Below are 51052 nucleotides of genomic sequence, written 5' to 3'. Positions count from 1 at the left end.
GCACCGCCGATACCGCCCTCTCCCGCTTCCTTCGCGTTCATCGAATCGCGAAGGAACAGAATTCTAGTGAGCGGAATCGAGGAGCGCAAGCGCTTTCTCACATGAAGGTCACCGATGCTTGAAAACCGGCTTACGCTTTTCAACAAACGCCGCCATGCCTTCCTTCTGATCCTCCGTCGCGAACAGAGAATGGAACAGACGCCTCTCGAAATGAACACCTTCTGCGAGCGTTGTCTCGTAAGCGCGATTAACAGCCTCCTTGGCCATCATCACGGCGGGCAGCGAGAAGCCGGCGATGATCGTCGCCGCTTCGACGGCCTCGTCCAGAAGGCGATCCGCCCCGACGATGCGCGACACCAGCCCCGCCCGTTCGGCCTCGCTCGCATCCATCATGCGCGCAGTCAGGCACATATCCATCGCCTTGGCTTTCGATACAGCGCGCGGCAAGCGCTGCGTGCCGCCCGCTCCCGGAATCACGCCGAGCTTGATCTCGGGCTGACCGAACTTGGCCGTGTCGGCGGCGATGACGATGTCGCACATCATCGCGAGTTCGCAACCTCCGCCGAGCGCAAAACCCGCGACCGCGGCAATGATCGGCTTGCGAATCGTGCGGATCGTTTCCCAGTTACGCGTGATGTAGTCGCCCTTGTAGACATCCATATAGGAGTAGCCGGCCATCATGCCGATGTCCGCACCCGCCGCGAACGCCTTTTCGCTGCCGGTCAGCACGATTGCGCCGATGTCTCCATCGGCGTCGAATGCCTTGAGCGCGACGCCAAGTTCGTCCATCAGCGCGTCATTCAGCGCGTTCAGCGCTTTCGGACGATTCAGCGTAATCAGTCCGACCCGACCACGCGTCTCGACCAGCAGATTCTCGTAAGCCATTCGCTCCTCCTTGCGATCCTCAGGTAAGCCCTAATGAAAAGTCATTCGTCACTGCATCTCGATAATGCTACCATCACCAACCAACCGGTCGGTTAATTATTCGGCCTGGCACCTTTCCCTCGTTCTTCTCTTCTCGCGACCATGACACATCCGCTATTCACGAAGCACGAAGCGACGCTCGACAAAGCGCTCGCAGCCATCGAAACGCGCGGCTACTGGAGCCCGTTCGCCGAAATGCCGAGCCCCAAAGTGTACGGGGAAACGGCCAGCGCCGATGGAGAGGCAGCATTCAAAGCTCATCTCGGCAAGACTTTCGAACTCGATCAGCCTTCGACGGGCGAAACGGTCGGGAAGGAGCGTTCGCCGTTCGGCATCGCGCTGGACGTCCGCTATCCGAAGGCCGATCCCGACGCGCTGACTCAAGCCGCGGCCAAGGCGCAGTCCGCCTGGCGCGCCGCCGGCCCGCAGGCTTGGGTGGGCGTGAGCCTCGAAATCCTGTCGCGCCTGAACCGCGCCAGCTTCGAGATCGCGTACGGCGTGATGCACACGACCGGCCAGGCATTCATGATGGCATTCCAGGCCGGTGGCCCGCACGCGCAAGACCGGGCGCTGGAAGCCGTCGTCTATGCGTGGGACCAGCTACGTCGCATCCCCGCCGAAGCGCACTGGGAAAAGCCGCAAGGCAAAAATCCGCCGCTCGCGATGCAAAAGCGCTTCTCCATCGTCCCGCGCGGCACGGGGCTTGTGCTCGGCTGCTGCACGTTTCCGACCTGGAACGGCTATCCCGGCATGTTCGCCGATCTCGCAACCGGCAACGCCGTCATCGTCAAGCCGCACCCCGGCGCGATCCTGCCGCTCGCGATCACCGTGCGAATCGCGCGTGAAGTGCTTCGTGAGGCCGGCTTCGATCCGAACGTCGTCACGCTGTTGGCCACCGAACCCAACGACGGCGCGTTGGTCCAGGAACTCGCCTTGCGTCCCGAAATCAAGCTCATCGATTTCACGGGAAGCACGCAAAACGGCACCTGGCTCGAGCGCAACGCGCATCAGGCGCAGGTCTACACCGAGAAGGCGGGCGTGAATCAGATCGTCATCGATTCCGTGGACGACATGAAGTCCGCCGCGCGCAACATCGCCTTCTCACTCGCCCTCTATTCCGGTCAGATGTGCACCGCGCCGCAGAACATCTACGTGCCGCGCAATGGCATCCGCACCGCCGAAGGCCAACTGAGCTTCGATGACGTCGCGAAAGCGCTCGCGGGCGCCGTCGAAAAACTCGCATCCGATCCGGCCCGCGCCGTCGAGCTCACGGGAGCGATTCAGAACGATGGCGTCGTGGAACGCGTCACCGAAGCGCGCAAGCTCGGCGACATGCTGCTCGACAGCCAATCTCTCACGCACCCTGCGTTTCCTGAAGCCCGCGTTCACACACCCCTCATGCTCAAGCTCGACGCGCGCACCGACGAAGCGAAATTCACCAAGGAATGGTTCGGCCCGATTTCGTTCGTCGTCGCGACCGACTCGACCGCGCAATCGCTCGAACTCGCCGGGTCGATCGCGCGCACGCACGGCGCCTTGACGTTCTCGGTCTACAGCACCGACGACAAGGTGATCGAAGCCGCGCACGAAGCAGCCATTGAAGGCGGTGTCGCGCTCTCGATCAACCTCACCGGCGGCGTCTTCGTCAATCAGACCGCGGCGTTCTCCGACTTCCACGGCACGGGCGCGAACCCCGCGGCCAACGCAGCGCTTTCGGATGCAGCTTTCGTCGCAAATCGCTTCCGAGTAGTGCAAAGCCGCGTCCATGTTGCACCAAAGGCCGCGTCGGCGGAAGCTGGCCAGACGGCATAAGCCAATCGACACAAACGATCCAAAGGCCGGATCGCCGTGCAAACGGCTTATGCCATTCGGCCTAATGGAAAGCTCGCGGTCGCGCGGCTAGTATCGGATGCAAGGAATGGCGGCGAGCACGCGCCGCCGCAGCCGGATTCGTCGAGAGAGGAAATGTAATGACAGAGAAGTCCGTGTTCTTTCACGTCGATGTCAAGACGCGCGTCGCGACGTTGACGCTCAATCGCCCCGACAAACTGAACAGCTTCACGCGCGAGATGCATCGCGAGTTGAACCAGGCGCTCACTGAAATAGAAGCGGGCAATGCGCGCGCGCTCGTCATCACCGGCGCGGGTCGCGGCTTCTGCGCGGGACAGGATCTCGCGGATCTGGATTTCACGCCTGGCTCGATGTCGGATCTGGGCGATCTCATCGACGAGCACTTCAATCCGCTCGTGCGCAGGCTTCAGGCTTTGCCGATGCCGGTCATCGCGGCAGTGAACGGCACGGCCGCTGGAGCCGGCGCGAATCTCGCGATGGCGTGCGACTTCGTCGTCGCGGCGCGCTCGGCCAGCTTCATTCAGGCATTCGTGAAGATCGGCCTCGTGCCCGATTCGGGCGGCACATGGCTGCTGTCGCGCCGCGTCGGTGAGGCGCGTGCGCTCGGGCTCGCGCTGACGGGCGAAAAACTCAGCGCCGAGAAGGCGGAGGCGTGGGGCATCGTGTGGCGCGTCGTCGACGATGCCGAGCTGCAGCAAGCGGCCGCGCAACTGGCCGCCCAACTCGCGCAGCAGCCGGCGCGCGCGGTCGTCGCGATCAAGAAAGCGATCCGCGCGAGCGCGAACAGGACTTTCGACCAGCAGCTCGATCTCGAACGGGATCTTCAGCGCGAGCTCGGTGCGTCGCCGGATTACATCGAAGGCGTCGCCGCGTTCAAGGAGAAGCGCGCACCGCGCTTCGAAGGTCTGTGAGAACCGAATCGAACTGGAGATATCTGTGACGCCACAACAACTCGCGGAAGCCACGGCGAAAGCCATGTACGAAGCGGACGCATGCTCGCGCGCGCTCGGCATCGAGCTGATCGAAGTCCGGCCCGGCTATGCGCGTCTGCAAATGGACGTGCGCCCCGACTTTCTGAACGGCCATGCGATTTGCCACGGCGGCCTGATGTTCACGCTGGCGGACTCCGCGTTCGCGTTCGCCTGCAACTCGTACAACATCAGCACGGTCGCGGCGGGCTGCTCGATCGAGTTTTTGCGGCCCGTGCAGGGCGGCGATCGCCTGACTGCCGAAGCGATCGAGCAAACGCTGAGCGGGCGCACGGGTATCTACGATATCCGCGTGACGAATCGCGAAGGCGAGCCGGTCGCGATGTTCCGCGGCAAGTCGGCTCAGATAAGAGGCAACGTAATTCCCGTGTGACGGACTCGTTCATATAACGGACGCGGCATCTAAAAGCCGCGCCGCGTAGTCAGCATCAAGGAGACAGCAATGACCACATCGCTGCCGCTCGACCCGATCGAGAAGGCGAGCCGCGACGAACTCGCGGCGCTGCAGCTCGAGCGTCTCAAATGGACGCTCAAGCATGCTTACGAGAACTCGCCGGTTTATCGGCGCAAGTTTGACGAAGCAGGCGTTCATCCGGATGACGTCACGTCGCTCTCGGATCTTGGCCGTTTTCCGTTTACGACCAAGAAGGATCTGCGCGACAACTATCCGTTTGGCATGTTCGCGGTTCCGCAGGAGCGGGTCTCGCGCATCCACGCGTCATCGGGGACGACGGGCAAGCCGACTGTCGTCGGCTACACGGCGCAGGATCTGGACAACTGGGCGAACCTCGTCGCACGCTCCATTCGGGCGGCCGGCGCACGTCGTGGCGACAAGGTGCACGTGAGTTACGGCTACGGCCTCTTCACCGGCGGACTCGGCGCGCACTACGGCGCCGAGCGCGCGGGACTCACCGTCATTCCGTTCGGCGGCGGCCAGACGGAGAAGCAGGTGCAACTGATCCAGGATTTTCGGCCGGACATCATCATGGTCACGCCGAGCTACATGCTGTCGATCGCCGATGAACTGGAGCGCCAGGGCATCGATCCGGCAAGTTGCTCGCTGCGCATCGGCATTTTCGGCGCGGAGCCGTGGACGAACGACATGCGCCGCGCGATCGAAACGCGCATGGGCATCGACGCCGTCGACATCTACGGACTCTCGGAAGTAATGGGGCCGGGCGTGGCATCGGAATGCGCGGAAACCAAGGACGGCCCGACGATCTGGGAAGATCACTTCTATCCCGAGATCATCGATCCGGAAACCGGCGAGGTGCTGCCCGACGGCGAATTCGGGGAACTCGTGTTCACGTCGCTCACGAAGGAAGCGCTGCCGATCATCCGCTATCGCACGCGCGATCTGACGCGCCTTCTGCCCGGCACCGCTCGCACGATGCGACGCATGGAGAAGATCACCGGCCGCTCCGACGACATGATGATCGTGCGCGGCGTCAATGTTTTCCCGACGCAGATCGAGGAGTTGCTGCTCAAGCGCCCGGTACTCGCGCCGCACTATCAGATCGTGCTCACCAAGGAAGGCCCGCTCGACGTACTCACGCTGAATGTCGAGCCTTGCCCCGAATCCGCGCCGGATGTGACCGCGCTCGAAAACGCGAAGTCCGCGCTCGCCTACGACATCAAGGCGCTGATCGGTGTGAGCGCCGTGGTGAACGTGCTCGCGGTGAACGGCATCGAACGATCCGTCGGCAAGGCGCGGCGCGTGATCGACCGGCGCAACGTCGCGTCGTGAAGCAAAAAGCTCGCGAGCCATGATGGCCGCGAGCTTTTTGTGAAGCTGCCGGGAAACCGGCGATATCAGGAATTGGGCAGCAACAGCCACATCCTGCCGCCCTGCTTCATGCGCCCGGCGAGATCGCCGGCATCGTCCCCCAGTCCCCAGAAATAGTCCGCGCGCACACCGCCTTTGATCGCCGAACCGGTGTCCTGCGCGAAAACGAGGCGATTCATCGGCTGATTGCTGAGCGGACGCGTGGTCTGCAGGAAAACGGGCGTGCCGAGCGGAATCGCCGACGGATCGACGGCAATCGAACGCTCCGGCGTCAACGGCACGCCGAGCGCGCCGACGGGACCGTCGCCGAGACTTGCGGACATCGTTTCGTTAGCGGGCATCTCGCGGAAAAAGACGAAGCGCGGGTTCACGTCGAGCAGTGCGTCGACGCGCGCCGGATTCGCCTTCGCCCATGCTTTGATGCCTTGCATCGTCGCCTGTGCGGGCGTGAGTTCTCCGCGATCGAGCAATTCCTTGCCGATCGAGCGATACGGCTGGTTGTTGGTGCCGCCGAAGCCGACGCGCATCACGCTGCCGTCTTCCATGACGACGCGCCCCGAACCCTGCACCTGCAGAAAGAACGCTTCGATCGGATCGTCGACCCACACGAGTTCGTTGCCGTTCAACGCGCCCGAACGTTCGAGCTGCGCGCGCGCGGGAAGCGCCGAACCGGGCTTGTATCGATACGGCCACCGGTACAACGCATACTGATAAATCCCGTGACGCGTGCGCGACCCGCGCAGAAGCGGCTCGTAGTAGCCGGTCACGAGACCGTCGAGCGTGCCGTCGGTGTTGGCGAGCTGAAATGGCGTGAAATAGGCTTCGAAGAAGCTGCGCGCCGCCGACATGTCGAGGTCGTCCAGCCGCTCGGCCGCCGCGCACGCCTTCTGCCAGTTGGCCTGTCGCGAGAGCCGGTTGCAGTTCTGGCGCAGCGCGGCGGTCGCGCCGATCAGCGAATCGTCCTGCCAGCCCGGCACCTGCTGCCAGCTCACCGCAGTCAGGCGCGAAGCGGCGCGCTGTCCGGTGATGATCGGCGTGCCGGTCGCCGTCGCAGGCCCCGGCTTCACGTAATTGCCGCCGCCGCACGAGGCGAGCAGGACAGCGGTTGCAATCGATGCGGCCCAGGCCGCTGCTCGTGCGGCCGGCCGCACGAAGCGCATACAATGCTCGTTCTTGATGGGAACCGCCATGTCTGATCTGTTCGACGAATATCCAATGCTTATTTTTGCGCTCGAGTCGCTCGTGGCGCTCGCCTTGCTGATCTTCATCGTGGTATGGACGGCATCGGGCAAGAAGAAGAACCAGAACCGCTCGAACGATCCCGCGAAACGGCGCTGATTCGCGCCGCCTGCCGCTGTTTCGCTCAGTGGAGCGTGCGCGGCATATGCAACGCAAATTCCGCTACGGGCGCTTCGAAGCGCTCGCCGTCTTCCGCCACGCAGAAATACTCGCCGCGCATTGTGCCGACCGGCGTCGCGATCACCGCCCAGCTCGTGTATTCGAACTGCTCGCCCGGCGGCAACAGCGGCTGATGCCCGACGACGCCCAGCCCCTTCACTTCCTGAACGTGCTCGTTGCTGTCGGTGATGATCCAGTGCCGCGAGATCAACTGCGCCGCCACCTGGCCGGTATTGCGGATCGTCAGCGTGTAGGCAAATGCGTACTGCCGGCTATCCGGGTCTGATTGGTCCGGCAAATACCGCGTCTGCACGGAAACGCTGAATTCGTACTGGCTCATCGTTGTTCCAATTCCAATTCGATCGGCCGCTTGGCCGCCAGACACGGGCGCGCCGGCGCGCGGCCATTGGTCTGGCATTCTGCTTGATGCGAGCGGCGCCCGCAACACGATTGGCGTCCCGCCGCCACATCCGCGCGCCATCCGTTGGCCATTCGGACGAGGGACTCCGCGGAAAACGCGGGTTAAAATCACGGCTTTAGGTCGCTACCCGCATACGTCCATGGCGCAATTCCACATCGCTCCCAGCATCCTGTCCGCCGACTTTTCCCGCCTCGGCGAGGAAGTCCGCAACGTCGTCGCCGCCGGCGCCGACTGGATCCACTTCGACGTCATGGACAACCACTACGTGCCGAACCTGACGATCGGTCCGATGGTGTGCGAGGCTATCCGCCCGCACGTGGACGTGCCCATCGACGTGCATCTGATGGTGCGCCCGGTCGACCGCATCGTGCCCGATTTCGCGAAGGCCGGCGCCAATGTGATCAGTTTTCATCCGGAAGGTTCGGATCACATCGACCGCACGCTGTCGCTGATCCGCGATCACGGCTGCAAGGCGGGCCTCGTTTTCAATCCCGCCACGCCGCTGATCTACCTCGATCACGTAATGGACAAGGTCGATCTCGTGCTCATCATGTCGGTGAATCCGGGTTTCGGCGGGCAGTCGTTCATTCCCGAGGCGCTCAACAAGGTGCGCGAGGCACGCGCGCGCATCGATGCGTATCGGGATCGCACGGGGCGCGAAATCCATCTGGAAGTCGATGGCGGCGTCAAGGTCGACAACATCGCGGAAATCGCGGCGGCCGGCGCGGATTCGTTCGTCGCGGGATCGGCCATTTTCGGCAAGCCCGACTACAAGGCGGTCATCGACGCAATGCGCGCCGAACTGGCGAAGGTGGAATCTGGAGCGAAAGCATGAGTGAGATCGCAGCGGCGCAATCGCCCTTTGTGAATCGTCCGATCCGCGCGGCGATCATCGACCTCGACGGCACCATGGTCGACACCGCCGACGACTTCGTCGCGGCACTGAATGCAATGCTTGCGCGCATCGCCATCGAACAGCCGGTCACGCGCGATGAAGTCACGGGCTATGTCGGCAAGGGTTCGGAGAATCTGATCCGCAGCGTGCTCGCCGTGCGGCTGTCGCCGTCGCAGGCGGTCGCGCAGTTCGACGACGCGCTCGCGATCTATCAAAGCGAATACGCGAAGGTCAACGGCAAGCACTCGACGCTATTCCCCGAAGTGAGGGAAGGCCTCGAAGCGATGCGTGAAAGCGGCGTCGCGCTCGCATGCGTGACCAACAAGCCGCATCGCTTCGCCGTGGAGTTGCTTGCGCACTTCGGCATTGCGGATTTCTTCAAGGTGATTCTCGGCGGCGACTCGCTGCCCGCGAAGAAACCCGATCCGCTCCCGATGCTCACCGCATGCGAACGACTGGACGTCTTGCCGCGCGAGACCGTGGCGGTCGGCGATTCGGAAAACGACGCGCTCGCGGGCCGCGCGGCCGGCCTCGCGACCTTGACCGTTCCGTACGGTTACAACCATGGGAAGCCTGTACAGTCGGTGAAATCCGATGGTATAGTTTCCTCGCTGCGCACCGCAGCATCGGCGATTGCCGCCACCTTGGCGCCGCCGGACACCACACTGACTGAATAAGTCCATCCATTCATGTTTCTCAACAGAAAACGGAGTCTGAGCAGCATCGACCGGGGAGCCTGGCCCTGGCGTCGCTGGTCGCGCTAACCTCGCCCGAGGTGCGCTGAAGCCGTCATGCGTGATCGCGCTTCAGCATCCGTTTTTTGTTTCGCTGCGCATACCCGCGCCGTTTCCGTTGAATCGTCGTATATCGAACCTCGCTCACGCACGCGTCGTGTAGTGCCGCGAGTCGTCCTGTCCGCTTCCGCAAATCGAAGCGGCGGGGCCGTCGTATGCGATCATCACGAGATTCGACCGACCGCAGCGCCCTGCACTCCCCGATACCGCGCCACCCAGAAAGCGCGCATCGCTCAAGGATCGCAACATGACCGAACTCGAATTCCAATCGCTGGCGAACGAAGGCTTCAATCGCATTCCGCTCATCGCCGAAGCCCTCGCCGACCTCGAAACGCCGCTCTCGCTCTATCTCAAGCTCGCGCAGACGGAGCGCAACGGCGCGAACTCGTTCCTGCTGGAGTCCGTCGTGGGCGGCGAGCGTTTCGGGCGCTACTCGTTCATCGGTCTGCCGGCCCGCACGACCGTGAGCGTGCGAAACGGCAAGACGCAAGTCGTGACCGATGGCAACGTCGTCGAAACGGATGAAGGCGATCCGCTCACGTTCATCGAGCAATATCAAAAGCGCTTCAAGGTCGCGACGCGGCCCGGCTTGCCGCGCTTTTGCGGCGGTCTCGCGGGCTACTTCGGTTACGACGCGGTGCGCTACATCGAGAAGAAGCTCGCGCACAGTGCGCCGCCCGACGATCTCGATCTTCCCGACATCCAGTTGCTGCTGACCGAAGAAGTCGCGGTCATCGACAACCTCGCGGGCAAGCTTTATCTCATCGTCTACGCCGATCCGACCAAGCCGGAAGCGTATGCCAAGGCGAAGCATCGGCTGCGCGAACTGAAGGCGCGTTTGCGCGTGACGGTTCAACCGCCGGTGACATCCGCGAGCGTGCGTACGGAAACGTTCCGCGAATTCAAGAAGGACGATTATCTGAACGCCGTGCGCCGCGCGAAGGAATACATCGCGGCCGGCGAACTGATGCAAGTGCAAGTCGGCCAGCGGCTCATCAAGCCGTTCCGCGACAATCCGCTTTCGCTGTATCGCGCGCTGCGTTCGCTGAATCCGTCGCCGTATATGTACTACTACAACTTCGGCGGCGAAGTGCACGTGGTCGGTGCATCGCCGGAAATTCTCGTGCGTCAGGAAAAGCGCGCCGACGATCGCATTGTGACGATTCGTCCGCTCGCAGGCACGCGCCCGCGCGGCAACACGCCCGAACGCGACGCCGAACTCGCCACCGAACTGCTTAACGATCCGAAGGAAGTCGCCGAGCACGTCATGCTGATCGACCTCGCGCGCAACGACGTCGGCCGCATCGCGCAGACCGGGTCGGTCACCGTGACGGACAAACTGGTCATCGAAAAATACTCGCACGTCCAGCACATCGTGAGCTCGGTCGAAGGCAAGCTCAAGGAAGGCATGAGCAATTTCGACGTGCTACGCGCCACCTTCCCTGCCGGCACGCTGTCCGGCGCGCCGAAGGTTCGCGCAATGGAACTCATCGACGAACTCGAGCCGATCAAGCGCGGCTTGTACGGCGGCGCTGTCGGGTATCTGTCCTTCAGCGGCGAAATGGATCTGGCCATCGCGATCCGCACCGGTCTCATCCACAAGGGCAATCTCTATGTTCAGGCGGCAGCGGGCGTCGTCGCCGATTCGGTGCCCGAATCCGAATGGCAGGAAACGGAGAACAAGGCGCGCGCCGTGCTGCGCGCCGCCGAGCAAGTGCAAGACGGCCTCGACAGCGACTTCTGAGGAGACAAGACCATGCTGCTGATGATCGACAACTACGATTCCTTCACCTACAACCTGGTCCAGTACTTCGGCGAACTCGGCGAGGACGTGCTCACGTATCGCAACGACGAAATCACGCTCGACGAAATCGCGAAGCTCAACCCCGAGCGCATCTGTCTTTCGCCGGGACCGAGCAATCCGCAACACGCGGGCATCACGCTCGACGTGTTGCGTGAGTTTTCCGGCAAGCTGCCGATTCTCGGCGTGTGCCTCGGCCATCAGGCAATCGGCGAGGCGTTCGGCGGACGCGTCGTGCGCGCACAGACGATCATGCACGGCAAGGTGAGCCAGATCGAAACCGACTGTAAAGGCGTGTTCGCCGATCTTCCCAAACACTTCAACGTGACGCGCTATCACTCGCTCGCTATTGAGCGCGAGTCTTTGCCCGACTGTCTGGAAGTGTCCGCGTGGACGCCCGACGGTGAAATCATGGGTGTTCGTCACCGTGAGCTGGAAGTGGAAGGCGTGCAGTTCCATCCGGAATCGATTCTTTCCGAGCACGGCCACGCGCTGCTCGAAAACTTCGTGAAAAACTCTTCGACCGGAAAGCGAGCCTGACGACATGACCATCACCGCACAGGAAGCGCTGCAGCGCACGATCGAACATCGGGAAATCTTTCACGACGAAATGCTGCATCTGATGCGCCAGATCATGCGCGGCGAGATGTCGCCCGTCATGGCCGCCGCGATCATCACCGGCTTGCGCGTGAAGAAGGAAACCATCGGCGAAATCGCCGCTGCCGCGACCGTCATGCGCGAATTTGCGAATCACGTCGAAGTGGCGGACAACTCGAATTTCGTCGATATCGTCGGCACGGGCGGCGACGGCTCGCACACGTTCAATATCTCCACGGCATCGATGTTCGTCGCGGCCGCGTCGGGCGCGAAGGTCGCGAAGCACGGCAACCGCGGCGTGTCGAGCAAATCCGGCAGCGCGGACGTGCTCGAAGCCCTCGGCGTGAACATCGATCTGACACCGGAACAAGTGGCCGCTTCCATTGCTGAAACCGGCATGGGCTTCATGTTCGCGCCGAATCATCATCCGGCGATGAAGAACATCGCGCCCGTGCGCCGCGAACTCGGCGTGCGGACCATCTTCAATATTCTCGGGCCGCTGACGAATCCGGCCGGCGCGCCGAATCAGCTTCAGGGCGTGTTTCACGAAGACCTCGTCGGTATTCAGGTGCGCGTGATGCAGCGTCTCGGCGCGAAACACGTTCTCGTCGTGTACGGCAAGGACGGCATGGACGAGGTGTCGCTCGGCGCCGCGACGAAAGTCGGCGAGCTGAAAAACGGCGAAGTCACCGAGTACGAGATTCATCCGGAGGATTTCGGCCTGCAGATGGTGTCGAATCGTTCGCTGAAGGTGCAGGACGCGCAGGAATCGAAGGCAATGCTGCTAGGCGCGCTGAACAACAAGGCGGGCGTCGCGCGCGAGATCGTCACATTGAATGCGGGAACCGCGCTTTATGCCGCGGATGTCGTCGATTCGATCGAAGCCGGCATGGCCGCCGCGCGCGAAGCGATCGAGAGCGGCGCGGCGCGCGAGAAGGTCGAGACGCTCGTGAAGTTCACGCAGCAATTCGCAAAGAAATAACGGAACCCGAACGGAAGCCGACATGAGTGACATTCTGGATCGCATCATCGCGGTCAAGCGCGAGGAAGTCCGCGCTGCCGAACAAAGCGCGCCGCTCGAAGAGCTGAAGCTCGAAGCCAGTTCGCGCGACCTGCGCGATTTCGTCGGCGCATTGCGCGCGAAGCATGCGGCGAATCAGGCGGCGGTGATCGCGGAAGTGAAGAAGGCGAGCCCGTCGAAGGGCGTGCTGCGAGAGGATTTCGTACCCGCCGACATCGCGCGTTCGTACGAAAAAGGCGGCGCCGCATGCCTTTCCGTGCTCACCGACGTGCAGTTCTTCAAGGGTAGCGTCGCGTATCTGGAGGAAGCGCGCGCGGCGTGCAGTCTGCCGGTGCTGCGCAAGGACTTCATCATCGATCCGTATCAGATCATCGAAGCGCGCGCGATGGGCGCGGACTGCATTCTGCTGATCGCCGCCGCGCTCGAACTCTCGCAGATGCAGGATCTCGAAGCCTACGCGCACTCGCTCGGGCTCGCGGTGCTGGTCGAAGTCCACGACGCCGACGAACTGCGCGACGCGCTCACGCTGAAGACGCCGCTCATCGGCATCAACAATCGCAATCTGCGCACGTTCGAAACGACGATCGAAACGACCATCGGCTTGCTGGAGCAGATTCCCGATGACCGCATCGTGGTAACGGAATCCGGCGTTCTGTCGCGCGTCGATGTCGACCGGCTGCGCGCGATGCGCGTGCATACGTTCCTCGTCGGCGAAGCGTTCATGCGCGCCGACGATCCGGGCGCCGAACTCGCGCGCATGTTCTTCTAAATCTCATCGACGGGAACCGCATGGGCATCGAACGGGAATTGAAACTCGCGCTCGCGCCGTCGCAACACGACGACGTAGCGCGCTTCTTCGACGAACGCACCGGCGCGGGCAAGCCGATCGAGCTTGCCAACGTCTACTTCGACACGCCGGACTGCGCGCTCGCGAAGGCGAAATCCGCGCTGCGCCTGCGCCGCACGCCGGAGCAATGGCTGCAGACGTTCAAGACGCTCGGCAAATCGGTGGCTGGCCTGAGCAACCGGCACGAGTGGGAGTTGCCGGTGCAAGGCGAAGCGCTCGAAATCGATGCGCTCATCGCCGCCTGCGACAACGACGCCGCGCGCGAAGCGCTGGAACGCGCCGCGCCGGACCTGATCGCGCTGTTCAAGACCAATTTCAGGCGCATCGTCTGGGACATCGAGCGCGAGGGTTCGCATATCGAAGTCGCGCTGGATCGCGGCGAAATCACGGCGGACGTCGACGGCACGACGCGTCGCGCGGATATCAGCGAGCTGGAGCTGGAACTGAAATCCGGCGAGGAAAGCGCGCTTTCGATGCTCGCGGCGGAATTGCGCGGCGCGTTTCCCGAGATCGTTCCCGAAGACCTCAGCAAGGCGCAGCGCGGCTATCTGCTGCGCGAGCCGCCCGAAGGCAAGAACCGCAACGCATGAATCAGCAGCCTTCCCTTTTCGCGGATAACGAAGCCGCGAACGCGTCGTCGAACTCCACGACGCTCGAAAGTCAGTTCGACGCGCTGCCCGCCGACTGGCGCCGCCATCTGAAGCCGTTCATCGACAGCAAGCATTACGCGGCGTTGTGCGCGTTCGTCGATGCCGAGCGCGCCGCTGGCAAGACCGTCTATCCCGCCGATGTCTTCCGCGCGCTGCGCCTCACGAGTCCTGCCGACGTGAAGGTCGTCATCCTCGGACAAGACCCGTATCACGGCGAGGACAAAGGCGCGCCGCAAGCGCACGGCCTCGCGTTTTCGGTGCCCGCACCCGTGCGCCCGCCGCCGTCCTTGCGCAACATCTTCAAGGAGATTCACGCGAGTCTCGGATTTCCCGCGCCCGCGCACGGTTGCCTCGATTCGTGGGCCAAACAAGGCGTGCTGCTGCTGAACACGTCGCTGACGGTCGAGCGCGATAAAGCCGGAAGCCACGCGAAACGCGGCTGGGAACAATGCACCGACACGCTGATCCACGAAATGGCGCAGCGTCACGATGGCCTCGTGTTCATGCTGTGGGGCGCACACGCGCAGGCGAAGCGCAAGCTGATCGACGACACGCAGAAGGCGCATTGCGTGCTGGAGGCGGCGCATCCGTCGCCGTTGTCGGCGTATCGCGGATTCTTCGGCTGCGGGCACTTCGCGCTCGCGAACGAATATCTGACGAAGCACGGACGCGCGCCGATCGACTGGCGTCTGCCCGCCGAGCCCGAATTGCTCGCCTGAAACGCAAAAAACCCCGCCACGCGGACCGCCACGCGGGGTTTTTCTTCGATACGAAAGCGCTTAAACCGCTGCGATCGCCTCACGCGCCGACGCGAGTGCCGCGCCAGCCGCTTCCGGTCCCATGTTCAGGCCTTCGGCGTAGATGAAGTTCACGTCCGTCATGCCGAGGAAGCCGAGGAACGTCTTGAGGAACGGCGTCTGCGAATCGTTCGGCGTGCCTGCGTACTTGCCGCCGCGCGCCGACACCACGTACACCTTCTTGCCCTTCACGAGACCTTCCGGACCATTCGCGGTGTAGCTGAACGTGATGCCCGCACGCGCGATCCAGTCGAAATACGTCTTCAGTTGCGACGAGATGCCGAAGTTGTACAGCGGCGCTGCGATTACGACGATATCCGCGGCTTGCAGCTCGGCGATCAGCGCTTCGCTCTTCGCGTTGATCGCGGCTTGCTCCGCAGTGCGCTGATCGGCGGGCGTGAAGAACGCGCCGAGCGTGGCGTCGTCGAGATGCGGCAGCGCGTCGCCCAGCAGATTGCGCACGACCACCTTCGCGCCCGGATTGCTTTGTTGCAGTTTCGCGGTCAGTTCGTCGGCGAGCAGCGTCGATTGAGCGCCTTGCGAACGGGCGGCGGAGTTGATCTGGAGAATCGTCGTCATGATGGCTTCCTGTCTCTGAGAGGTTCGGGCGCACTCGGCGTCCCGTTAGGAAGCATTCTTCTCATTTCGACCTTCGGGAAAAAGCCGTCAGATCGTGACGGATCGTTGCACCGATAGAACAATCCGCCACATATTCCGGCAATCAGCCTTTCAGCCAGCGCTCGCGCCATTGTTTCGACGGACCCCGACCGTCGATGGCCGTCAGCACGTAACGCGCGACTTCCGGTCCGTCCAGCTTGACCTCGGTGCGGCGCAACTCGTCGCGACGGAACGCGTGCACCTCCACTTTCGCGCCCGGCAGATAACGCGACAGCAGCGCATCGAGATTCGAGCCGTTGACGCGCAGTCCGTCGATCGCGACGAGCACATCGCCCGCCGACAATCCCGCCTTCTGCGCCGCGCTGCCTTCGTGGACGACGGCCAGCGTGCAATCCGCGCCGCCACGCACGCGCGCGCCGAGCGACGGCTTGACCGCCGCGCCGTTGCCCGGGAGATCGGGGGCGAGCGCGATGCCGAACGGCTCGAAAAGCGCATCGAGCGGCAAATCGCGCGTGCCGCGCACGCCGTCGCGGAACAGCGAGCGCAGGTCAGCGCCGGTCGCTTCGGCGAAAAGCGCCTCGACGTCTTCCTCCGCAATGCCGCGCCCCTTGCCGTTGTAAAACTCGCGACCGTAGCGCTGCCAAAGCAGACGCATCACGTCGTCGAGCGACTTGCGGTTGTCGGTCTGCGCGCGAATCGACAGATCGAACGCCAGCGCGACGAGCGAGCCTTTCTGGTAATAGCTGACGATCGCGTTCGACGCGTTTTCGTCGGCGCGGTAGTACTTCACCCAGGCGTCGAACGAGCTTTGCGCGACCGATTGCTTGAACCGCCCGGAGCCGCGCAGCACGCCGCCGATCGTCTTGCCGAGCAGACTGAAATAATCGCCGGCGGAAATCAGGCCGCTGCGCACGAGCATCAGATCGTCGTAGTACGACGTGAAGCCTTCGAAGAGCCACAAGAGCGTCGTGTAATTTTCCTGCGACAGATCGTACGGCGCGAACGTCGCCGGCTTGATCCGCTTCACGTTCCACGTATGGAAATACTCGTGGCTGCACAGGCCGAGATACGTGCGATAACCCTCGGTCGTTTCCGGGCGGCCCTGCACCGGCAGATCCGTGCGATTGCAGATGAGCGCCGTCGATGCGCGATGCTCCAGCCCGCCGTAACCATCGCTGACGGCGACGGTCATGAACACGTAGCGATCCATCGGCGCTTTCTTCGTGCGCGGCTCAAAGAGCGCGATCTGCGCTTCGCAGACGCGCTTCAGGTCGGCGGCGAGCCGGTTCATATCGAGATTGACGACGCGCCCCGAAATCACGATGTCGTGCTTCACGCCGTGCGCGCTGAAACTGCCGAGCGCAAATTCGCCGAGCGTGACCGGATGGTCGACGAGTTCGTCGTAATTCGCCGCTTCATAGCCGCCGAAACCGTAGCGCTTCGTGCCGCGCGCATCTGAAAGCGCCGTCGCGACGCGCCAGTTGCGATACGCGCCGCCCTGCGGCGGTTCGATATCGACGACGCACGGCGCGCCCGACTGCCCTTCCACCGCGAGGAACGTGCTCGTGCCGTTGAAGAAGCCGACGGTGTCGTCGAGATGCGCGGCGCGCACCGACATGTCCCACGCGTAGACCTCGTAGCGCAGCGTGATCGGGCCGTCGGTCGGCGCGGCTTGCCACGCGTGCTTGTCGATCTTTTCGATGGCGATCTTGCGGCCCGCCGCGTTGAACGCCTGCAGCGTCACGATGTTGCGTGCGAATTCGCGGATCATGTAGCTGCCCGGAATCCAGACCGGCAGCATGAAGCGCTGGCCGGCCGGATCGGGAACGGCTACGGTCAGCGTCACTTCGAAGAGATGCGCGGCGGGATTTTTCGGAACGATGCGGTAGCGGACGGGCTGCACCGTTTGCAAAAGCGTAGTCATCTCGATGTCCTTTGTTCTTGTTCTGGGCGCGTCGATCTTGAACGAACCGCGCCCGGCGCCTTGCTTGTTTACGCTGCGCTTTCGGAAAAGCAAGGCCGTAAAAACACAGGAGGCGCATGACGCGCCTCCCTTCTTCGTTTCGGACCGCGCTCAGCGCACGGCGGACAGTTCCTTTTCGAGCCGGTCGGCGGGCACGGCGCCTGGCAGACGCCGGCCATCGGCGAGGAATACGGTCGGCGTGCCGGTGACGTTCATCGCGCGGCCGAGCTTTAGATTCTTGTCGATGGCGGTCGTATCGCACGATGCCGACGCGGTCGGCGCCTTGTGATCGAGCATCCAGCTTTCCCACGACACACCGCGATCCTGCGCGCACCAGATCGACTTCGACTTGGCCGTCGAATCGGGCGAGAGCACCGGATACAGGAAGGTGTAGACCGTCACGTTGTCGATCGACTTCAGCGTCGATTCGAGTTGCTTGCAGTACGGGCAGTTCGGATCGGAAAAGACCGCGATCTTGCGGCTGCCGTTGCCCTTCACGACCTTCACCGCGTTCTCGAACGGCAGCTTCGCGAAGTCGATCTTGTTGGTTTCGGCAAGCCGCGCCTCGGTCAGGTTCTTGCTGTTCCGTGTATCGACGAGATCGCCGATCAGCACGTAATTGCCGCTCGCGTCGCTATACACGATCTGCGAGCCGAGATTCACCTCGTAGAGACCGGGAATCGGCGTCTTTTCGATGCTCTTGATGGTCGCGTCGCCCATGCGCGATTCGAGCGCCGACTTGAGCTTGTCGGTGGTCTGATCGGCCTGCGCCGAACAGCCGACGCCGAGCGTCACGGCGAGCGCCGCGGCCGTCGCCAGGGCCAGTCTGAGGGTGGTTTTCATGCGGTTTCCTGTGAGTCGTGCGGCATCGCGCCCGAGAAAGTGAGATTGTTTCAGCCGAGCGCCGCCGAGACGAGCCAGCGCTTGATGAGCGGCTGCGCGCCGACGAACGCCATGCCGGTGTTGCGGACCGCGCGCGCGAGCGTACCCGGCACGGCGAAAAGCCGCTGCAGGCCGTCGGTCGCGAACATGAGCTTCTGGATGTCTTCACGGCGCGCGCGTTCGTATCGGCGAAGGAGGATCGGATCGCCGAGATCGCGGAACGACTCCTTGTTCGCGATGACGTCCGCGAGCGCGGCGACGTCGCGCAGGCCGAGGTTCATGCCCTGCCCCGCGAGCGGATGAATCAGATGCGCGGCATCGCCGACGAGCGCAACACGCGGCGCGACGAGTTTGTCGACGGTTTGCAGCCCGAGCGGAAAGCCTTGCGCCGGCGTCACGCAATCGAGCGTGCCGAGCTGGTTTTGCGTTGCCGTTTCGACTTGCGCGGCGAGTTGCGCCGGATCGAGCGCGAGCAGTTCGTCGGCGTGTTCGGTGCGCGCGGACCACACGAGCGAAACGTGATCGCCCGGCAGCGGCAAGAGCGCGATGATTTCGGTATCGCGGAACCATTGGTACGCCGTTTCGCCGTGCGGCTTTTCGGCCTTGAAATTGGCGACGACGCCCGTCTGCCGATAATCGCGCCGATTCATCTTCGCGCCCATTTGCGCGCGCACCCACGAATGCGCGCCGTCCGCGCCGACGATCAGATCCGTCTCCAGCATTTCGCCGCTCGCGAGCGCAATGTGCGCGGCGTCGGCTTCGACCGTCATGCCCTGCGCGCGCGATTCGAACCACGAAAGACTCGGCGAAAAGCGCAACGCGGCATCGAGCGATTGCTCGATCAGCGACGATTCCACGATCCACGCGAGCTGCGGCACCGACGCCTGAAACGCCGAGAAGTGCAATTCCGCGTGGGCATCGCCGAACACGCGCATGTCGAAGACGGGACCGAGCCGCGAACGATCGAGCGCCTGCCAGACGCGCAGACGCTCCAGCAGCGCCTGCGAGCTCGACGACAGCGCGTAGATGCGCGAATCGAACGCCGCGCCCGGCGGCAGGCCAGCCGCGCGCGACGCGACGAGCGCGGTGCGCAGCCCGGATTGCGCGAGCGCGAGCGCCGCCGTCTTGCCGACGAGCCCGCCGCCGACGACGATAGCGTGAAATTTCAGTGGATGCGGAGTCATCCGGGCATTATAGCCGTGGGGTTCGAACGGGTTTGCGAGCCGGCGGCGGCGCTTGCCCGCGACGGTGCGGCGGTACAATAGCGGTTTGCCTGGCCGCCGCACGCGGCCGTAGCGTGGCGGGCGGTTCTCGCCCGCTCATTGCGCACCATTTTTGACGAAACCCGCGCGGCCCGCGCCGTCTTACCAGTTCGAAGGATTCCATGAGCCTCCAATGCGGCATCGTCGGCTTGCCTAATGTCGGCAAGTCCACTCTTTTCAATGCGTTGACCAAGGCGGGCATTGCCGCCGAAAACTATCCGTTCTGCACGATCGAGCCGAACGTCGGCGTCGTCGAAGTGCCGGACGCGCGCCTCACCGCGCTCGCCGAAATCGTGAAGCCCGAGCGCATCCTGCCGGCGGTCGTCGAATTCGTCGATATCGCGGGGCTCGTCGCCGGTGCGTCGAAAGGCGAAGGCCTCGGCAATCAGTTCCTCGCGAACATCCGCGAAACCGACGCGATCACGCACGTCGTGCGCTGCTTCGAGGACGAGAACGTGATCCACGTCGCGGGCCAGATCGATCCGATCGCGGATATCGAAGTTATCAACACGGAACTCGCGCTCGCTGACCTGGCGACGGTCGAAAAAGCGCAGGCGCGCTATTCGAAGGCGGCGAAGTCGGGCAACGACAAGGAAGCGATCAAGCTCGTCGCCGTGCTGGAAAAAGTGCGCGCGCAGCTCGATCAGGCGAAGCCGGTGCGCGGCCTTTCGCTGACGGAAGAAGAACTGCTGCTCATCAAGCCGTTCTGCCTGATCACGTCCAAGCCGACGATGTACGTCGCGAACGTGAAGGACGACGGCTTCGAGAACAACCCGCATCTCGACGCGGTGCGCAAGCATGCGGAAGCGGAAAACGCGCCGGTGGTCGCGGTGTGCGCGGCGATCGAAGCGGAAATCGCCGATCTCGACGATGCGGACAAGCTCGAATTCCTCGCCGACATGGGCATGGACGAGCCGGGCTTGAATCGCGTGATTCGCGCGGGTTTCAAGCTGCTCGGCCTGCAGACGTACTTCACGGCGGGCGTGAAGGAAGTGCGCGCGTGGACGATTCATATCGGCGATACGGCGCCCCAGGCGGCGGGTGCCATTCACACGGATTTCGAGCGCGGGTTCATTCGCGCGCAGACCATCTCGTTCGATGACTACATCGCTTATAAGGGCGAGCAAGGGGCGAAGGAAGCCGGGAAGATGCGCGCCGAAGGGAAGGAGTATGTCGTGCACGACGGGGATGTCATGAATTTCTTGTTTAACGTCTGACGCGCGACGTAAAGAAACGTCAAAGCGGCTTGCCTCGCGAAGCGGAGTGTCTTTTCATGGACACTCCGCTTTTTTCTTGCGCGGACGAGACAACGCAGCAACGCTGCGATCGACAAAAACAACGAGACATAACCACAAGATGCAGAGACACGCACTGCGCGCATTCACAGCTTTCACGCTGATCGCGGCGAGCTTGCTCGCAACGTCCGACGCCTTCGCCTATCGCGGCAACCCGTACCAGTATCAACCGCAGCCCGACGAGTCCGATCTCGACAACCACGGTCATTACGTCAACCGCGACGGCGACGTCGTCCACTCGCCCGCGCGCACGCGCTCCGGCGCTGTCCCCGCGGGCGCGACCGCGCAATGCCGCGACGGCTCCTACAGCTTCAGCCAGCATCACAGCGGCACATGCTCGCGGCACGGGGGCGTAGCCGCCTGGCAATGACCGCCTCCACCGCGAAGTACAATGCCACCTAATCCCGCCTGCGCGAAACGCCACGGCGGGAACGCGCGAATCCGCGCCACCGAACATCCTCGCGCGCCGAACCGGGCGCCCCGCATTCATCCATCCAGCTAGGACAATATGGCCCAATACGTCTTCACCATGAACCGCGTCGGCAAGATCGTCCCGCCGAAGCGTCAGATCCTGAAAGACATCTCCCTTTCGTTCTTCCCCGGCGCCAAAATCGGTCTGCTCGGCCTGAACGGTTCCGGCAAATCGACGCTCATCCGCATCATGGCGGGCGTCGACAAGGACATCGAAGGCGAAGCCACGCCGATGCCCAATCTGAACATCGGCTATCTGCCGCAGGAGCCGCAGCTCGATCCGCAGCAGACCGTGCGTGAAGCCGTCGAAGAAGGTCTCGGCGATGTCTTCCTGGCGCAAAAGAAGCTCGACGAAATCTACGCCGCCTACGCCGAACCCGACGCCGATTTCGACGCCCTCGCCGCCGAACAGGCGAAGTACGAAGCCATCCTCTCGACGAGCGATGGCGGCAGCCCCGAGCAGCAACTCGAAGTCGCCGCCGACGCGCTGCGCCTGCCCGCGTGGGACGCGAAAATCGAACATCTGTCGGGCGGCGAAAAGCGTCGCGTCGCGCTGTGCAAGCTGCTGCTGCAAAAGCCCGACATGCTGCTCCTCGACGAACCGACCAACCACCTCGACGCCGAATCCGTCGAATGGCTCGAACAGTTTCTGACGCGCTATCCGGGCACCGTCGTCGCGGTGACGCACGATCGCTACTTCCTCGATAACGCCGCCGAATGGATTCTCGAACTCGACCGCGGACACGGCATTCCGTGGAAGGGCAACTATTCGAGCTGGCTCGATCAGAAGGAAGACCGCCTGAAGCAGGAAGAGGCGAGCGAATCCGCGCGTCAGAAGGCGATCAAGAAAGAACTCGAATGGGTGCGGCAGAATCCGAAGGGACGTCAGGCGAAATCGAAGGCGCGTATCGCGCGATTCGAGGAACTCAACAGCCAGGAATACCAGAAGCGCAACGAAACGCAGGAAATCTTCATTCCGGTCGGCGATCGCCTCGGCAATGAAGTCATCGAGTTCAAGAACGTCAGCAAGGCGTATGGCGACCGCCTGCTCATCGACAACCTCAACATGAAGATTCCGGCGGGCGCGATCGTCGGCATCATCGGGCCGAACGGCGCGGGTAAGTCCACGCTCTTCCGCATGCTGACCGGCAAGGAGCAGCCGGATTCGGGCGAAATCGTCAAGGGACCGACGGTCAAGCTCGCGTACGTCGATCAGAGCCGCGATGCGCTCGCCGCCGACAAGACCGTCTTCGAGGAAATCTCCGGCGGCGCCGACGTCCTCACGGTCGGCAAATACGAAACGCCGTCGCGCGCGTATATCGGCCGCTTCAACTTCAAGGGCAGCGATCAGCAGAAACTCGTCGGCAATCTGTCCGGCGGCGAGCGCGGACGTCTGCATCTGGCGAAGACGCTCATCGCGGGCGGCAACGTGCTGCTGCTCGACGAACCGTCGAACGACCTCGACGTCGAAACGCTGCGCGCGCTCGAAGACGCGCTGCTCGAATTCGCCGGCTCCGTGATGGTGATTTCGCACGACCGCTGGTTCCTCGACCGCATCGCGACGCACATCCTCGCGTTCGAGGGCGATTCGCACGTCGAATTCTTCGACGGCAACTATCAGGAATACGAGGCCGACAAGCGCAAGCGTCTCGGCGAGGAAGCCGCGAAGCCCAAGCGTCTGCGCTACAAGCCGATCACGCGCTAACGTCTGACGAAAGAGCCTATGCGGGGGCGCGCACCGACATCAGGCGTAAAAGTGGCGACTGTGTAGGGCGCAGTCGCCACTTACTTTTTCGAGCGACGCTTTCCAGTAAGCCGACACGGAGACACACGCAGATGGCGGGATCGAGCGCGCGGCGGGGAGCGCTTTGGGCAATCGGAATCGTCGTGGCGCTCGTCGTCGTGGTGATCGGCGGCTGGTTTTTCGTCGTCCATCAGATGAAAGAGCGGATCCTCGAGACGCTCGGCCCGAACGGTTCGGTGGAAGAGATCGACGTCGGCTTCGGGCACGTCACGCTCTCGCGCGTGCGGCTGCGCGGCCCGAAAGACTGGCCAGCCGGCGACGCGATGCGCGCGGAGCGCATCGTGCTCGACGTCGACATGCAATCGCTCATCTCGAGGCCGATTCATCTGCGCAGCGTGAGCGTCGACAACTACTATCTGTCGATCGTCCGCTCCGCCGATGGCCGCGTACGCATCCTGCCCGGCCTCAAGGAAACCGCGCGCGAAGCCGACGCCCGGCCCGACAGCAAGGAACGTCAGGAGCACGCGCAAGAAGAAAAAATCATCGATCGCGTGTCGTTCGAGCGCGGCTCGATGGAGTTCTTCGACGGCTCCGTGCCGAACCCGCCGTATCGCGTGCTGATCGGCGATGCGCGCGCCACTGTCGATCATCTGCATCTGCCCGCGCTCACCGAGCGCACCGAGCTTTCGATGACCGGTTCCATCAAAGGTCCGTCGCACACGGGCAACGTCACGTGGGGCGGCTGGATGATCATCGCCAACAAGGATTCGCAGACGCGCGCGACGCTGCGCAACGTCGATGTCGCGACGCTCGATCCGTATCTGCTGAAGAAGGCCGGCGCAAAGGCGGCGGTGACAGGCGGCACCATCGACATGACGATCGATGCAACCGTGAAGAATTACCGCATTCACGCGCCCGGCACGTTGACGCTGAATCATCTGCAGATCAGCGATACCGGCAACGCGCTCGACACCTTTCTCTCGATTCCGACGAAAGCCGCGATCGCCGCGCTCAAAGACCGCAAGGAACAGATCAAGCTCGACTTCACGCTCGAAGGCGATCTGCGCGATCCGAAATTTTCGCTGAGCGAGAGTCTGTCGAAGAAGCTCGCGGCGGGATTCGCGAAGGCGCTGGGCGTCAGCGCTGAAGGCGTCGCGCGCGGCGCGGGCGATACGGTTCGGGGAATCGGCAACGCGCTGAAGAACCTGCTCGGGCAATAGCGCGTCGCCTTCTCGCTTTACTTTCAGATCGGCAGATTCAGCGCGCGCAGCTTCGTTTCGGTTTCCAGCGCGCCGGTGTAGTGAACGCCGTGCCAGCCGAGCGCCGTCGCGGCTTGCGCGTTCATCGGGTTGTCGTCGATGAACACGAGTTCTTTCGGCTGAACGCCCGGCAGATGCCGTTCGATTTCCGCGCGCATCAAACCGAAAATCTGCGGATCAGGCTTCACGAGGCCCACGCGCCCTGACACGACGATCTCGCGAAACTTCCGCAAGACGTCGAAGCGTTCCCACGCATACGGAAACGTCTCCGCCGACCAGTTCGTGAGGCCGAAGAGCGGCACGCCCGCCGCTTCGAGCCGGTCGACGAGCGCCACGCCCTCTTCCAGCACGCCGGACACCATTTCCGGCCAGCGTGCGTAGAACGCGCGGATCAGCGCTTCTTGCTCGGGATAGACGGCGATCAGTTCGGCGGTGCCGTCCTCGATGGTCTGCCCGCCGTCCTGTTGCACGACCCATTCCATCTTGCAGACGTTGTCGAGGAACCAGCGGCGCTCGGTGTCGTCTGGAATCAGATGCTTGTAGAGATATTCGCGATTCCAGTCGATCAGCACGCCGCCGAAATCGAATACGACTGCCTTGATGGTCATTGCTCGCTGCTCCGTGGGTCAGATCGCCTTGGTCCGCTCTTCGAGCCATGCCAGCGCCTTGCCCGTCACATGCGGCGACACGCGGCGCCGCACGGTTTCGTGATACGCGTTGAGCCACGCGCGTTCGTCTTCGCGCAGCAACGACACATCGATGCAGCGCGCGTCGATCGGACAAAGCGTCAGCGTTTCAAATTCGAGGAAATCGCCGAATTCGGTCTTGCCCGCCGCCTGGTTCATCACGAGATTCTCGATGCGGATGCCCCACTTGCCCGGCCGATAAATGCCCGGCTCGACCGACGTGATCATGCCCTCTTCCATCGCCGTCCACGGTTCGGCGGGCGCGTAGTGCGAAATTACTTGCGGGCCTTCGTGCACGTTCAGGAAATAGCCGACGCCGTGTCCCGTGCCGTGGCCGTAGTCCGCGCCCGCTTCCCAGATCGGCGCGCGCGCGATCGAATCGAGCATCGGCGAACGGATGCCGCGCGGAAAACGCGCGCGCGAAAGCGCCATCGTACCCTTCAGCACGACGGTGAAATCGCGCTTGTGCTCGGCCGTGATTTCGCCGATCGGCACGACACGCGTGATGTCCGTGGTGCCGCTCAGATATTGGCCGCCCGAATCGATCAGCAGCAGACCGTTGCCTTCGATGACCGCATGCGACGCTTCCGTCGCGCGGTAATGCGGCATCGCGCCGTTCGCGTTGAAGCCCGCGATCGTGCCGAAGCTCAGCGTGACGAAACCCGGGCGGCGCGCACGCGCGGCAGTCAGCTTCTCGTCGATGGTCAGTTCCGTAATGCGCTCGCATCCCAGCGCCTCCTCGAACCACGCGAAGAATTCGGCGAGCGCGGCGCCGTCCTGCTCCATCGTCGCGCGGATCTGCTCCGCTTCCGCCGCGGTCTTGCGCGACTTCGCGAACGTCGACGGATTCACCGCCTCGACGATTTTCACCGCCGACGGCACTTTCTCCAGCAAGCCGTGCGTGATTCGGCGCGGGTCGATCAGGAGCGTCGCGCCCGCGGGCAGCGACGCGAGCGATTCCGATGCGGCCGCGTACGGCGCGACGCGCACGTTGTCGCGCGACAGCGATTCGACGAGCGCGCCCGGAATCTTGCCGTCCGCGACGAAAATCGTCGCGTCGTCGAGACCGATCAGCGCGTGCGCGACGAAAACCGGGTTGTAGCTCACGTCGCCGCCGCGCAGATTGAAGATCCACGCGAGATCGTCGAGTGTGGAAACGAAGTGCCATTGCGCGCCTTTGGCACGCATCGCGTCGCGCACTTGCGCGAGCTTGTCCGCGCGAGCGACGCTCGCATTCGGCGCCGCATGCTCGTAGACGGCCGCCTCCGGCAAGCCGGGGCGCGCGGGCCACACGGCATCGAGCAGATCGACATCGGTGCGTAATACGATGCCGCGCGCACTCAGCGCATCGGACAGTGCACGCGCCGCTGCGACGCCGAGCACGGTGCCGTCGACGGCGACCGTCGCGCCCGATGCGACGTTTTCAGCGAGCCAGTCGACGTGCGGCGCGGTCTGCTGCCCGCCCATCATCTTCATGAGCACGATGCCGGTGCCGGCGAGTTGCGTCTCGGCTTGCGTCCAGTAGCGGCTGTCGACCCAGACGCCCGCGAAGTCCGCCGTCACCACGAGCGTGCCGACCGAGCCGGTGAAGCCCGAAAGCCACTGACGCCCTTGCCAGCGTTCCGGCAGATATTCGGAAAGATGCGGATCCGCCGATGGAATCAGCACGGCGGCGAGCTTTTCGCGCGCCATCTGGCCGCGCAACGACTCGATGCGGCTCGCGAACATGGCGGGTTCCGGAATGGCTGAATCTGCAATGCGATCGTTCATGAAGTCACCTGCTTGAAAGCCCGCGTAGGGCGCGAAGAGCACGACGCGCGGCAAGGATCACCCGCCCGCGTCACAAAATCGAGATCAGCGGCGCGCCGCCAGTCCGACAGTCGTCGTCACGACGAAGAGCGCGAAGACCGCGCACGCGAGCCATTCGAGCGTGTCGCCGTCGTGATATACATCGACGATATTGCCGAGCATGCGCGCAACAACCGTCGCCAGTATGCCAGCGGCGATGGCCGTCCAGACGTAGCCCGCCGGACCGCGCGCGACGCGTCCCGCACGGCGCAGCGGATGCAGCCACCAGCCCGCCGCGCCGATCACCGCACCGAGAAAAATCAGTCCGATCCAGCCCATCAGCGGCGATGCTCCATCGGTGTCGATTCGTTGCAAAGCGGAGCAGATCGGTGGATGTACATGATTTCGGGCAATCCTCGGCGCGACGTAGCGCTTGAGTTTAGGGGCCGGATATGGGGAGCGCAAGGCTCGGAATGCGCGTACCGAAATCGCATCGAAGGGAACCAAAAGCGCGCTTCTTCTTTTTGAGAAGATTATGCGAGTTTTCCGAAACTCCGCCGCTCGGTCGAATGATAAAATCCTTTCATCTTTGCGCTTTATATATATTCTTGCCATTTATAAAGCGAACCTCACATTTATCGCCACTTCGTTAATCGCGTTACTGATTTTCACGCGACGAATTGACGTTTTCAAAAGGCGGCATTTTCCTATGACTGAAGCCAATCCACTTTCCCTGCGTGGTCTCGAAATGATCGTCACGTATCGCGGCTCCGGTCAGGAAAGGCGCGATAACCTGCGTGGCGTTCTGCGCCACCTTGTCCGCACCTATTCGGACTTTCACATCTGGCTGATCGAAGCGGACGCCGCGCCCACGTTCAGTTGGACCGAGATCGGCGATTCGCGCATCCGGCACGTATTCGTGCACGATACCGGCCCGTTTCCGAAAGCGAGGCTCGTCAATCTCGGTGCGTTAATGGCAAAAAGCCCGATTATCTGCATGCACGATGCCGATATGATCGCCAATCCACGCATGATGAAATCGGCCGTCGACGCATTAATGGACGGCGATGCCAGCGACGTGCTTTGCCCCTTCTCGCGCGTGCTGAATGTTTCAGGCGATCGACGCCAAACGTTTATCGAATCGGGAAACTTCGACGAATTCGCTCCGTTCATGGAAGGCGATTTACCGGACGATATCAATGTGCTCTACGCCAACACGCCGGGCGCAATCAACCTTTTTAAACGCCCGGAATTCATCCGTATCGGCGGCGTGGATCCGCAGTTCACGGGCTGGGGCGGCGAGGACGACGACCTGTTCATCCGCGGCGCGCGGCTCGGTCTGCGTTGGCATGCACTTGCCGGACCGGATTCCTCGCTGTTTCATCTGAATCATGACTCCGCGTCACGCGCCGCGATGTGCGAGGAAGAACATAGCGCGCGAAACCGGCAAATGGCGCGCCGAACCGATGAAATGCCGATCAAGGAACTGGAGGCGCGAGCGCTCGAGCTTGCGAAGTATTTCCGCTGACCGGCGCGGCTTTCTGCCACACGCTGGTTCCGGCAAACCGCTCGACGCCCGGCTGCGCGGGCGTTTTCGGCACTTCGGGCGCGGTCGCGCCCCAAATGCCACCTATAAATGAAGAAATACGCAAAAGGCTATAATATTGGGCTATCTGAAAGGCCATCGGCTTAGGCCCAAAGCATCAGCCCAAAAAAATGCAGCTCCTCACGATCGGAATCAACCACCACACTGCGCCTGTCGCTCTGCGCGAACGCGTGGCGTTTCCGCTCGAACAGCTGAAGCCCGCGCTGGGCGCGCTGAAGGACATTTGGCTTGGCCCGCTCGCGAAGGCGTCGCCCGAAGCGGCGATTCTCTCGACCTGCAATCGCACAGAACTCTACTGCGCCACCGACGACTCCGCCGCCCGCGAAGCTGCGATCCAGTGGCTCTCGAAGTACCACAACATCCCCGTTCCCGAGCTCGCGCCGCATGTCTATGCGCTGCCGCAGTCGGAAGCGGTGCGTCACGCGTTCCGCGTCGCATCGGGGCTGGACTCGATGGTGCTCGGAGAGACGCAAATCGTCGGACAAATGAAGGACGCGGTGCGCACCGCGTCCGAAGCCGGCGCGCTCGGCACGTATCTCAATCAGTTGTTCCAGCGCACGTTCGCAGTCGCGAAGGAAGTTCGCACGACGACCGAAATCGGCGCGCAATCCGTCTCGATGGCCGCCGCCGCCGTGCGCCTCGCGCAGCGCATCTTCGAGAATATCTCCAGCCAGCGCGTGCTGTTCATCGGCGCGGGCGAAATGATCGAGCTCTGCGCCACCCATTTCGCGGCGCAGAATCCGCGTGAGCTGGTCGTCGCGAACCGCACGGCGGAGCGCGGCGAGAAGCTCGCCGGCCGCTTCAACGGCCGCGCGATTCCGCTTTCCGAATTGCCGTCGCGCATGCACGAGTTCGACATCATCGTGTCGTGCACGGCGTCGACGCTGCCGATCATCGGTCTCGGCGCGGTCGAGCGTGCAGTGCGCGCGCGCCGGCATCGCCCGATCTTCATGGTCGATCTCGCCGTGCCGCGCGATATCGAGCCGGAAGTCGGCAATTTGCACGACGTGTTCCTCTACACCGTCGACGATCTCGGTGCGATCGTGCGCGAGGGCAACGCGTCGCGTCAGGCGGCGGTCGCGCAGGCCGAATCGATCATCGAGACGCGCGTCGCGAATTTCATGCAATGGCTCGATGCGCGCAGCATCGTGCCGGTCATCCGCCACATGCACACGCAGGCGGACGCGCTGCGCCGCGCCGAACTCGAACGCGCGCGCAAGATGCTCGCGCGCGGCGACGACCCCGCCGCCGTGCTCGAAGCGCTCTCGCAATCGCTCACGAACAAGCTGATTCACGGTCCGACGCACGCGCTCAACCGAGCAAGCAGCGAGGAGCGCAACCAGCTCATCGACCTGATGAGCGGCTTCTACCGTCACGGCTCGTCGTCCGATTCGTCGGAACGTTAGCGGCCTTCTCTTTGCTATTCTCAAAGGCTGTCCGCGATTTACGCGGCGGCTTTCCGATCGCAGTTCTTCCTGACGCTCACCGCGTCATCTCCGTCCGATGAAAACGAGCATGCAAGGCAAGCTCGACCAGCTTGCAAAGCGGCTGGTCGATCTCAACGAACTGTTGAGCCGCGAAGACGTGACTTCCGACATGGATCAGTACCGGAAACTCACGCGCGAGCACGCGGAAATCAGTCCGATCGTCGAGCAATACGCTCTGTGGCGACAGGCTTTGACCGACGAAGCGACCGCGCAGGAACTGCTTTCCGATCCGTCGATGCGCGATTTCGCCGAAGAGGAAATCGGCGAGGCGCGCGAGCGCATGACGAAGATCGAAGGCGAACTGCAGACGATGCTTCTGCCGAAAGATCCGAACGACGATCGCAACATCTTCATCGAAATTCGCGCGGGCACGGGCGGCGACGAATCCGCGCTGTTCGCGGGCGATCTGCTGCGCATGTATCTGCGTTATGCGGAACGCAATCGCTGGACGGCCGAGACGATGTCGGAAAGCGTCTCGGATCTCGGCGGCTATAAGGAAGTGATCGTGCGGCTCGCCGGACAGGGCGCGTATTCGCGGCTCAAGTTCGAATCGGGCGGGCATCGCGTGCAGCGGGTTCCGGCGACGGAAACGCAAGGCCGCATTCATACGTCCGCGTGCACGGTCGCGGTGATGCCGGAAGCCGATGAGATCAGCGAAGTCGTCATCAATCCGGCCGATTTGCGCATCGATACGTTCCGCGCGTCAGGCGCGGGCGGGCAGCACATCAACAAGACGGATTCGGCGGTGCGCGTCACGCACTTGCCGACGGGCATCGTCGTCGAATGTCAGGATGACCGCTCGCAGCACAAGAACAAGGATCGCGCGCTGAAGGTGCTGGCCGCGCGCATCAAGGACAAGCAGTATCACGAGCAGCACGCGAAGGAAGCGGCGACGCGCAAGAGTCTGATCGGCTCGGGCGACCGTTCGGAACGCATTCGCACGTACAACTTCCCGCAAGGGCGCATGACGGATCACCGCATCAACCTCACGCTCTACAAGCTCGAGTACATCATGGACGGCGATCTCGACGAACTGATCGGCGCGCTCGTGTCCGAGCATCAGGCGGAGCAGCTCGCGGCGCTCGGGGAAACGGAGTGAGCGACGCCGCCGCGTTATTGCGCGCGTGCGCGCTGCCGCCGCTCGAAGCGCGCATTCTCTTGATGCACGTACTCGGCTGGCGGCGCACGGAACTCATCACGCGCGATCGCGAGACGCTGCCGCAAGACGCGGTCGCGCGTTTCGAGGCGCTCGCGGCGCGGCGCTCGAACGGCGAGCCGATCGCGCAGTTGATCGGCAAGCGCGAATTCTTCGGCCTCGAATTCGAGGTGACGCCCGACGTGCTGATCCCGCGGCCGGAAACCGAGTTGCTCGTGGAACTCACGCTCGAAGCCATCGCCGATGCGTCGAACCCGCGCGTGCTCGATCTCGGCACGGGAACCGGCGCGATCGCGATTTCGATCGCCCACGCGCGGCCCGATGCGCGCGTGTGGGCCGTCGACCGGTCGCGCGCCGCGCTCGATGTCGCGCGCGGCAACGCTTCGCGCCTGCTGAAGAGCGGTAACGTGACCTTCGTCGAAAGCGATTGGACCGCGAACATCGATCCGTCGTTGCGGTTCGAGGCGATCGTCAGCAATCCGCCGTATATCGCGAGCGGCGATCCGCATCTCGAACAAGGCGACCTGCGCTTCGAGCCGCGCGGCGCGCTCACCGACGACGCCGACGGTTTGTCCGCGATCCGCACGATCGTCGATAACGCGCCGCGTCTTCTCGCGCACGACGGCGCGCTGTGGATCGAGCACGGCTACGACCAGGCGGAATCGGTGCGCGCGCTGCTCACCGCACGCGGTTTCAGCGACGTGCACTCGATGCGCGATCTCGCGGGCATCGAACGTTGCTCGGGCGGCCGGTTCGCGGCCTGACGGCCCGGCTCGTGCAATCGAAATCCGCTATCATTTCGAGAACTCTCACCGAAATCTCAAGCGCAGGAATGCCATGGATACGCAAGAACGCATCAAGCAAATCGTCGATCAGAACGCGGTCGTCCTTTTCATGAAGGGCACGGCGCAATTCCCGATGTGCGGCTTCTCCGGCCGCGCAATCCAAGTGCTCAAGGCATGCGGCGTCGATCAGATCAAGACCGTGAACGTCCTCGAAGACGACGAAATCCGCCAGGGCATCAAGGAATTCTCCAACTGGCCGACCATTCCGCAGCTCTACGTGAAGGGCGAGTTCATCGGCGGCTCGGACATCATGATGGAGATGTATCAATCGGGCGAACTGCAACAGCTTTTCGCCGCCGCTTAAGTCTTTAGCAAGTGAGCGCGCCCGCTGCCGCGAAACGACGGCTCATCGTCGCGATCACGGGCGCAACGGGCGCCATCTACGGCGTGCGTCTGCTCGAGACGCTGCGCCGGCTGTCCGGCGTCGAGACGCATCTGCTCGTTTCCAGCGCCGGCTGGCTCAATATCCAGCACGAACTCGAACTCGATAAAGCCGCGGTCCACGCGTTCGCCGATGTCGTCCACAGCGTGCGCGATGTCGGCGCGACCATTGCGTCGGGTTCGTTCGCAACCGACGGCATGGTGGTCGCGCCCTGTTCGATGCGAACGCTCGCGAGCATCGCGCACGGTCTCTCCGACAATCTCATCACTCGCGCCGCCGATGTCGTGCTGAAAGAACGTCGCCGTCTGGTGCTGCTTGTGCGCGAAACGCCGTTCAACCTCGCGCATCTGCGGAATATGACGGCCGTCACCGAAATGGGCGGTGTGATCTTTCCGCCGTTGCCGGCGTTCTATCAGAAGCCCGCGAGCATCGACGAAATGGTCGATCACACCGTCGCGCGCGTCATCGATCTGTTCGGCTTTGCCCAACCGGTTGCACCCGCGTGGCGCGGGCTGCGCGGCGAAGCGTCGGATTGACAACGCCGGCGACACAATTCGTTGCCCGCCGGACCGTTTATAAACGAAGCTAGCGGTACTACATTGACGGCATACCGCTTAGGAATTTGCCGCCATGAGCCGACTCCCCACCGTTTTCATTTCCCACGGCGCGCCGACGCTGCCGATCGACCCGTCGATGCCGTCCGCCGAATTCGCATCGCTCGGTCAGACGCTGCCGCGCCCCCGCGCCATTTTGATGCTGTCCGCGCATTGGGGCACGGCGCAGCCGGTCGCTAGCACGGCCGAGCGCCCGGAAACCATCCACGACTTCTACGGCTTCCCGCGCGCGCTCTACGAACTGCGCTATCCGGCGCCCGGCGCGCCCGATCTGGCGAAGCGCGCCGCCGCGCTGCTCGGCGCGCAAGGCATTCCCGCCGCGACGACGAATCACGGGCTCGATCACGGCGCATGGGTGCCGATGCTGCTGATGTTCCCCGACGCCGAGGTGCCGGTCACGCAGCTATCGATTCAGCCGCATCTCGATGCCGCGCACCATTTCCGCATCGGCCGGGCGCTGCGCGAGTTGCGCGATGACGGCGTGATGATCGTCGGTTCCGGGCAGATCACGCACAATCTGCGCATGGCCGATTTCAGCGCTCGCCCCGAAGACGCCGATCCGCGCGTGGCCGAATTCACCGACTGGTTCGAGAGCCGCATGGCCGAACGCGACATCGACGCCCTGCTCGACTATCATGCACGCGCGCCGCACGCCGCGCTGATGCATCCGACCGACGAGCATCTGCTGCCGGTGTTCAGCGCGCTCGGCGCGGCGGCGGACGATTATCGGCTCGGCATCCAGTCGCTCGGCACATTCCAGCGTGCGCTCGCGATGACCAACTACGTCTTCACCGACGACTGATCGAAAAAAAGCCCGCCTGATCGCTCAGGCGGGCTTTGTTCGGCGAAGGCGAAACGCTTACGCGCCGACTTCGTGAAGAATGTCGTCGGTGCTTTCGCGTTCTTCGAGATAGGTCGTGCGATAACCCGTGTGCACGCCCCAGTAATAGAAGATCAGCGCGAGCACGGCGACCGCCGCCATGTCCCAGCCGTACGGCAGCAATCCGTTTCCGCCGAAGTCCTTGCTGCCGATCAGCGACATGACCGCCATCGACGGCAGATAGGCCACGAGCCACCAAGCAGCCTTCAGATCGCGGCCCCAGCCTGCGAAACCGACCTTGCTCTGAAAATAGAAGTACACCGGCAACGCGACGACCATCAGCAGAATGATCTCGCCGGTCAGCGGCCACTTCGCCCAGAACAGCACGAGCGACGCGCACACGAATGCGAACGGCGCGACCAGGCCCATCAGCGGAATATTGACCGGGCGATCCAGATCCGGCGCCGCGCGGCGCAACGCCATCAGGCTGACCGGGCCGGTGAGATACGAGATGACCGTCGCCACCGAGATCACCGCCGCGAGCGTGCCCCAGCCGCGGAAGAAGAACAGGAACACGAACGACACGAACAGGTTGAACCACATCGCCTGACGCGGCACGCCGTAAAACGGATGCACGTTGCCGAACATCTTCGGCATCGTGTTGTTGCGCTCCATCGCGTAGATCATGCGCGTGGTCGTGGCCATATAGGTCGTGCCGGTGCCGCTCGGACTGACGAACGCATCGACATACAAGAGGATGGCGAGCCAATTCAGGTTGAGCGCGATCGCCAGTTCCGCGAACGGCGATGCAAAGTTGAAGTGCTGCCAGCCCTTCGCCACATCCGCCGGATTCACCGCGCCGATGTACGCGATCTGAAGCAGCACGTAGATCACGAGCGCGATCAGGATCGAACCGACCACGGCGAACGGGATGCTTTTCGCCGGATGGCGCGCCTCGCCCGCGAGGTTCACCGGGCTCTGAAAGCCGTTGAAGCTGAACACGATCCCGCTCGTCGCCACGGCGGTGAGAACCGCGGACCATCCGAACGGCGCGAAATTCGACGCCGTGCCGAAGTTCTCCGAATGGAAGCCCGAGAAGACGAGGCCGCCGATCGTCAAACCCGGCACCAGGAACTTGAAGATCGTGATGATCGAGTTCGCGCGCGCGAACAGCTTGACGCCCCAGTAATTCAGCAGGAAGTAAATGACGACCAGCACGGCCGACAACAGCAGGCCAGTAGTCGTGAGCGTATGTCCGACGAACAGCTCGTGCGCCCATTCGTACGGCCAGGTGCTCATGTACTGGATGGACGCTTCCGCTTCGATCGGAATGACGGACACGATCGCGATCCAGTTCGCCCAAGCGCTGATGAATCCGACCAGCGCGCCGTGCGAATAGCGCGCGTAGCGCACCATGCCGCCGGATTCGGGAAAGGTTGCGCCCAGTTCGGCGTAGGTCAGCGCAATCGCCAGAATGACCACCGCACCGATGATCCACGCGCAAATCGCGGCGGGTCCGGCGATCTGCGACGCCTTCCACGCACCGAACAGCCACCCCGACCCGATGATGGATCCGAGGCCCGTCAGCATCAGCGCCAACGGACCGATGTTTCGCTTAATCGACTTCTCTGTCACTTTTCCTCCAAATATCTCGCACTGCCGGAATAGAAACGGCTCGCGGAGCCGCCGTTGCCCGATCCAGCAACGACCATGTCTGGCAGCCGGCGATATCGGTGCAACCGTCAAGAAGGCGCGTAGTTTAACGGTTGCACCTTTCGAATGCAGTGCATATTGGAGAGAAGTTCGCCCTAAAGCGGGGATTCCTTGAGCCAGTCGAGACCGGATGCGCAAGCGCTGTAAAATTTGCTTACGCATCTCAAAAAAATCCCTTCAGAGTTGTCGGATATTAATTGACCGCGAAATCGTTTCGCCGTATAAAGCTTCTTGCAGGATTTCAAGTGGCGAGTGAATTGGTTCTTTCGAGTTCGCCATCACGGTACTCCGGTTGGTCCCATTGCCCCTTCCTTGATTTTCCGCACCCCTGGGCTTCGGCCTTATTCATCATTTTTTTGGAACAAGTAACATGGAAACCGGTACCGTCAAGTGGTTCAATGACGCAAAGGGCTTTGGCTTCATCACTCCGGATGGCGGCGGCGAAGATCTGTTCGCGCACTTCTCGGAAATCCGCATCGAAGGCTTCAAGACGCTTCAGGAAAACCAAAAGGTTTCCTACGAAGTGAAGACCGGCCCGAAGGGCAAGCAAGCCGCGAACATCAAGCCGGTCTAAGACCCGCTAGAATTCGTATGAAAAACCCCGCTTCGGCGGGGTTTTTTGTTTTCTGCGCGGCTGCGTGATCCGCATCAGGCGAAGATGCGTTGCGCGTAGATTCCGAGTCCTTTCGCCACGCTGGCGAGACGATCGCCGAATACCGGTTTCGCGCCGGGAAACGCCGCCGAAAGCGCGTCCGACAGGAATCGCAGGCCCGTCGTGCCACCTGTGAAATAGACCGCGCCCACGTCCGCCGGCGCGACGCCCGCCCGCTTGAGCGTCTCGTGCGCCGCCTCGACGATCCGCCGCGTTTCGTCCGCGCCGGCCGCGATGAGCTGCGTCTCGTCGAACCCGACGCGCAGCGCTTCTTCCACCTCTTCCATGTCGATTTCGGTCGTGCCGCCCGCGGCGACGTCGATCTTCGCTTCCTCGGCGTGCGCGGTCAGCGCGTGCCCGAGCCGGCGATACACGACGCGCATCAGCCGATCGTGATGCCGCACGTCGGTGTAGAGATGGCGCATCAGTTGCAATTCGCTCACGCGCTTCGGCGTATAGACCGTGTTGATCAGATGCCAGGTCGCGAGATCGAAATACACGGGGCTCGGCACTTCGCGCCCTTTCGGATCGAGCGATTGATAGCCGAGTTCGCGCAGCACCGTCGCGAGTTCCACGCGCCGGTCGAAATCCGTGCCGGCGACGTGCACGCCGTGGTGCGCGAGCACATCGCCCTTGCGCTCGAGATGCCGCGCGCGCTCCGGACCGACGCGCACGAGCGAAAAGTCCGACGTGCCGCCGCCGATATCGGCGACCAGGACGAGGCCTTCCTGCGTCAGCCCGGCCTCATAGTCGAAGGCCGCCGCGATCGGCTCGTACTGGAAATGGATCTCGCGCAAGCCGACCGCGTGCGCGCACGCTTCGAGCTGCTTTTGCGCGAGATGGTCGGCGCGCGGATCGTCGTCGACGAAAAATACGGGGCGGCCGAGCACCGCGCGCGTGAGCGGTTCGGCGGCGAGCGCCTGCGCCTTCTGCTTCAAATGCTGCAGAAAGAGCGTGATGACATCGGTGTATTTGATCGCCGAGCCGTCGCCCAGGTCGGTGCTGTTGTCCGCGAGCGGCGAACCGAGAATGCTCTTCATCGAGCGCATCAGGCGGCCGTCGAAGCCGTCGATGTACGCTTCGAGCGCCGCGCGGCCGTAGGACTGGTTATTCTCGTCGGTGTTGAAGAAAACCGCGGTGGGCAGCGTCGTCGCTTCGCCTTCGACGGGCGCCAGCCGGATCGACAATCCGTCGGGCAAAGCCACCGCTGAATTCGATGTGCCGAAATCGATCGCGCAATAAGTCATGGGCATCGGCGGCGTCCTGAAGACGCCGCATTCAAACATGGACGGCGTTTTTAACACGTTCGCGCGGGCGCATCAACCGCATTTCAGATATTTTTAAACCATAGAGTTTATTCGACAAAAGCGGAATATAACTTGCTCGCCTCGCGGCAATTTGTTTGATTTCGAGAGCACGCTCCGGACGCATGAACGAAACCGCCACGCCACGGGAGACCCGTTTGAGCGATACAGCCAGCGATCGCCCGGCGATCATCGAAACCGATCTGCCCGGGCGGCTCGATCGCCTGCCGTGGGGACGCTTTCACACGCTGATCGTCCTTGCGCTCGGCATCACCTGGCTGCTCGACGGCCTCGAAGTGACGCTCGCCGGCGCGGTCGCGAGCGCGCTGAAATCGAGCCCGGCGCTGCAGTTTTCGAATGCCGATGTCGGTATCGCGGGCAGCGCGTATATCGCAGGCGCGGTGCTCGGCGCGCTCGGGTTCGGCTGGCTCACGGACCGGCTCGGCCGGCGCAAGCTGTTCTTCATCACGCTCTTTCTGTACGTGGCCGCGACCGCCGCGACCGCGTTCTCGTGGAATCTCGCCACGTTCGTACTGTTCCGTTTTCTGACGGGCGCGGGCATCGGCGGCGAATACACGGCGATCAATTCGACGATTCAGGAATTCACGCCCGCCCGCCTGCGCGGCTGGACCGATCTCGCGATCAACGGCACGTTCTGGGTCGGCGCGGGCATCGGCGCGGCGGGCTCGATCGTGCTGCTCGATCCCGCCCTTCTTCCGCCCGATTGGGGCTGGCGGGCGTGCTTTCTGATCGGCGCGGCGCTCGGGCTCACGATTCTCTTCATGCGCATGTGGGTGCCGGAAAGCCCGCGCTGGCTCATCACGCACAATCGCGCGGACGAGGCGAGGCACGTCGTCGAGGAAATCGAGGCGCATTTCCGGCAGCACGGCGTCGAGATTCCCGACACGCCCGTCAAGCCGCTGCGTCTGCACGCGCGTGATGGCACGCCGATCCGCGAAGTCGTCCACACGCTGTTCAAGGCGCATCGCAGCCGCTCGCTCGTCGGATTGGTGCTGATGACCGCGCAGGCGTTCTTCTACAACGCGATTTTCTTCACCTACGCGCTCGTGCTGACCGATTTCTATCATGTGCCGGGCGATCACATCGGCTGGTACGTGCTGCCGTTCGCCGCCGGGAATTTTCTCGGTCCGGTGCTGCTCGGCAGGCTTTTCGACGTGCTCGGACGGCGTCGCATGATCGCGTCGACGTATGCGATCTCGGGCGTGCTGCTGACGGTGAGCGGCTGGATGTTCATGCACGGCATGCTCACCGTGACGACGCAAACCATCGCGTGGATGGTGATTTTCTTCTTCGCGTCGGCGGCGGCAAGTTCCGCGTATCTGACCGTGAGCGAGACGTTCCCGCTGGAAATTCGCGCGCTCGCCATCGCCGTGTTCTACGCGTTCGGCACGGCGCTCGGCGGCATTATCGGGCCGACGCTTTTCGGTCAGTTGATCGACACGCACGAGCGCGGCCCTGTGTTCGTCGGCTATCTGATCGGCTCGCTGCTGATGATCGCGGCGGCGGTCGTCGCCGGAATCTGGGGCGTCGCGGCGGAGCGCAAATCGCTCGAAGATGTCGCTCGTCCGCTGTCGGCGGCGGACGAGCACTGACCGCGCTTACTTGAACGCCTTGTCCCACGCGCCTTCGAAGGCCGCTTCAGCCAGCGTCTTGCGTGCGCGCGGCGCCGCTTCGCGCTCGCGCAGCGCGTCGTCGAGCTCGCTTGCGTCGCCGTGATGCCCGATCGCGATCATCGCGATGATCTCGACATTGGCGGGAACCGAGAACGCCTGACGGAAGGCGTCGCGGTCGAAGCCGCCCATCTGATGCGTCGCGAGTCCGAGCGCGTGCGCCTGGAGCACCAGCGCCATCGCGGCCGCGCCGGTGTCATAAGTCGCGGTGCGGTTCGCGTCGCCTTTCGGCGTGAGCGTGGACGCCGTCACGCAGACGAGCAGCGGCACGTTCACGTTCCATTTCTGATTCGACGGCGCGAGCGTATCGAACGCGCGTTTGAACGCGGCTTCGTCGCGATGACGATCGAACGCGATGAAACGCCACGGCTGCAAATTGTTCGACGACGGCGCCCAACGCGCCGCTTCGAGCAGGCGATGCAACGTCGTGCGCTCGATCGGCGCATTGGAAAAGGCGCGCGGGCTCCAGCGGCCGGCGATCAGTTCGTGGATGTCGACATCGGTCGGAGCGGGTTTCGTGCTCATGTTGGTCCTCGTTGGCGTGATGAAAGACAAACGGCGCGCATCGGCAAAGATGCGCGCCGTTCAACGCGACAAGGATAAACAAGCTCGCGCGCGCGTGCAGATCGTCAGGTCGCGGCGACGCCCATCGTCCGGCCCGCGCGATTGATGCGCAGCACCGTCACGGCGGCGACGAGGCACAGGCCGCCGGAGATCATCGTGGCGACGGTATAGCTGCCGAGGCTCGAACGCAGCATGCCGCCGCCGAGCGCCGCGAACGCCGCGCCGAGCTGATGGCCCGCGACGACCCAGCCGAACACGATCGGCGCCGATTCCTTGCCGTAGACATCGGTGGCGAGGCGCACGGTCGGCGGCACGGTGGCGATCCAGTCGAGCCCGTAGAACACGGCGAAGAGCGGCAGGCCGAAGAAATCGATGCCGAACGCATACGGCAGATAGATCAGCGACAGTCCGCGAAGGCCGTAGTACCAGAACAGCAGCACGCGCGAGTTGAAACGGTCGGAAAGCCAGCCGGAGAGCGTCGTGCCGAAGAGATCGAAAATGCCCATCGCGGCGAGCAGCGTCGCGCCCTGCACTTGCGTCATGCCGTAGTCGGAGCACATCGCGATCAGATGCGTGCCGACGTAACCGTTCGTGCTCGCGCCGCAGACGAAGAAGCTGAAGAACAGCAGCCAGAAATCGCGCGTCTTGCTGGCCATCGCGAGCGTGCCGAACGCGACCTTGATCGGATTTTTCGGCGGCGGGAGCGCGCCGGGCGGCAAGTCGGCGGTCTCGCCGACCGGACGCAGCGAGAGATCGGCCGGGCGCTCGGGCAGCAGCCACGCGACGAGCGGCAACACGATCGCCGCCGCCGCCGCGACGACGAACACTACCGGACGCCAGCCGTAATGCTCGGAGATCGAAGCGAGGAACGGCAGGAACACGAGCTGGCCGGTCGCGGAACTCGCGGTGAGAATGCCCATCGCGAGGCCGCGATGCGTCGTGAACCAGCGATTCACGATCGTCGCGGACAGCGTGAGCGCGGCCACGCCCGTCGCGCTGCCGACCATCACGCCCCAGACGAGCACCATTTGCCACGGCTCGGTCATCATCGACGAAATGCCGACGCCGGCGGCAAGCGTCGCAATTGCGGCCAGCACGGTCGGGCGCACGCCGAAACGCTGCATCGCGGCCGCGGCGAACGGGCCCGCGAGACCGTAGAGCGCGAGATTGATCGAAATCGCCAGCGAAATCGTGCCGCGCGACCAGCCGAACTGCTTTTCGAGCGGCAACATCATGACGCTCGGCGTTGCGCGCGTGCCAGCCGCCGCGAGCAACACCAGGAACACGACGCCCACCGCGACCCAGCCGTAATGCATACGGCCGTTCAGCCGTCTCGCTACCCAATTCATCGCTGCTCCGTCAGGTTGATTTTTATCTCAAGCAAGAACCTTCGTTACCGTTCTGTCACATCAGAGTTGCGAGCTTAGTTACCGATCGGTAACATGTCAAGCATGGAGCAGAAATCATCGAGGATCCGATCTTGACCCGAGTAACGTCCGATCAGCCGAAAACCGCCGCCCGTCGTAACGCGCGCACGGACGCGGCGACCGCGCAGGAGCAATTGCTCGACGCGGCGCAGGAGCTTTTCTATCGCGACGGCATCCGCGCGATCGGCGTCGATGCCGTCGTCGAGCGGGCGGGCGTCAATAAAATGAGCCTGTATCGGCAATTCGCGTCGAAAGACGAACTCGTCGTCGCGTATCTGGAGCGCATGGATGAAAGATTCCGGCGGCGCTTCGAGGCGAGCGTCGCGAAACATCCCGGCGAGCCGGCGAAACAGCTCGTCCAGGCGCTCGAAGATCTGGTGAAGCGCGCGTCGTCGCCCGATTACCGCGGCTGCCCGTTCGTGAACATCGCGTGCGAATTCGGCGATCCGGCGCATCCCGCGCGCCAATCGGTCGAGCGCAACAAAAGTTACCTGATGACCCGTCTCGTCGAAATTTCGACGGCCGCCGGAGCGGATAATCCCGTCGAGCTGGCGGAATCGCTCGCGTTGCTCGTCGACGGCATCTACGCGACGAGCCAGACCTACGGCCCCGGTTCGGGCCCGCTGCTCGCCGCGCCGCGCATCGCGCGCACGCTGATCGCGGCGGCCTGCGCCGGGCATCGCAAACAGGAAGATTCATGAATGACAGCAGCAACCGCGACGACGTGATCGCGGCGACCCGACACTGGCTCACCCGCGCGGTGATCGGACTCAACCTGTGCCCGTTCGCGAAGAGCGTGCATGTCAAAGAGCAGATTCGCTATGTGGTGAGCGAGGCGCGCGGCGTGGACGACCTCGTCGTGGAACTGACCGATGAACTTCGCCTCTTGCGCGACACCGACGCGGAAGTAATCGACACGACGCTTTTCATCACGCCGCACGCGTTCGCCGATTTCGCCGACTATAACGACGCGCTCTTCTTCGCCGAGCGCCTCGTCGATCAATTGGGACTCGCGGGCGAATTGCAGATCGCGAGTTTTCATCCGGACTATCGGTTCGAAGGCACCGGGCCCGACGATATCGACAACTACACGAATCGCGCGCCGTACCCGACGTTCCATCTGATCCGCGAAGCGAGCATCGATCGCGCGGTGGCTGCATTTCCCGATGCGGCCGACATCTACGAACGCAATATCGAAACGCTGCGCCGTCTCGGGCACGACGGCTTCGCAGCGTGGATGAAAGAGAAGTCCTGATCAGTGCGCGGGCGCGAAAAAGCGCTCGCGCAACTCGTCCAGCCCGAGCGTTTCCAGCACGTCAGACAGCCTTTGCGCAGGCCGGCCGCGCGGCAGGTCCTTGAATTGCGCAACGATGAGCTCGTTCTTCATCGAATGTTCCCAGCCGACGAGTTCCGTTACGCTCACCTGATAACCGTGCGATTCGAGCTGCAGGCAGCGCAGCACGTTCGTGATCTGGCTCCCGAATTCGCGCGTGTGCAGCGGATGCCGCCACATTTCCGTCAGCACGTTCTTCGAAAGCGAGTGGCCCTTGTTCTTGCGCAGCACCGAAGCCACTTCCGCCTGACAGCACGGCACCACGACGATGTATTTCGCTTTCTTTTGCAGAGCGAACTGGATGGCGTCGTCGGTGGCGGTGTTGCACGCGTGAAGCGCGGTGACGATATCGATCGAATCAGGTAGACGATCTGAATCAATTGATTCGGCCACCGACAGATTCAAAAATGACATCCCCGTAAACCCGAGTCGGCCAGCCAATTCTTCCGATTTTTTTACGAGCTCTTCGCGCGTCTCGATTCCAAAGATGTGTGACCGATCGCGCAGAGTCTTGAAGAAGAGATCGTAGAGAATAAACCCAAGATAGGATTTTCCTGCACCGTGATCGACAAGTGATACGGCCCCTTGGCGCTCATGAACTTCGGCGAGAAGCGGTTCGATGAACTGATAGAGGTGATAGACCTGCTTCAGTTTGCGGCGGCTGTCCTGATTCATCTTGCCGTCGCGCGTGAGGATATGGAGTTCCTTCAGCAGTTCGATCGACTGGCCTGGACGAATCTCGTGTTTGGTGGATGGGTCGGGTGTGCCCGGAGCCGACGCGGAGGACTTCCTGGTCATCTTGAAGGTGTGTTGAATAAAAAAAGCGGAGCAGTTCGCGCCGAATGTGCGCTAACCGCTGGTTCTGCCGTCTCAAAAGGGGAAGTTTACCCAAAAGCGCGAAGACGCTCTTGTTCCAGCCACGGCTGATCGGCCAATGCGTGGCAGCAAACGCATGGAACGGATTGTGCATCGTCGGACAATGAGGCCATTGGAAAAGACGACACAGCGTGGCCTCGCGGCTGCGTACCGATGCAGCAAGCAGGAGCAACAAGCCAGTAACAAGCCGTGCCTCGACACGTCGAACGTCGTCACCCGCGCCCACCTTGTTACGTAACACCTAACGCACAGCGCGGCGAATGCGACTCGCCGGCGCCATGAACATGAGAGGACGGCGATGGATGCGATCCCGGACAAGAAAGCAGAGAAACAATTTCAGGAGATGCTCGCGGCACTGACCGCGATGCCCGCGTGGAGCGAAAAGCAGCAACTCGAACTCGAAATGGCACGAGAGATTTCCGTGGAGATGTTGCGCCTCGCCGAATCGATGCGCGACGGCTCCACCGATATCGAAACGTGCCTGACCATGCTGAAGTACGCCAAGGTGATGGATTTCGTCCTGACGACGCTCGCGTCACGCCGCGAGATTGCGCCGCAAACGTTGCGCGTGATCTTCAAGCTGGCGGGTCTGAAGGTCGATGAAGCCTATCCGGGCTGACGCGATCGCGCGTCTGAAACCGGTGCGCGTTCCGAGCGCGCGCCGGCGTCAGCTTTTGCGTTTGGTCATGAGGCGCGCCGCGGACTGACGCATGTGCCGCTGCATCGCGGCTTGCGCCTGTATGGCGTCGCGCGCTTCCAGTGCTTCCAGAATCTCGCGATGCTCGCCAAGCGCGGCCGCCCACGTTTCCTCTCCTTCGAAGTGCCCACGCAGTGTCGATGACAGCGGACTATGCCGCTCGTCATACAGACTGCCGACCGTTCGCACGAGCACGTCGTTGCCGGTCATCTGCGCGATCGCGATGTGAAACGCGCGATCGGCCGCCATCGGCACCTGGCCGTTCGCGACTTCGCGCGCCATCGTCTCGTACACGGCGCGCAACGCCTTGATCTCTTTCGGTTTCGAGAACGGCGCGACGCTCGCCGCGATCGCGCCCTCGATTACGCCGCGCGCGTTCATGATCTCGATCGGGCTTTCGCCCAGTTCCGCTTCGCTCGTCGCCGGCTTCGCCGACGGCGCCGCGACGATGTACACGCCCGAGCCCATGCGAATTTCGACGCGCCCTTCCAGTTCCAGCGCGACAAGCGCCTCGCGCACCGATGGCCGCGACACGCCGAGCGTCTGCGCCAGTTCGCGCTCGGACGGCAAGCGGCCGTTCGGCGCGAAATCCTGCTGTTCGATCAGCCCGCGCAGCTTGTCGGCGATCTGTAGATAGAGGCGACGCGTTTCGGCTGGTTTGACGCTCACGAGCTGGCTCCTGCTTTTCGTCTCGGGGAAAACGTGGATTGTAATCAGTGGAAGGGTTGACGCGCCGTGGGGCGGGCGTTTGCCGTCCGCAGACTGCTTACAAGTGGCTTGACCAATTCTGTTTCAAGACACTAGTATGCAATCCGGTAAGGCCAGGTGGGCCAATTTTTTTACGGCGATCTGGAACCGTTCCCAGACGAAATTCCTCCCTAGCGCGCGCGACGATGAGCAATCCGATTCTCCAATTCGGCACCAGCCGCTTTTTGCAGGCACACGTCGATTTTTTCGTGACCGTTGCAGCGCGCCGCGATCCGGCGAAAGCGCTCGGCAAGATTACCGTCGTCCAGACGACGTCGAGCGCCGACAGCCGCGCGCGTGTCGAGGCCTTGCGCTCGGCCGGGCGTTATCCGGTGCGCATCCGTGGCCGTCAGCGCGATGAAACCATCGATATGACGGTCGAATGCGATGCCATCACCGAAGCGCTGCACGCGAACGAAGACTGGCCCTTGCTGATCGAGCGCGTGAAGCGCGACGTGAAAGTGATCGTCTCGAACACCGCCGACGCAGGGTACGCGCTTTTCGATGAAGACACCGCCGATCTGCTCGACGGCCAGCGCACGCCGCGCGGCTTCGCGGCAAAGCTCGCGGTGCTGCTGCACGCGCGGCATCGCGCCGGCGGCGCGCCGATCACGCTTCTGCCCTGCGAACTCGTTTCGCGCAACGGCGATACGCTGCGCGATCTGGTCATCGGCGTGGCGCGCGGCTGGAACGTCGACGACGCGTTCATCGCTTATCTGACGAACGACTGCGTGTGGGTGAATTCGCTCGTGGACCGCATCGTGTCGGAGCCGATACAACCTGTCGGCGCGATCGCGGAGCCGTACGCGCTGTGGGCGATCGAGCGTCAGGACGGCATGGTATTGCCGTGCGAGCACGAGGACATCGTCGTCACCGACGATCTCGCGCACTACGAACGCCTCAAGCTTCTGATGCTGAATCTCGGCCACACGATGCTCGCGCAGATCTGGCGCACGCGCGACGGCTCGCCGGACATGACCGTACTCGACGCGATGCGCGATCCGGCCTATCGCGAGCCGCTCGAAGCGACGTGGCGCGACGAAGTGCTTCCCGTATTCGCGGCGCTCGGCAAGGGCGACGTTGCGGCCGACTACCTCGCGAGCGTGCGCGACCGCTTCGAGAACCCGTTTCTCGTCCATCGGCTCGCTGACATCGCGCGCAATCACGACGAGAAGAAAGTTCGACGCTTTCAGCCCGTCATCGATCTGGCGCGCGAACTGAAGCTCGACATCGAACAAACGCGTCTTCGCGACGCACTCGAAACCGCCTGACGACCGGCCCGACCGATTTTCAATCACGGCTCACCGCGCCGGCATCGCGGATCGAGCTGGAACACATTGAAGTGCCGCCCCATTGAGGAGACAAACGATGCGCAAAATGCGTTGGGTAGTGATATTTCTGGCCTTTCTGGCAATCGCGATCAATTACATCGATCGTGCAAACCTTGCGGTCGCCGCGCCGCAAATCGAAAAAGCGCTCAATATCGGCCCGGCCGAAATGGGCTTCATCCTGAGCGGCTTCTTCTGGAGCTACGCGCTCATGCAGATGCCGTTCGGCTGGTTCGTCGATCGCGTCGGCGCACGCATCGCATTGCCGCTCGCGGTGGGCTGGTGGTCGGTGTTCACGGCGTTGACCGCGGTTGCGACGAGCGTCGTCGGCATGTTCGGCTGCCGCCTGATGCTGGGCGTCGGCGAAGCGGGCGCGTATCCGTCGTGCGCGAAGCTCGTGTCGCAATGGTTCACAAAATCGCAGCGCGCATTCGCGACCAGCATCTTCGATTCGGGCTCGCGCGTGGGTTCGGCACTGTCCATTCCGGTCGTCGCGTTCATCATCAGCTCGTTCGGCTGGGAAGCGTCGTTCGTCATTACCGGCGTGATCGGCTTCGTGTGGATTCTCGGCTGGTTCCTGATCTACCGTAACAAGTCGAAGGGCGATCTCACCGGCGAAACCGATGTCGCGCCGGTGCCGGTTGCGCCGAAGAACAAGGTGTCGTGGGCGTCGCTGTTCAAGTACCGCACGCTGTGGGGCATGATGCTCGGCTTCTTCTGCCTGAACTTCGTGATCTACTTCTTCATCACCTGGTTCCCGAGCTATCTCGTGCAGGCGCACGGCTTCTCGCTGAAATCGCTCGGCACGCTCGGCACGATTCCCGCGCTGATGTCGATTCCCGGCGGCTGGCTCGGCGGCTTCATCTCCGATTCGCTCTTCAAGCGCGGCTGGAGCCTGACCGCCGCACGCAAGACCTGCATGGTCGGCGGCATGCTGATGTCGTCCGTCATCACGCTGTGCGCGTTCGTCGAAAACATTTATCTGATGCTCGCGTTCTTCGGCATCGCTTACGCGAGTCTCGCGTTCGCCGCTGCATCGATCTGGTCGCTCCCGAGCGACGTCGCGCCGACGCCGGATCACGTCGCGTCGATCGGCGGCATCCAGAATTTCGCGTCGAATCTGGCAGGCATCGTCATCACCACGTTCACCGGCGTGATGCTCGCGATCACCAAGGGCTCGTTCGTGATTCCGCTGTGCGTCGCGGGCGGCTTCTGCTTCCTCGGCGCGTTCAGCTATCTTTTCATTGTCGGCAAGATCGAACCGCTCAATCGCGCCGAAGAAGAGCAAGCCCGGCGCGACGACGGTCGCGCACCTTCCACGGTCTGAGTCTGAGAACAAAACCATGTCCACCACATCCACCGACCATGCGGTCATCCGGCTGCATCCGAACGACGACGTCGTGATCGCGACGCGTCAGTTGCTCTCCGGCGCGCGGATCGCGTCGGAGGATCTCGTCGTCGCCGGGCTGATTCCGCCGGGCCACAAGATCGCGACGCGCGATATCGCGGCGGGCGCGCCCGTGAAGCGCTACAACCAGATCATCGGCGTGGCGAAGGAAGCGATCGCGCGCGGGCAGCACGTCCACACGCACAATCTGTCGATGGCCGATTTCGCGCGCGAGCACGAGTTCGGCGTCGATCTGCATCCGACGCCGTTCGTCGACAAGCCCGCGACTTTCATGGGCATCCGCCGCGAGGACGGCCGCATCGCCACGCGCAATTTCGTCGGCGTGCTGACGAGCGTGAACTGCTCGGCGACGGTCGCCCGCGCGATCGCCGATCATTTCCGGCGCGACGTGCATCCGGAAGCGCTCGCGGATTACCCGAACGTCGACGGCGTGATCGCGCTGACGCACGGTCTCGGATGCGGCATCGACATGCAGGGCGAAGGGCTCGGCATCTTGCGGCGCACGCTTGCGGGTTACGCGGTGCATCCGAATTTTCATTCGGTGCTGTTCGTGGGTCTGGGATGCGAGACCAATCAGATTTCCGGTGTGCTCGAATCGAGCGGGCTGAAGGACGGTTCGCATCTGAAGAGCTTCACGATTCAGGATAGCGGCGGCACGCGCAAGACGATCGAACGCGGCATCGCGCTGGTGAAGGAAATGCTCGCCGATGCCAATCGCGTGCAGCGCGAGCCGCTGCCGGCGTCGCACCTGATCGTCGGTTTGCAGTGCGGCGGGTCGGATGGCTATTCGGGCATTTCGGCGAATCCCGCATTGGGCGCGGCGGTCGACAAGCTCGTCGCGCATGGCGGCACGGCGATTCTTTCCGAAACGCCGGAAGTGTATGGCGCGGAGCATCTGCTGACGCGCCGCGCGGTGAGCCGCGAGGTCGGAGAGAAACTGCTCACGCGTATCAAGTGGTGGGAAGAATACTGCGCGCGCAATGGCGCGGCGATGGACAACAATCCGTCGGCAGGCAACAAGGTCGGCGGATTGACGACGATCCTCGAAAAATCGCTCGGCGCGGTCGCGAAAGGCGGGACAACGAATCTCGTCGAAGTGTACGAGTACGCTCAGCGCATCGACGCGAAAGGCTTCGTGTTCATGGATTCGCCCGGCTACGATCCGATGTCGGCGACGGGCCAGGTTGCATCGGGCGCAAATCTGATCTGCTTCACGACGGGACGCGGTTCGGCTTATGGATGCGCGCCGTCGCCGTCGCTCAAACTGGCGACGAACACCGCGCTGTGGGAACGCCAGGAAGAGGACATGGATATCAATTGCGGCGGCGTGATCGACGGCTCCGCGACCATCGAACAACTCGGCGACGAAATCTTCCAGATGATGCTCGACTGTGCGTCAGGCGTGGCGTCGAAGAGCGAACTCCACGGGTATGGGCAGAGTGAGTTCGTGCCTTGGCAGGTGGGTGTGGTGACTTGAGGCTTCTATTTTGGTGAAAAAAACGCGCCGTGTTCCGGCGCGTTTTTCTTCGATCAGGCCGGTCCGAGGTCGATTTGGATTGGCTCGTGCGAGCAGTCGAACACCGTGCCGTGAAGCCGCACTTCGCACCATTCGCGAAAGAGTTTGAGCGATCGCTTCTGCGGCCACAATGCGTCGTCCGTGTACCAGTCGTCGAGCATCTGTTCGAAAATCGTCTGCCAGTTTCGGTTGATCCATTTCTCGGCGGACTCGATAACATCGTCGCCTCCGCATGGAATCAGGAACGTGTTTGGGTCGTCGCGCGCCTCGTCGAAAAGAACGGGACGCTGCGGGTCTGGTGCCGGATCGGCGCGGTTGATCCAATCGACGAACGGCTGCTTCGGCAAGACGACAGCAACCGCTCGATTGGTGATGAGAAGCGCATCGGATGGCATGTTCGCGACCTCGTTGGGAGCGCGGACGATCAGACCGTCTCGGCGTGTTGCGCCATCATCTGCAACGCGACGGCTTCCGCCACTTCGATGCCGTCGATCGCAGCCGAATAGATGCCCCCAGCGTAGCCCGCGCCCTCTCCCGCCGGATAAAGCCCCTCCACATTGACGCTCTGATAGTCGTCCTTGCGACGCACGCGGATCGGCGACGACGTGCGCGTCTCGACACCGGTCAACACTGCGTCGTGCATCGCGAATCCCTTGATCTTCTTGTCGAGCTCGGGCAACGCCTCGCGAATCGCTTCGATCACGTAATCGGGCAGCGCGGTGCTCAGATCGGTCGGCTTTACGCCCGGCTTGTAGGACGGCGCCACGGAACCGAGCGAAGTGGATGCGCGCCCCGCGATGAAATCGCCGACGAGTTGCCCCGGCGCGGAGTAGTCGCCGCCGCCGAGTTCGAACGCGCGCTCTTCCCACTTGCGCTGAAACGCGATGCCGGCCAGCGGGCCGCCCGGGTAGTCATCCGCCGTAATGCCGACGACGATGCCCGCGTTCGCGTTACGCTCGGCGCGCGAATACTGGCTCATGCCGTTCGTCACGACGCGGCCCGGCTCGGACGTCGCCGCGACGACCGTGCCGCCCGGGCACATGCAAAAGCTATAGACCACGCGTCCATTGCTGCAGTGATGGACCACTTTGTAGTCGGCGGCGCCGAGCTTTTCGTGGCCGGCGAATTTGCCGAAGCGGCTTCTGTCGATCACGCCTTGCGGATGCTCGATCCGGAAGCCGAGCGAGAACGGCTTGGCCTCCATGTAGACGCCGCGTTCGTGCAGCATCTCGAACGTATCGCGTGCGCTGTGACCGACGGCGAGCACGACGTGATCGCAGCGCAGCGTTTCGCCCGTCGAAAGTTTGAGCCCGCGCACCTTGCCGTTATCGATGTCGATGTCTTCAACCCGGTGCTGAAATCGCACTTCCCCGCCAAGCTGATGGATTTGCGCGCGCATCTTCTCGACCATGCTCACCAGCCGGAAGGTACCGATGTGCGGCCGGCTCAAATACAGAATGTCTTCCGGCGCGCCAGCTTTGACGAACTCCTCGAGCACCTTGCGGCCGTAATGTTTGGGATCCTTGATCTGGCTGTAGAGCTTGCCGTCCGAGAAAGTGCCTGCGCCGCCTTCGCCGAACTGCACGTTCGATTCCGGATTGAGCTCGTTGCGACGCCAGAGGCCCCACGTGTCTTTCGTCCGCTCGCGCACCGCTTTGCCGCGTTCGAGAATGATCGGCCGAAAACCCATCTGCGCGAGGATCAAGCCGGCGAAAAGCCCGCACGGTCCCATGCCGATGACGACGGGACGCAGCATCGTCGATTGCGCCGGCGCTTTTGCGACGAAACGATACGCCATGTCGGGCGTCACGCCGCAGTGCGGATGCGGATGCGCTTCCAGTCGCTTCAACACCGACGTTTCGTCTCGCACCTCGACATCGATGATGTAGGTGAGCTTGATATCGGCGCGCTTGCGGGCATCGTGTGCGCGGCGAAATACTTGAAAGCTCACGAGTTCGTTCGCGCCAACGCCGATTTCCGCGAGACGCGCGAGAACCGCAGTTTCGATAGCCGATTCGGGATGATCGAGCGAGAGCTTGAGTTCGCTTAGACGTAGCATGGGGAAATCGACGGCGCTCCGTACTTTTTGAAAAGCTGTAGAGAGATTCTAGCGCTTGCGCAACGCGCACTTCGCGGATTCGCAGATA

General features: G+C 63.0%; 50 protein-coding genes. 31 read left to right on the top strand and 19 right to left on the bottom strand.

The features are described from left to right. Positions 1-108: 108 nt before the first annotated feature. The gene (locus BG60_RS31505) at positions 109-885 is read right to left on the bottom strand and encodes an enoyl-CoA hydratase (protein WP_008344444.1); all 777 of its coding nucleotides are present in this window, start codon (positions 883-885) and stop codon (positions 109-111) included. A 141-nt stretch (positions 886-1026) separates the two neighbouring features. On the opposite strand from BG60_RS31505, the gene paaN reads away from it, so the two are divergent. The 4 genes from paaN to paaK all read left to right on the top strand — a co-directional run bounded on the left by paaN (position 1027) and on the right by paaK (position 5511). Then, positions 1027-2736, top strand: a complete 1710-nt coding sequence (gene paaN / locus BG60_RS31500) for a phenylacetic acid degradation protein PaaN (protein ID WP_034473944.1) — start codon at positions 1027-1029, stop codon at positions 2734-2736. Between the two features lie 158 nt (positions 2737-2894). Next, complete coding sequence (gene paaG, locus BG60_RS31495; RefSeq protein ID WP_034473942.1) at positions 2895-3686, top strand: 2-(1,2-epoxy-1,2-dihydrophenyl)acetyl-CoA isomerase PaaG; 792 nt, start codon at positions 2895-2897, stop codon at positions 3684-3686. A 64-nt stretch (positions 3687-3750) separates the two neighbouring features. Next, on the top strand, positions 3751-4137 hold the full coding sequence (paaI, locus tag BG60_RS31490) for a hydroxyphenylacetyl-CoA thioesterase PaaI (RefSeq protein WP_235366211.1): 387 nt from the start codon (positions 3751-3753) through the stop codon (positions 4135-4137). A 69-nt stretch (positions 4138-4206) separates the two neighbouring features. Continuing rightward, the gene (gene paaK / locus BG60_RS31485) at positions 4207-5511 is read left to right on the top strand and encodes a phenylacetate--CoA ligase PaaK (protein WP_008344438.1); all 1305 of its coding nucleotides are present in this window, start codon (positions 4207-4209) and stop codon (positions 5509-5511) included. 65 nt (positions 5512-5576) lie between these two features. Here paaK and mltA read toward each other — a convergent pair whose 3' ends face one another. Together mltA and apaG are read right to left on the bottom strand one after the other, a co-directional pair. After that, the gene (gene mltA, locus BG60_RS31480) at positions 5577-6818 is read right to left on the bottom strand and encodes a murein transglycosylase A (RefSeq protein WP_174447762.1); all 1242 of its coding nucleotides are present in this window, start codon (positions 6816-6818) and stop codon (positions 5577-5579) included. A 95-nt stretch (positions 6819-6913) separates the two neighbouring features. Then, entirely contained in the window at positions 6914-7288 is a 375-nt protein-coding gene (apaG, locus tag BG60_RS31470; protein WP_034473939.1) for a Co2+/Mg2+ efflux protein ApaG, read from the bottom strand. A 220-nt stretch (positions 7289-7508) separates the two neighbouring features. Here apaG and rpe point away from each other — a divergent pair, with 220 nt between their 5' ends. After that, positions 7509-8204 (top strand): ribulose-phosphate 3-epimerase, encoded by a 696-nt coding sequence (gene rpe / locus BG60_RS31465; protein ID WP_008344430.1) that lies wholly within the window; start codon positions 7509-7511, stop codon positions 8202-8204. After that, entirely contained in the window at positions 8201-8941 is a 741-nt protein-coding gene (locus tag BG60_RS31460; RefSeq protein WP_008344428.1) for a phosphoglycolate phosphatase, read from the top strand. Before rpe ends, BG60_RS31460 begins: the two co-directional genes overlap by 4 nt. 201 nt (positions 8942-9142) lie before the next feature. Here BG60_RS31460 and BG60_RS38850 read toward each other — a convergent pair whose 3' ends face one another. Beyond that, the gene (locus tag BG60_RS38850) at positions 9143-9307 is read right to left on the bottom strand and encodes a hypothetical protein (protein ID WP_160172923.1); all 165 of its coding nucleotides are present in this window, start codon (positions 9305-9307) and stop codon (positions 9143-9145) included. Here BG60_RS38850 and trpE point away from each other — a divergent pair. Genes trpE through BG60_RS31430 form a run of 6 tightly spaced genes read left to right on the top strand, consistent with a single transcriptional unit; the run spans position 9306 to position 14693 of the window. Further along, positions 9306-10802: an anthranilate synthase component I gene (gene trpE / locus BG60_RS31455; RefSeq protein WP_008344426.1), complete on the top strand. Its 1497-nt coding sequence runs from the start codon at positions 9306-9308 to the stop codon at positions 10800-10802. The two genes, BG60_RS38850 and trpE, sit on opposite strands and share 2 nt — an antisense overlap. Before the next feature lie 12 nt (positions 10803-10814). Next, positions 10815-11399 carry an aminodeoxychorismate/anthranilate synthase component II gene (locus BG60_RS31450; RefSeq protein WP_034473938.1) on the top strand — a complete coding sequence of 195 codons (585 nt, stop codon included), beginning with the start codon at positions 10815-10817 and terminating at the stop codon, positions 11397-11399. 4 nt (positions 11400-11403) lie between these two features. Then, positions 11404-12438 (top strand): anthranilate phosphoribosyltransferase, encoded by a 1035-nt coding sequence (gene trpD, locus BG60_RS31445; RefSeq protein ID WP_008344422.1) that lies wholly within the window; start codon positions 11404-11406, stop codon positions 12436-12438. 22 nt (positions 12439-12460) lie between these two features. Continuing rightward, positions 12461-13246: an indole-3-glycerol phosphate synthase TrpC gene (trpC, locus tag BG60_RS31440; protein WP_008344421.1), complete on the top strand. Its 786-nt coding sequence runs from the start codon at positions 12461-12463 to the stop codon at positions 13244-13246. A gap of 20 nt (positions 13247-13266) precedes the next feature. Then, a complete protein-coding gene (locus tag BG60_RS31435) occupies positions 13267-13914 on the top strand; it encodes a CYTH domain-containing protein (RefSeq protein ID WP_008344419.1) in 648 nt (215 codons plus the stop codon). Further along, the gene (locus BG60_RS31430; protein ID WP_008344418.1) at positions 13911-14693 is read left to right on the top strand and encodes a uracil-DNA glycosylase; all 783 of its coding nucleotides are present in this window, start codon (positions 13911-13913) and stop codon (positions 14691-14693) included. The genes BG60_RS31435 and BG60_RS31430 overlap by 4 nt, the downstream gene beginning before the upstream one ends. A gap of 60 nt (positions 14694-14753) precedes the next feature. Here BG60_RS31430 and BG60_RS31425 read toward each other — a convergent pair whose 3' ends face one another. The 4 genes from BG60_RS31425 to BG60_RS31410 all read right to left on the bottom strand — a co-directional run bounded on the left by BG60_RS31425 (position 14754) and on the right by BG60_RS31410 (position 19418). Then, positions 14754-15350 (bottom strand): FMN-dependent NADH-azoreductase, encoded by a 597-nt coding sequence (locus BG60_RS31425; protein ID WP_008344416.1) that lies wholly within the window; start codon positions 15348-15350, stop codon positions 14754-14756. A gap of 142 nt (positions 15351-15492) precedes the next feature. Beyond that, positions 15493-17292 (bottom strand): M61 family metallopeptidase, encoded by a 1800-nt coding sequence (locus BG60_RS31420; RefSeq protein ID WP_034473949.1) that lies wholly within the window; start codon positions 17290-17292, stop codon positions 15493-15495. Positions 17293-17463: 171 nt separating this feature from the next. Further along, positions 17464-18195 (bottom strand): DsbC family protein, encoded by a 732-nt coding sequence (locus tag BG60_RS31415; RefSeq protein ID WP_034473936.1) that lies wholly within the window; start codon positions 18193-18195, stop codon positions 17464-17466. A 50-nt stretch (positions 18196-18245) separates the two neighbouring features. After that, on the bottom strand, positions 18246-19418 hold the full coding sequence (locus BG60_RS31410) for a UbiH/UbiF family hydroxylase (protein ID WP_034473934.1): 1173 nt from the start codon (positions 19416-19418) through the stop codon (positions 18246-18248). A 200-nt stretch (positions 19419-19618) separates the two neighbouring features. Here BG60_RS31410 and ychF point away from each other — a divergent pair, with 200 nt between their 5' ends. The 4 genes from ychF (at position 19619) to BG60_RS31390 (ending at position 24226) form a co-directional block, all read left to right on the top strand. Then, complete coding sequence (gene ychF, locus BG60_RS31405) at positions 19619-20713, top strand: redox-regulated ATPase YchF (RefSeq protein WP_034473932.1); 1095 nt, start codon at positions 19619-19621, stop codon at positions 20711-20713. Between the two features lie 139 nt (positions 20714-20852). Beyond that, on the top strand, positions 20853-21161 hold the full coding sequence (locus BG60_RS31400; RefSeq protein WP_034473930.1) for a DUF3761 domain-containing protein: 309 nt from the start codon (positions 20853-20855) through the stop codon (positions 21159-21161). A gap of 138 nt (positions 21162-21299) precedes the next feature. Then, positions 21300-22967 carry an energy-dependent translational throttle protein EttA gene (ettA, locus tag BG60_RS31395; RefSeq protein ID WP_008344405.1) on the top strand — a complete coding sequence of 556 codons (1668 nt, stop codon included), beginning with the start codon at positions 21300-21302 and terminating at the stop codon, positions 22965-22967. 131 nt (positions 22968-23098) lie between these two features. Further along, positions 23099-24226, top strand: a complete 1128-nt coding sequence (locus BG60_RS31390) for a DUF748 domain-containing protein (protein ID WP_034473928.1) — start codon at positions 23099-23101, stop codon at positions 24224-24226. A 23-nt stretch (positions 24227-24249) separates the two neighbouring features. On the opposite strand, the gene BG60_RS31385 is transcribed toward BG60_RS31390, so the two are convergent. The 3 genes from BG60_RS31385 to BG60_RS31375 all read right to left on the bottom strand — a co-directional run bounded on the left by BG60_RS31385 (position 24250) and on the right by BG60_RS31375 (position 27078). Then, positions 24250-24873 (bottom strand): HAD family hydrolase, encoded by a 624-nt coding sequence (locus BG60_RS31385; protein ID WP_034473927.1) that lies wholly within the window; start codon positions 24871-24873, stop codon positions 24250-24252. An 18-nt stretch (positions 24874-24891) separates the two neighbouring features. Beyond that, positions 24892-26679 carry an aminopeptidase P family protein gene (locus BG60_RS31380; protein ID WP_420912059.1) on the bottom strand — a complete coding sequence of 596 codons (1788 nt, stop codon included), beginning with the start codon at positions 26677-26679 and terminating at the stop codon, positions 24892-24894. Between the two features lie 126 nt (positions 26680-26805). Next, entirely contained in the window at positions 26806-27078 is a 273-nt protein-coding gene (locus BG60_RS31375; protein WP_034473925.1) for a hypothetical protein, read from the bottom strand. A gap of 94 nt (positions 27079-27172) precedes the next feature. Here BG60_RS31375 and BG60_RS31370 point away from each other — a divergent pair, with 94 nt between their 5' ends. From BG60_RS31370 to BG60_RS31340, 7 genes are all read left to right on the top strand, one after another. After that, positions 27173-28267, top strand: coding sequence for a glycosyltransferase family 2 protein (locus BG60_RS31370; protein ID WP_241484914.1), 1095 nt, complete (start codon positions 27173-27175; stop codon positions 28265-28267). A 188-nt stretch (positions 28268-28455) separates the two neighbouring features. Continuing rightward, positions 28456-29751: a glutamyl-tRNA reductase gene (gene hemA / locus BG60_RS31365; protein ID WP_008344394.1), complete on the top strand. Its 1296-nt coding sequence runs from the start codon at positions 28456-28458 to the stop codon at positions 29749-29751. 97 nt (positions 29752-29848) lie between these two features. Then, positions 29849-30931 (top strand): peptide chain release factor 1, encoded by a 1083-nt coding sequence (gene prfA, locus BG60_RS31360; RefSeq protein ID WP_034473922.1) that lies wholly within the window; start codon positions 29849-29851, stop codon positions 30929-30931. Next, positions 30928-31752: a peptide chain release factor N(5)-glutamine methyltransferase gene (gene prmC / locus BG60_RS31355; RefSeq protein ID WP_034473920.1), complete on the top strand. Its 825-nt coding sequence runs from the start codon at positions 30928-30930 to the stop codon at positions 31750-31752. The genes prfA and prmC overlap by 4 nt, the downstream gene beginning before the upstream one ends. A gap of 73 nt (positions 31753-31825) precedes the next feature. Then, on the top strand, positions 31826-32137 hold the full coding sequence (grxD, locus tag BG60_RS31350) for a Grx4 family monothiol glutaredoxin (protein WP_034473919.1): 312 nt from the start codon (positions 31826-31828) through the stop codon (positions 32135-32137). A gap of 11 nt (positions 32138-32148) precedes the next feature. Next, complete coding sequence (locus tag BG60_RS31345; protein WP_034473917.1) at positions 32149-32751, top strand: UbiX family flavin prenyltransferase; 603 nt, start codon at positions 32149-32151, stop codon at positions 32749-32751. A 94-nt stretch (positions 32752-32845) separates the two neighbouring features. Then, positions 32846-33631, top strand: coding sequence for a DODA-type extradiol aromatic ring-opening family dioxygenase (locus BG60_RS31340; RefSeq protein ID WP_034473915.1), 786 nt, complete (start codon positions 32846-32848; stop codon positions 33629-33631). A gap of 57 nt (positions 33632-33688) precedes the next feature. Here BG60_RS31340 and BG60_RS31335 read toward each other — a convergent pair whose 3' ends face one another. Further along, positions 33689-35239, bottom strand: coding sequence for an APC family permease (locus BG60_RS31335; protein ID WP_075583595.1), 1551 nt, complete (start codon positions 35237-35239; stop codon positions 33689-33691). A gap of 493 nt (positions 35240-35732) precedes the next feature. Here BG60_RS31335 and BG60_RS31330 point away from each other — a divergent pair, with 493 nt between their 5' ends. Further along, a complete protein-coding gene (locus BG60_RS31330; protein WP_007000074.1) occupies positions 35733-35936 on the top strand; it encodes a cold-shock protein in 204 nt (67 codons plus the stop codon). A 74-nt stretch (positions 35937-36010) separates the two neighbouring features. Here BG60_RS31330 and BG60_RS31325 read toward each other — a convergent pair whose 3' ends face one another. Further along, a complete protein-coding gene (locus BG60_RS31325; protein WP_034473913.1) occupies positions 36011-37261 on the bottom strand; it encodes an Hsp70 family protein in 1251 nt (416 codons plus the stop codon). A gap of 182 nt (positions 37262-37443) precedes the next feature. Between BG60_RS31325 and BG60_RS31320 the strand changes: the two genes are divergently transcribed. Then, positions 37444-38931, top strand: a complete 1488-nt coding sequence (locus BG60_RS31320) for an MFS transporter (RefSeq protein ID WP_051078918.1) — start codon at positions 37444-37446, stop codon at positions 38929-38931. A 6-nt stretch (positions 38932-38937) separates the two neighbouring features. Here the strand turns inward: BG60_RS31320 and BG60_RS31315 are convergent, their stop codons facing one another. Both BG60_RS31315 and BG60_RS31310 read right to left on the bottom strand, forming a co-directional pair. Further along, positions 38938-39534, bottom strand: a complete 597-nt coding sequence (locus BG60_RS31315) for a nitroreductase family protein (RefSeq protein WP_034473911.1) — start codon at positions 39532-39534, stop codon at positions 38938-38940. A gap of 104 nt (positions 39535-39638) precedes the next feature. Then, a complete protein-coding gene (locus BG60_RS31310; RefSeq protein ID WP_033536108.1) occupies positions 39639-40922 on the bottom strand; it encodes an MFS transporter in 1284 nt (427 codons plus the stop codon). 131 nt (positions 40923-41053) lie between these two features. Between BG60_RS31310 and BG60_RS31305 the strand changes: the two genes are divergently transcribed. Both BG60_RS31305 and BG60_RS31300 read left to right on the top strand, forming a co-directional pair. Continuing rightward, positions 41054-41701 carry a TetR/AcrR family transcriptional regulator gene (locus tag BG60_RS31305; RefSeq protein WP_008344380.1) on the top strand — a complete coding sequence of 216 codons (648 nt, stop codon included), beginning with the start codon at positions 41054-41056 and terminating at the stop codon, positions 41699-41701. Continuing rightward, the gene (locus tag BG60_RS31300; protein ID WP_008344378.1) at positions 41698-42255 is read left to right on the top strand and encodes a DUF1415 domain-containing protein; all 558 of its coding nucleotides are present in this window, start codon (positions 41698-41700) and stop codon (positions 42253-42255) included. The genes BG60_RS31305 and BG60_RS31300 overlap by 4 nt, the downstream gene beginning before the upstream one ends. Here BG60_RS31300 and BG60_RS31295 read toward each other — a convergent pair whose 3' ends face one another. Next, positions 42256-43131: a class I SAM-dependent methyltransferase gene (locus BG60_RS31295; RefSeq protein WP_008344377.1), complete on the bottom strand. Its 876-nt coding sequence runs from the start codon at positions 43129-43131 to the stop codon at positions 42256-42258. Positions 43132-43507: 376 nt separating this feature from the next. Between BG60_RS31295 and BG60_RS31290 the strand changes: the two genes are divergently transcribed. Beyond that, complete coding sequence (locus BG60_RS31290; protein WP_008344375.1) at positions 43508-43828, top strand: hypothetical protein; 321 nt, start codon at positions 43508-43510, stop codon at positions 43826-43828. 48 nt (positions 43829-43876) lie between these two features. On the opposite strand, the gene BG60_RS31285 is transcribed toward BG60_RS31290, so the two are convergent. Continuing rightward, the gene (locus BG60_RS31285) at positions 43877-44575 is read right to left on the bottom strand and encodes a FadR/GntR family transcriptional regulator (RefSeq protein WP_008344373.1); all 699 of its coding nucleotides are present in this window, start codon (positions 44573-44575) and stop codon (positions 43877-43879) included. 224 nt (positions 44576-44799) lie between these two features. Here BG60_RS31285 and BG60_RS31280 point away from each other — a divergent pair, with 224 nt between their 5' ends. From BG60_RS31280 to BG60_RS31270, 3 genes are all read left to right on the top strand, one after another. Beyond that, on the top strand, positions 44800-45924 hold the full coding sequence (locus tag BG60_RS31280) for a mannitol dehydrogenase family protein (protein ID WP_034473910.1): 1125 nt from the start codon (positions 44800-44802) through the stop codon (positions 45922-45924). Positions 45925-46021: 97 nt separating this feature from the next. Then, positions 46022-47308: an MFS transporter gene (locus BG60_RS31275; protein WP_008344369.1), complete on the top strand. Its 1287-nt coding sequence runs from the start codon at positions 46022-46024 to the stop codon at positions 47306-47308. 16 nt (positions 47309-47324) lie between these two features. Beyond that, positions 47325-48866, top strand: coding sequence for a UxaA family hydrolase (locus BG60_RS31270; protein WP_034473909.1), 1542 nt, complete (start codon positions 47325-47327; stop codon positions 48864-48866). A gap of 53 nt (positions 48867-48919) precedes the next feature. On the opposite strand, the gene BG60_RS31265 is transcribed toward BG60_RS31270, so the two are convergent. Both BG60_RS31265 and BG60_RS31260 read right to left on the bottom strand, forming a co-directional pair. Further along, positions 48920-49252 (bottom strand): hypothetical protein, encoded by a 333-nt coding sequence (locus BG60_RS31265; protein WP_235366208.1) that lies wholly within the window; start codon positions 49250-49252, stop codon positions 48920-48922. Positions 49253-49329: 77 nt separating this feature from the next. Next, positions 49330-50964 carry an NAD(P)/FAD-dependent oxidoreductase gene (locus BG60_RS31260; RefSeq protein WP_034473908.1) on the bottom strand — a complete coding sequence of 545 codons (1635 nt, stop codon included), beginning with the start codon at positions 50962-50964 and terminating at the stop codon, positions 49330-49332. Positions 50965-51052: the final 88 nt, after the last annotated feature.

The sequence above is a fragment of the Caballeronia zhejiangensis genome (genome assembly GCF_000698575.1).
Taxonomy (GTDB): Bacteria; Pseudomonadota; Gammaproteobacteria; order Burkholderiales; family Burkholderiaceae; genus Caballeronia; species Caballeronia zhejiangensis.
This window is presented reverse-complemented; position numbering and strand designations above follow the sequence as displayed.

Excerpts from the sequence above, each read along its gene's own strand:
- BG60_RS31505 (WP_008344444.1), bottom strand. The coding sequence starts at position 885 with ATGGCTTACGAGAATCTGCTGGTCGAGACGCGTGGTCGGGTCGGACTG.
- paaN (WP_034473944.1), top strand. The coding sequence starts at position 1,027 with ATGACACATCCGCTATTCACGAAGCACGAAGCGACGCTCGACAAAGCG.
- paaG (WP_034473942.1), top strand. The coding sequence starts at position 2,895 with ATGACAGAGAAGTCCGTGTTCTTTCACGTCGATGTCAAGACGCGCGTC.
- paaI (WP_235366211.1), top strand. The coding sequence starts at position 3,751 with ATGTACGAAGCGGACGCATGCTCGCGCGCGCTCGGCATCGAGCTGATC.
- paaK (WP_008344438.1), top strand. The coding sequence starts at position 4,207 with ATGACCACATCGCTGCCGCTCGACCCGATCGAGAAGGCGAGCCGCGAC.
- mltA (WP_174447762.1), bottom strand. The coding sequence starts at position 6,818 with ATGAAGATCAGCAAGGCGAGCGCCACGAGCGACTCGAGCGCAAAAATA.
- apaG (WP_034473939.1), bottom strand. The coding sequence starts at position 7,288 with ATGAGCCAGTACGAATTCAGCGTTTCCGTGCAGACGCGGTATTTGCCG.
- rpe (WP_008344430.1), top strand. The coding sequence starts at position 7,509 with ATGGCGCAATTCCACATCGCTCCCAGCATCCTGTCCGCCGACTTTTCC.
- BG60_RS31460 (WP_008344428.1), top strand. The coding sequence starts at position 8,201 with ATGAGTGAGATCGCAGCGGCGCAATCGCCCTTTGTGAATCGTCCGATC.
- trpE (WP_008344426.1), top strand. The coding sequence starts at position 9,306 with ATGACCGAACTCGAATTCCAATCGCTGGCGAACGAAGGCTTCAATCGC.
- BG60_RS38850 (WP_160172923.1), bottom strand. The coding sequence starts at position 9,307 with ATGTTGCGATCCTTGAGCGATGCGCGCTTTCTGGGTGGCGCGGTATCG.
- BG60_RS31450 (WP_034473938.1), top strand. The coding sequence starts at position 10,815 with ATGCTGCTGATGATCGACAACTACGATTCCTTCACCTACAACCTGGTC.
- trpD (WP_008344422.1), top strand. The coding sequence starts at position 11,404 with ATGACCATCACCGCACAGGAAGCGCTGCAGCGCACGATCGAACATCGG.
- trpC (WP_008344421.1), top strand. The coding sequence starts at position 12,461 with ATGAGTGACATTCTGGATCGCATCATCGCGGTCAAGCGCGAGGAAGTC.
- BG60_RS31435 (WP_008344419.1), top strand. The coding sequence starts at position 13,267 with ATGGGCATCGAACGGGAATTGAAACTCGCGCTCGCGCCGTCGCAACAC.
- BG60_RS31430 (WP_008344418.1), top strand. The coding sequence starts at position 13,911 with ATGAATCAGCAGCCTTCCCTTTTCGCGGATAACGAAGCCGCGAACGCG.
- BG60_RS31425 (WP_008344416.1), bottom strand. The coding sequence starts at position 15,350 with ATGACGACGATTCTCCAGATCAACTCCGCCGCCCGTTCGCAAGGCGCT.
- BG60_RS31415 (WP_034473936.1), bottom strand. The coding sequence starts at position 18,195 with ATGAAAACCACCCTCAGACTGGCCCTGGCGACGGCCGCGGCGCTCGCC.
- BG60_RS31410 (WP_034473934.1), bottom strand. The coding sequence starts at position 19,418 with ATGACTCCGCATCCACTGAAATTTCACGCTATCGTCGTCGGCGGCGGG.
- ychF (WP_034473932.1), top strand. The coding sequence starts at position 19,619 with ATGAGCCTCCAATGCGGCATCGTCGGCTTGCCTAATGTCGGCAAGTCC.
- BG60_RS31400 (WP_034473930.1), top strand. The coding sequence starts at position 20,853 with ATGCAGAGACACGCACTGCGCGCATTCACAGCTTTCACGCTGATCGCG.
- ettA (WP_008344405.1), top strand. The coding sequence starts at position 21,300 with ATGGCCCAATACGTCTTCACCATGAACCGCGTCGGCAAGATCGTCCCG.
- BG60_RS31390 (WP_034473928.1), top strand. The coding sequence starts at position 23,099 with ATGGCGGGATCGAGCGCGCGGCGGGGAGCGCTTTGGGCAATCGGAATC.
- BG60_RS31385 (WP_034473927.1), bottom strand. The coding sequence starts at position 24,873 with ATGACCATCAAGGCAGTCGTATTCGATTTCGGCGGCGTGCTGATCGAC.
- BG60_RS31380 (WP_420912059.1), bottom strand. The coding sequence starts at position 26,679 with ATGTTCGCGAGCCGCATCGAGTCGTTGCGCGGCCAGATGGCGCGCGAA.
- BG60_RS31375 (WP_034473925.1), bottom strand. The coding sequence starts at position 27,078 with ATGGGCTGGATCGGACTGATTTTTCTCGGTGCGGTGATCGGCGCGGCG.
- hemA (WP_008344394.1), top strand. The coding sequence starts at position 28,456 with ATGCAGCTCCTCACGATCGGAATCAACCACCACACTGCGCCTGTCGCT.
- prfA (WP_034473922.1), top strand. The coding sequence starts at position 29,849 with ATGAAAACGAGCATGCAAGGCAAGCTCGACCAGCTTGCAAAGCGGCTG.
- grxD (WP_034473919.1), top strand. The coding sequence starts at position 31,826 with ATGGATACGCAAGAACGCATCAAGCAAATCGTCGATCAGAACGCGGTC.
- BG60_RS31340 (WP_034473915.1), top strand. The coding sequence starts at position 32,846 with ATGAGCCGACTCCCCACCGTTTTCATTTCCCACGGCGCGCCGACGCTG.
- BG60_RS31335 (WP_075583595.1), bottom strand. The coding sequence starts at position 35,239 with ATGCTGACGGGCCTCGGATCCATCATCGGGTCGGGGTGGCTGTTCGGT.
- BG60_RS31330 (WP_007000074.1), top strand. The coding sequence starts at position 35,733 with ATGGAAACCGGTACCGTCAAGTGGTTCAATGACGCAAAGGGCTTTGGC.
- BG60_RS31325 (WP_034473913.1), bottom strand. The coding sequence starts at position 37,261 with ATGACTTATTGCGCGATCGATTTCGGCACATCGAATTCAGCGGTGGCT.
- BG60_RS31320 (WP_051078918.1), top strand. The coding sequence starts at position 37,444 with ATGAACGAAACCGCCACGCCACGGGAGACCCGTTTGAGCGATACAGCC.
- BG60_RS31315 (WP_034473911.1), bottom strand. The coding sequence starts at position 39,534 with ATGAGCACGAAACCCGCTCCGACCGATGTCGACATCCACGAACTGATC.
- BG60_RS31310 (WP_033536108.1), bottom strand. The coding sequence starts at position 40,922 with ATGAATTGGGTAGCGAGACGGCTGAACGGCCGTATGCATTACGGCTGG.
- BG60_RS31300 (WP_008344378.1), top strand. The coding sequence starts at position 41,698 with ATGAATGACAGCAGCAACCGCGACGACGTGATCGCGGCGACCCGACAC.
- BG60_RS31295 (WP_008344377.1), bottom strand. The coding sequence starts at position 43,131 with ATGACCAGGAAGTCCTCCGCGTCGGCTCCGGGCACACCCGACCCATCC.
- BG60_RS31290 (WP_008344375.1), top strand. The coding sequence starts at position 43,508 with ATGGATGCGATCCCGGACAAGAAAGCAGAGAAACAATTTCAGGAGATG.
- BG60_RS31280 (WP_034473910.1), top strand. The coding sequence starts at position 44,800 with ATGAGCAATCCGATTCTCCAATTCGGCACCAGCCGCTTTTTGCAGGCA.
- BG60_RS31275 (WP_008344369.1), top strand. The coding sequence starts at position 46,022 with ATGCGCAAAATGCGTTGGGTAGTGATATTTCTGGCCTTTCTGGCAATC.
- BG60_RS31270 (WP_034473909.1), top strand. The coding sequence starts at position 47,325 with ATGTCCACCACATCCACCGACCATGCGGTCATCCGGCTGCATCCGAAC.
- BG60_RS31260 (WP_034473908.1), bottom strand. The coding sequence starts at position 50,964 with ATGCTACGTCTAAGCGAACTCAAGCTCTCGCTCGATCATCCCGAATCG.